General features: G+C 63.2%; 60 protein-coding genes (1 of these 60 cut by a window edge). 31 read left to right on the forward strand and 29 right to left on the reverse strand.

The genetic code is table 11. From position 1 onward, the window contains the following. Window positions 1–75 precede the first annotated feature (75 nt). The 11 genes from NKH23_RS08410 (at window position 76) to NKH23_RS08460 (ending at window position 9,453) form a co-directional block, all read left to right on the forward strand. A complete protein-coding gene (locus tag NKH23_RS08410) occupies window positions 76–228 on the forward strand; it encodes a hypothetical protein (protein WP_352911591.1) in 153 nt (50 codons plus the stop codon). 115 nt (window positions 229–343) lie between these two features. Then, window positions 344–1,132 carry a DNA repair protein RecO gene (recO, locus tag NKH23_RS08415; RefSeq protein ID WP_352911590.1) on the forward strand — a complete coding sequence of 263 codons (789 nt, stop codon included), beginning with the start codon at window positions 344–346 and terminating at the stop codon, window positions 1,130–1,132. A 91-nt stretch (window positions 1,133–1,223) separates the two neighbouring features. After that, on the forward strand, window positions 1,224–1,406 hold the full coding sequence (locus tag NKH23_RS08420) for a PaaI family thioesterase (protein ID WP_352911588.1): 183 nt from the start codon (window positions 1,224–1,226) through the stop codon (window positions 1,404–1,406). Between the two features lie 84 nt (window positions 1,407–1,490). Then, window positions 1,491–4,190: a DUF2339 domain-containing protein gene (locus NKH23_RS08425; RefSeq protein ID WP_353034560.1), complete on the forward strand. Its 2,700-nt coding sequence runs from the start codon at window positions 1,491–1,493 to the stop codon at window positions 4,188–4,190. Between the two features lie 59 nt (window positions 4,191–4,249). Continuing rightward, window positions 4,250–4,492, forward strand: a complete 243-nt coding sequence (locus tag NKH23_RS08430; protein ID WP_292658021.1) for a type II toxin-antitoxin system VapB family antitoxin — start codon at window positions 4,250–4,252, stop codon at window positions 4,490–4,492. Further along, window positions 4,492–4,908, forward strand: coding sequence for a type II toxin-antitoxin system VapC family toxin (locus NKH23_RS08435; RefSeq protein WP_352911583.1), 417 nt, complete (start codon window positions 4,492–4,494; stop codon window positions 4,906–4,908). The genes NKH23_RS08430 and NKH23_RS08435 overlap by 1 nt, the downstream gene beginning before the upstream one ends. 165 nt (window positions 4,909–5,073) lie before the next feature. Next, a complete protein-coding gene (locus NKH23_RS08440) occupies window positions 5,074–5,586 on the forward strand; it encodes a sigma-70 family RNA polymerase sigma factor (RefSeq protein ID WP_292657948.1) in 513 nt (170 codons plus the stop codon). 2 nt (window positions 5,587–5,588) lie between these two features. Next, window positions 5,589–6,383 (forward strand): anti-sigma factor family protein, encoded by a 795-nt coding sequence (locus NKH23_RS08445; protein ID WP_352911580.1) that lies wholly within the window; start codon window positions 5,589–5,591, stop codon window positions 6,381–6,383. Window positions 6,384–6,592: 209 nt separating this feature from the next. Then, the gene (locus tag NKH23_RS08450) at window positions 6,593–7,699 is read left to right on the forward strand and encodes a peptidase C39 family protein (RefSeq protein ID WP_352911577.1); all 1,107 of its coding nucleotides are present in this window, start codon (window positions 6,593–6,595) and stop codon (window positions 7,697–7,699) included. Beyond that, window positions 7,696–9,159 carry a RimK family ATP-grasp domain-containing protein gene (locus tag NKH23_RS08455; RefSeq protein WP_023719872.1) on the forward strand — a complete coding sequence of 488 codons (1,464 nt, stop codon included), beginning with the start codon at window positions 7,696–7,698 and terminating at the stop codon, window positions 9,157–9,159. The genes NKH23_RS08450 and NKH23_RS08455 overlap by 4 nt, the downstream gene beginning before the upstream one ends. Window positions 9,160–9,180: 21 nt before the next feature. After that, complete coding sequence (locus tag NKH23_RS08460) at window positions 9,181–9,453, forward strand: DUF3303 domain-containing protein (protein ID WP_023719871.1); 273 nt, start codon at window positions 9,181–9,183, stop codon at window positions 9,451–9,453. A 91-nt stretch (window positions 9,454–9,544) separates the two neighbouring features. Here NKH23_RS08460 and NKH23_RS08465 read toward each other — a convergent pair whose 3' ends face one another. The 3 genes from NKH23_RS08465 to ygfZ form a co-directional block, all read right to left on the reverse strand. Continuing rightward, the gene (locus NKH23_RS08465; RefSeq protein ID WP_352911574.1) at window positions 9,545–11,683 is read right to left on the reverse strand and encodes a putative bifunctional diguanylate cyclase/phosphodiesterase; all 2,139 of its coding nucleotides are present in this window, start codon (window positions 11,681–11,683) and stop codon (window positions 9,545–9,547) included. Between the two features lie 64 nt (window positions 11,684–11,747). Then, the gene (locus tag NKH23_RS08470; RefSeq protein WP_352911572.1) at window positions 11,748–12,380 is read right to left on the reverse strand and encodes an HD domain-containing protein; all 633 of its coding nucleotides are present in this window, start codon (window positions 12,378–12,380) and stop codon (window positions 11,748–11,750) included. Then, window positions 12,380–13,240 (reverse strand): CAF17-like 4Fe-4S cluster assembly/insertion protein YgfZ, encoded by an 861-nt coding sequence (gene ygfZ / locus NKH23_RS08475; RefSeq protein ID WP_352911570.1) that lies wholly within the window; start codon window positions 13,238–13,240, stop codon window positions 12,380–12,382. The genes NKH23_RS08470 and ygfZ overlap by 1 nt, the downstream gene beginning before the upstream one ends. 83 nt (window positions 13,241–13,323) lie before the next feature. Here ygfZ and NKH23_RS08480 point away from each other — a divergent pair, with 83 nt between their 5' ends. Beyond that, window positions 13,324–14,655, forward strand: coding sequence for a dihydroorotase (locus NKH23_RS08480; protein WP_352911569.1), 1,332 nt, complete (start codon window positions 13,324–13,326; stop codon window positions 14,653–14,655). Between the two features lie 34 nt (window positions 14,656–14,689). Here the strand turns inward: NKH23_RS08480 and NKH23_RS08485 are convergent, their stop codons facing one another. The 4 genes from NKH23_RS08485 to NKH23_RS08500 form a co-directional block, all read right to left on the reverse strand. Beyond that, on the reverse strand, window positions 14,690–15,493 hold the full coding sequence (locus tag NKH23_RS08485; protein ID WP_352911567.1) for a hypothetical protein: 804 nt from the start codon (window positions 15,491–15,493) through the stop codon (window positions 14,690–14,692). A gap of 80 nt (window positions 15,494–15,573) precedes the next feature. Then, window positions 15,574–15,831, reverse strand: coding sequence for a hypothetical protein (locus NKH23_RS08490; protein ID WP_023677749.1), 258 nt, complete (start codon window positions 15,829–15,831; stop codon window positions 15,574–15,576). 373 nt (window positions 15,832–16,204) lie between these two features. After that, the gene (locus NKH23_RS08495) at window positions 16,205–16,582 is read right to left on the reverse strand and encodes a TIGR02301 family protein (protein WP_352467197.1); all 378 of its coding nucleotides are present in this window, start codon (window positions 16,580–16,582) and stop codon (window positions 16,205–16,207) included. Between the two features lie 48 nt (window positions 16,583–16,630). Further along, window positions 16,631–17,056 (reverse strand): NUDIX hydrolase, encoded by a 426-nt coding sequence (locus tag NKH23_RS08500; protein ID WP_352911565.1) that lies wholly within the window; start codon window positions 17,054–17,056, stop codon window positions 16,631–16,633. Between the two features lie 123 nt (window positions 17,057–17,179). Between NKH23_RS08500 and NKH23_RS08505 the strand changes: the two genes are divergently transcribed. Beyond that, on the forward strand, window positions 17,180–17,941 hold the full coding sequence (locus NKH23_RS08505; RefSeq protein WP_352911562.1) for an SOS response-associated peptidase: 762 nt from the start codon (window positions 17,180–17,182) through the stop codon (window positions 17,939–17,941). A 54-nt stretch (window positions 17,942–17,995) separates the two neighbouring features. On the opposite strand, the gene NKH23_RS08510 is transcribed toward NKH23_RS08505, so the two are convergent. Beyond that, entirely contained in the window at window positions 17,996–18,145 is a 150-nt protein-coding gene (locus NKH23_RS08510) for a hypothetical protein (protein ID WP_352911561.1), read from the reverse strand. A 410-nt stretch (window positions 18,146–18,555) separates the two neighbouring features. Between NKH23_RS08510 and cysS the strand changes: the two genes are divergently transcribed. The 7 genes from cysS to rarD all read left to right on the forward strand — a co-directional run bounded on the left by cysS (window position 18,556) and on the right by rarD (window position 24,967). Continuing rightward, on the forward strand, window positions 18,556–20,025 hold the full coding sequence (cysS, locus tag NKH23_RS08515) for a cysteine--tRNA ligase (RefSeq protein ID WP_352911558.1): 1,470 nt from the start codon (window positions 18,556–18,558) through the stop codon (window positions 20,023–20,025). Continuing rightward, a complete protein-coding gene (locus tag NKH23_RS08520) occupies window positions 20,022–20,408 on the forward strand; it encodes a VOC family protein (protein WP_352911555.1) in 387 nt (128 codons plus the stop codon). Before cysS ends, NKH23_RS08520 begins: the two co-directional genes overlap by 4 nt. Window positions 20,409–20,414: 6 nt before the next feature. Beyond that, window positions 20,415–20,906: a GFA family protein gene (locus tag NKH23_RS08525; RefSeq protein WP_352911552.1), complete on the forward strand. Its 492-nt coding sequence runs from the start codon at window positions 20,415–20,417 to the stop codon at window positions 20,904–20,906. Next, the gene (locus tag NKH23_RS08530) at window positions 20,903–21,379 is read left to right on the forward strand and encodes a GFA family protein (RefSeq protein WP_352911549.1); all 477 of its coding nucleotides are present in this window, start codon (window positions 20,903–20,905) and stop codon (window positions 21,377–21,379) included. Before NKH23_RS08525 ends, NKH23_RS08530 begins: the two co-directional genes overlap by 4 nt. Then, a complete protein-coding gene (pip, locus tag NKH23_RS08535; RefSeq protein ID WP_353034563.1) occupies window positions 21,376–22,332 on the forward strand; it encodes a prolyl aminopeptidase in 957 nt (318 codons plus the stop codon). The genes NKH23_RS08530 and pip overlap by 4 nt, the downstream gene beginning before the upstream one ends. Then, complete coding sequence (cimA, locus tag NKH23_RS08540) at window positions 22,329–23,951, forward strand: citramalate synthase (RefSeq protein ID WP_352911546.1); 1,623 nt, start codon at window positions 22,329–22,331, stop codon at window positions 23,949–23,951. Before pip ends, cimA begins: the two co-directional genes overlap by 4 nt. Window positions 23,952–24,034: 83 nt before the next feature. Next, window positions 24,035–24,967: an EamA family transporter RarD gene (gene rarD, locus NKH23_RS08545; RefSeq protein WP_352911543.1), complete on the forward strand. Its 933-nt coding sequence runs from the start codon at window positions 24,035–24,037 to the stop codon at window positions 24,965–24,967. Window positions 24,968–25,023: 56 nt separating this feature from the next. On the opposite strand, the gene NKH23_RS08550 is transcribed toward rarD, so the two are convergent. Continuing rightward, a complete protein-coding gene (locus NKH23_RS08550; RefSeq protein WP_352490924.1) occupies window positions 25,024–25,314 on the reverse strand; it encodes a muconolactone Delta-isomerase family protein in 291 nt (96 codons plus the stop codon). A gap of 118 nt (window positions 25,315–25,432) precedes the next feature. Here NKH23_RS08550 and NKH23_RS08555 point away from each other — a divergent pair, with 118 nt between their 5' ends. Then, entirely contained in the window at window positions 25,433–26,320 is an 888-nt protein-coding gene (locus NKH23_RS08555; protein WP_352911540.1) for a LysR family transcriptional regulator, read from the forward strand. Between the two features lie 101 nt (window positions 26,321–26,421). Here the strand turns inward: NKH23_RS08555 and NKH23_RS08560 are convergent, their stop codons facing one another. Beyond that, on the reverse strand, window positions 26,422–27,033 hold the full coding sequence (locus NKH23_RS08560; protein ID WP_353034565.1) for an LOG family protein: 612 nt from the start codon (window positions 27,031–27,033) through the stop codon (window positions 26,422–26,424). Between the two features lie 114 nt (window positions 27,034–27,147). Between NKH23_RS08560 and NKH23_RS08565 the strand changes: the two genes are divergently transcribed. The 4 genes from NKH23_RS08565 (at window position 27,148) to NKH23_RS08580 (ending at window position 31,355) form a co-directional block, all read left to right on the forward strand. Next, window positions 27,148–28,593: a LysM peptidoglycan-binding domain-containing protein gene (locus NKH23_RS08565; RefSeq protein WP_352911535.1), complete on the forward strand. Its 1,446-nt coding sequence runs from the start codon at window positions 27,148–27,150 to the stop codon at window positions 28,591–28,593. Between the two features lie 59 nt (window positions 28,594–28,652). Then, window positions 28,653–29,012 (forward strand): ArsR/SmtB family transcription factor, encoded by a 360-nt coding sequence (locus NKH23_RS08570; RefSeq protein ID WP_352911533.1) that lies wholly within the window; start codon window positions 28,653–28,655, stop codon window positions 29,010–29,012. A gap of 20 nt (window positions 29,013–29,032) precedes the next feature. After that, window positions 29,033–30,919, forward strand: a complete 1,887-nt coding sequence (locus NKH23_RS08575) for an ABCB family ABC transporter ATP-binding protein/permease (RefSeq protein ID WP_292662189.1) — start codon at window positions 29,033–29,035, stop codon at window positions 30,917–30,919. Window positions 30,920–31,007: 88 nt separating this feature from the next. Further along, window positions 31,008–31,355, forward strand: a complete 348-nt coding sequence (locus tag NKH23_RS08580; RefSeq protein WP_352717518.1) for an antibiotic biosynthesis monooxygenase — start codon at window positions 31,008–31,010, stop codon at window positions 31,353–31,355. A gap of 5 nt (window positions 31,356–31,360) precedes the next feature. On the opposite strand, the gene NKH23_RS08585 is transcribed toward NKH23_RS08580, so the two are convergent. After that, window positions 31,361–32,191, reverse strand: a complete 831-nt coding sequence (locus tag NKH23_RS08585; protein WP_352977794.1) for an SMP-30/gluconolactonase/LRE family protein — start codon at window positions 32,189–32,191, stop codon at window positions 31,361–31,363. A gap of 436 nt (window positions 32,192–32,627) precedes the next feature. On the opposite strand from NKH23_RS08585, the gene NKH23_RS08590 reads away from it, so the two are divergent. From NKH23_RS08590 to NKH23_RS08605, 4 genes are all read left to right on the forward strand, one after another. Next, window positions 32,628–33,203, forward strand: coding sequence for a DMP19 family protein (locus NKH23_RS08590; RefSeq protein WP_352911527.1), 576 nt, complete (start codon window positions 32,628–32,630; stop codon window positions 33,201–33,203). A gap of 127 nt (window positions 33,204–33,330) precedes the next feature. Continuing rightward, entirely contained in the window at window positions 33,331–34,029 is a 699-nt protein-coding gene (locus NKH23_RS08595; protein WP_352615861.1) for a phosphatidylserine decarboxylase, read from the forward strand. A gap of 3 nt (window positions 34,030–34,032) precedes the next feature. Continuing rightward, the gene (locus NKH23_RS08600) at window positions 34,033–34,848 is read left to right on the forward strand and encodes a CDP-alcohol phosphatidyltransferase family protein (RefSeq protein ID WP_023719846.1); all 816 of its coding nucleotides are present in this window, start codon (window positions 34,033–34,035) and stop codon (window positions 34,846–34,848) included. 236 nt (window positions 34,849–35,084) lie between these two features. Next, window positions 35,085–35,348 (forward strand): hypothetical protein, encoded by a 264-nt coding sequence (locus NKH23_RS08605; protein ID WP_352911525.1) that lies wholly within the window; start codon window positions 35,085–35,087, stop codon window positions 35,346–35,348. 18 nt (window positions 35,349–35,366) lie between these two features. Here the strand turns inward: NKH23_RS08605 and NKH23_RS08610 are convergent, their stop codons facing one another. Together NKH23_RS08610 and NKH23_RS08615 are read right to left on the reverse strand one after the other, a co-directional pair. Further along, complete coding sequence (locus tag NKH23_RS08610) at window positions 35,367–37,589, reverse strand: AMP-binding protein (protein ID WP_352911523.1); 2,223 nt, start codon at window positions 37,587–37,589, stop codon at window positions 35,367–35,369. A gap of 141 nt (window positions 37,590–37,730) precedes the next feature. Continuing rightward, window positions 37,731–38,138, reverse strand: a complete 408-nt coding sequence (locus tag NKH23_RS08615; protein ID WP_352467176.1) for a tautomerase family protein — start codon at window positions 38,136–38,138, stop codon at window positions 37,731–37,733. A 113-nt stretch (window positions 38,139–38,251) separates the two neighbouring features. On the opposite strand from NKH23_RS08615, the gene NKH23_RS08620 reads away from it, so the two are divergent. Continuing rightward, the gene (locus NKH23_RS08620; RefSeq protein WP_352911520.1) at window positions 38,252–39,106 is read left to right on the forward strand and encodes a LysR substrate-binding domain-containing protein; all 855 of its coding nucleotides are present in this window, start codon (window positions 38,252–38,254) and stop codon (window positions 39,104–39,106) included. A 196-nt stretch (window positions 39,107–39,302) separates the two neighbouring features. Here the strand turns inward: NKH23_RS08620 and NKH23_RS08625 are convergent, their stop codons facing one another. Beyond that, window positions 39,303–40,211: a DMT family transporter gene (locus tag NKH23_RS08625; protein ID WP_502908320.1), complete on the reverse strand. Its 909-nt coding sequence runs from the start codon at window positions 40,209–40,211 to the stop codon at window positions 39,303–39,305. Window positions 40,212–40,532: 321 nt separating this feature from the next. Here NKH23_RS08625 and NKH23_RS08630 point away from each other — a divergent pair, with 321 nt between their 5' ends. Further along, on the forward strand, window positions 40,533–41,048 hold the full coding sequence (locus NKH23_RS08630; RefSeq protein ID WP_352911517.1) for an OsmC family protein: 516 nt from the start codon (window positions 40,533–40,535) through the stop codon (window positions 41,046–41,048). Window positions 41,049–41,229: 181 nt separating this feature from the next. On the opposite strand, the gene NKH23_RS08635 is transcribed toward NKH23_RS08630, so the two are convergent. From NKH23_RS08635 to NKH23_RS08705, 15 genes are all read right to left on the reverse strand, one after another. Beyond that, window positions 41,230–41,451 carry a hypothetical protein gene (locus NKH23_RS08635; RefSeq protein WP_292662211.1) on the reverse strand — a complete coding sequence of 74 codons (222 nt, stop codon included), beginning with the start codon at window positions 41,449–41,451 and terminating at the stop codon, window positions 41,230–41,232. Window positions 41,452–41,575: 124 nt separating this feature from the next. After that, complete coding sequence (locus NKH23_RS08640; RefSeq protein WP_352647445.1) at window positions 41,576–42,322, reverse strand: SDR family NAD(P)-dependent oxidoreductase; 747 nt, start codon at window positions 42,320–42,322, stop codon at window positions 41,576–41,578. Between the two features lie 22 nt (window positions 42,323–42,344). Further along, the gene (locus NKH23_RS08645; RefSeq protein ID WP_352911513.1) at window positions 42,345–42,614 is read right to left on the reverse strand and encodes a hypothetical protein; all 270 of its coding nucleotides are present in this window, start codon (window positions 42,612–42,614) and stop codon (window positions 42,345–42,347) included. Window positions 42,615–42,628: 14 nt separating this feature from the next. Continuing rightward, complete coding sequence (purF, locus tag NKH23_RS08650; RefSeq protein WP_352911510.1) at window positions 42,629–44,098, reverse strand: amidophosphoribosyltransferase; 1,470 nt, start codon at window positions 44,096–44,098, stop codon at window positions 42,629–42,631. 118 nt (window positions 44,099–44,216) lie between these two features. Further along, window positions 44,217–44,888: a CvpA family protein gene (locus tag NKH23_RS08655; protein ID WP_352911507.1), complete on the reverse strand. Its 672-nt coding sequence runs from the start codon at window positions 44,886–44,888 to the stop codon at window positions 44,217–44,219. Window positions 44,889–44,935: 47 nt separating this feature from the next. After that, window positions 44,936–46,354, reverse strand: a complete 1,419-nt coding sequence (radA, locus tag NKH23_RS08660) for a DNA repair protein RadA (protein WP_352911504.1) — start codon at window positions 46,352–46,354, stop codon at window positions 44,936–44,938. A gap of 231 nt (window positions 46,355–46,585) precedes the next feature. After that, the gene (locus NKH23_RS08665) at window positions 46,586–48,076 is read right to left on the reverse strand and encodes a replicative DNA helicase (protein ID WP_023677714.1); all 1,491 of its coding nucleotides are present in this window, start codon (window positions 48,074–48,076) and stop codon (window positions 46,586–46,588) included. A gap of 206 nt (window positions 48,077–48,282) precedes the next feature. After that, window positions 48,283–49,251 carry a small ribosomal subunit Rsm22 family protein gene (locus NKH23_RS08670; RefSeq protein WP_352911501.1) on the reverse strand — a complete coding sequence of 323 codons (969 nt, stop codon included), beginning with the start codon at window positions 49,249–49,251 and terminating at the stop codon, window positions 48,283–48,285. Window positions 49,252–49,254: 3 nt separating this feature from the next. Continuing rightward, the gene (locus NKH23_RS08675; RefSeq protein WP_352911499.1) at window positions 49,255–49,578 is read right to left on the reverse strand and encodes a YnfA family protein; all 324 of its coding nucleotides are present in this window, start codon (window positions 49,576–49,578) and stop codon (window positions 49,255–49,257) included. 82 nt (window positions 49,579–49,660) lie between these two features. Continuing rightward, window positions 49,661–50,950 (reverse strand): cyclopropane fatty acid synthase, encoded by a 1,290-nt coding sequence (locus tag NKH23_RS08680; RefSeq protein ID WP_352567445.1) that lies wholly within the window; start codon window positions 50,948–50,950, stop codon window positions 49,661–49,663. Window positions 50,951–51,103: 153 nt separating this feature from the next. Further along, window positions 51,104–51,688, reverse strand: a complete 585-nt coding sequence (gene rplI, locus NKH23_RS08685) for a 50S ribosomal protein L9 (protein WP_254820243.1) — start codon at window positions 51,686–51,688, stop codon at window positions 51,104–51,106. Between the two features lie 215 nt (window positions 51,689–51,903). Further along, the gene (gene rpsR / locus NKH23_RS08690) at window positions 51,904–52,152 is read right to left on the reverse strand and encodes a 30S ribosomal protein S18 (RefSeq protein WP_006203718.1); all 249 of its coding nucleotides are present in this window, start codon (window positions 52,150–52,152) and stop codon (window positions 51,904–51,906) included. Continuing rightward, window positions 52,152–52,652, reverse strand: a complete 501-nt coding sequence (rpsF, locus tag NKH23_RS08695; RefSeq protein WP_292663863.1) for a 30S ribosomal protein S6 — start codon at window positions 52,650–52,652, stop codon at window positions 52,152–52,154. The genes rpsR and rpsF overlap by 1 nt, the downstream gene beginning before the upstream one ends. Before the next feature lie 187 nt (window positions 52,653–52,839). Beyond that, entirely contained in the window at window positions 52,840–53,121 is a 282-nt protein-coding gene (locus NKH23_RS08700; RefSeq protein WP_352911495.1) for a hypothetical protein, read from the reverse strand. A 24-nt stretch (window positions 53,122–53,145) separates the two neighbouring features. Beyond that, window positions 53,146–54,739, reverse strand: partial view of an LTA synthase family protein gene (locus NKH23_RS08705; protein WP_352911492.1) — the 3' portion only. The gene runs 332 nt beyond the window's last position; the window shows 1,594 of its 1,926 coding nt (coding positions 333–1,926); its start codon lies beyond the right edge, outside the window — the gene reads right to left on this strand; the stop codon is at window positions 53,146–53,148.

Consider the following 54,739-nt stretch of genomic DNA (forward strand, 5'->3'; position numbering starts at 1 on the left):
CGATGATCTGCTCTTCCGTAAACCGCTTTCTCTTCATCAGTCCGTCCTTCAATCGAGGCCGGACTCTAATCTCAGATGGAGGAAATTACCCGTGGCAGGTCAAAAGGTCTCAAGATCACAGCCGAAGTCGACTACTTGCATCTTGGTGAAGATTCCGTCACGAATTTCACCAATGCCGACAAGGAAAACAGCATCGGCGGCATCCTCCGCTTCCAGCGCTCGTTCTGATCAAACGACGATCTCGCAAGGACGGCCCGTAGCGATACGCTACGGGCCGTTTCGGTTTGCAGCGGATAGGTCGCTCATCTTGATTTCGCCATCCAACCGGTGACAAGCTCTCGTCATGGAATGGCGAGACGAGGGAATCATTCTCGGCACCCGCAAGCATGGCGAAACCAGCGCCATTCTCGAGGTGATGACACGTGCGCATGGCCGCCATCTCGGTCTCGTGCGCGGCGGCCGTTCGCGCAAACAGCAGCCTGTCTTGCAGCCCGGCAATCGCGTCGACCTGTTGTGGCGGGCGCGGCTCGACGAGCATCTCGGCACCTTCCAGGTCGAGGCCATCGAGATGAACGCCGCCCGGCTGATGGACAGCGCCGTTGCCGTCTACGGCCTGCAGACGATGGCCGCGCATTTGCGTCTTCTGCCTGAGCGCGACGCCCATGGCGGCCTTTACGAGACGCTTGCGGTGATGATCGCTCATCTCGGCGATGCCGATGCCGCCGGCGAGCTGGTGGCCCGCTTCGAGCTGCTGGTCCTCGACGAACTCGGCTTCGGCCTCGATCTCAGCCAGTGTGCGGCGACCGGCACGAGGCAGGATCTTGCCTATGTCTCGCCGAAATCCGGCCGCGCCGTGTCGCGGGCGGCGGGCGCGCCGTGGCGCGACAAGATGCTGGCGCTGCCTGCCTTCCTGCAGCGCGGCTCCGGGCTGCGCGCCGATCCGGCGGCGATCGAGGACGCCTTCCGGCTGACCGGCTTCTTTTTGACCCGCCATGTCTACGAGCCGCGCGGCATCGAGCCTCCCGGCGCCCGCGCCGGGTTTCTCGCTGCCTTGCGCAGGCATCATCCACCCGGCCTTGAATCCGGCAAGGCAAGCGCCGGGGAAGCCGCCACCGGGGAAACCACCAGATGAGCGAAGTTGAACCTGATCCAGGCAACGTTTCGCCGCTCGGCCTTGGCACCATTCCGCAGGTGGGCGAGGCCTATGCCACGGCCGAGTTCAAGTGAATTTGACGCGGCCGATCACGCCAAGGACGGGCGAGGTGGTGTGCGAGGGCAAAGTGGTGCACAAGGGCCGCACGCTGGCGGTTTCGGAAGCGGCGCTGAAGGACGCGAATGGCAAGCTGCTGGCTTTCGGCACCGAAACATGCTCGATCTTTCCGGCGGCCAATCTGGCGGCACGTTGAATGGACCGGCCGTTTGGCCGCCGCATTTGAATGTCACTGAACATTGAATGTCAGTGACAACTGGCCTGGTTTGGGGGAACCGCCATGTTTGAAAGCCTGATTGGCCTCGTCGCCATCATCGCGCTGTTCGTCATCATTTCACGCCAGCAGAGCCGCATCGGCCTGATCGAGCGCGAGCTTGGCGCCTTGCGCAGCCTTGTGCTTTCAGGCGCGCCTGTGCTGCCGCCGCAAGCCAAGGAACCGGCTGCAAACGACAGCAAACTGGCGGACGGCGCAATCCCGCCGGCGGCCGCAGCCGACATGGCCGCATCGCCAGGGACCGCAGCGGTCGTGTCAGCCACAGAGGCCGATGCCGATACGACGGCGCCGTCCGCACCGGAGTCGGCGCAACCGGCGGCAGCGGCGAAAGCCGCCCGCCAATCCGACGTCGAAACGGCGCTCGGTACCCGCTGGGCGGTATGGGTTGGCGGCATCGCGCTGGCGCTGGGCGGCCTGTTCCTGATCCGCTACACCATCGAGGCCGGCATTTTCGGGCCACGCGTGCGGCTTGCCATGGCGGCGGCACTCGGGCTGGTGCTGGTCGCCGGCGGCGAGTTCATCCGGCGCACCGGCTTCAGGGTGCCGGTGCAAGGTGCCGCCGGTGCCTATATCCCGGCGATCCTGACGGCGGCCGGCGCCTTCATCCTGTTCGGTACCGTCTACGCCGCGTACAGCATTTACGGCTTCATCGGCCCGACTCTCGCTTTCACGCTGCTCGGCGCCATCGGCGTGGCGACGATCGCGGCAAGCCTGGTCCACGGTCAGGCGCTGGCCGGCGTCGGCCTGCTCGGTGCCATGGTGACGCCGCTGCTGGTCGCCTCGCAGGCGCCCAACCCGTGGGCGCTGTTTGGCTATCTGGCGATCGTGCTCGCCGCCACCGGCGTCATCGCCCGCATCCGCGACTGGAGGCTTTTGATGGCCGCAGCCTTCGTCGCCACGGGCATCTGGACCATCTTCTACATGACCGACGCGCCGGGGGCGAAGCTTTCCGTCATCCTCTTTATCGACGTGGTGACACTGGCCGTGCTCGCCTTCGTCTGGCTCGGCCGTCGCGGCGAAGCGGTCGCCGGCAGCGGCTTCGATTGGCCGTCGATCGCGCCGGGCTTCTTCGTCGCTCTTTCAGCGCTGGCCCTGTTCGTCGATCCGGTCTTTGCCGCCGCCGGCGATGCCTTGCAGGGCGCAGCCCTTGTCGCAGCCCTGGTGGCGGTGGCGCTCTATCGGCCGCGGGCGCTGGCACTGCTGCACGCCGCCGGGCTGGCGACGGTGCTGGTCTATCTCGGCATCATTCCGCCGACCACGGTCGCCGTCGATTCTTCGGGCGGCGCTCTCGGTGTCGATGGCGTGCCGGTTGTGGCGTCCGATGCCTTGATGCTCAGGATCGGCATCGCGCTGGGCCTGGTCTTCATCGGCGCCGGCTTTTGGGCGGCGCGCCGTTTTGCGGCCCCTGGCTGGCTGCGCGCCGCCGCATGGGCGGCCTGGAGCGCTGTCGCGCCACTGGTCATCCTGCTGGCGCTCTGGTCTACCTTCGGCAATCTCGACCGTGACCTTGCTTATGCGGCGGTCGCAGCCGTTTTGGTCGGAGTCTTCGTCGCCGGCGGCGAGTGGATAGCGCGCGGCGAAGCGCCGCCGCTAACCGGCGGCGCTGCCGTCTCCTTCGCGCTCGGCGGGGCGGCGGTTGCCGGCCTGCTAATGCTGCACATGGCCTTTGGTTCGGGCTGGACAACCATCTTGCTCGGAGCAGCCGCCGTCGTGCCGGCGCTGGCAACGCGCTGGCGTAGCTATCCGGTGCTTGGCTGGATTTCGGTTGGTGCGGTGATTGCAGTGCTCGGCCGCGTCGCCTTCGACCCGACCATCGTCGGTGCCGAGTTCCTGTCGAAGACGCCGGTGTTCAACTGGCTGCTGCTTGGATATGGCGTGCCGGCGCTCGCCTTCGGCTTTGCCGCCTGGCAACTCGCCCGCACCACCAATGGCCGGCCGCGCCTCGCCATGGAGGCCGGCGCCGCGCTGTTTTGCCTGCTCACCGTCGCCATGCTGGTGCGCCATGTCATGCATGGCGGCGTCATCGATACGGCTGCTGCGACGCTTGCCGAACAGGCGATCTACACGCTGATCGCCATCGGTGCGGGTGCCATCCTGGTCGCCATAGACATGCGCTCGCCAAGTTCGGTGCTGCGCTACGGCTCGATTGCAGCGGGCGTGGTCTCGGTCGCTTTCATCGTCCTCCAGCATTTTCTGGCGCTGAACCCGTTGCTGACGGATGAATCGACCGGCAGCATTCCGGTGTTCAACCTTCTGTTCCTCGCCTACCTCTTGCCGGCGGTTGCGGCAGGCGCACTGGCACTCTATGCCCGTGACAAGCGGCCGCAATGGTATGCGGCGATGCTGGCGGTGGTGGCGGCGGTGCTCGCTTTTGCCTATGCCACGCTGTCGGTCAGGCGCCTGTTCAAGGGCGAGTTCATCGGGCTTTGGAGCGGTCTCGGCCAGCTCGAGACTTATACTTATTCGGCACTGTGGCTGGTCATCGGCGTGGTGCTGCTCACCGCCGGTGTCTGGCTGAAGTCGCAGGTGCTGCGCATAGCGTCGGCGGCGCTGATCTCGGTCGCCGTGCTCAAAGTCTTCATCTTCGACATGTCCGAACTGGAAGGCGTGTTGCGGGCGCTGTCCTTCATCGGCCTCGGCGCGGTGCTCATCGGCATCGGCTTGTTCTATCAGCGTCTGCTGACAAGAGCAGCGAAAGGGACGTGAGGTCAAGTTGCATGAATATTCAAGATGGAATATATGAATATTCCAAAGGAGATATTCAGTTGCCTCTCTATATCCGCGACGACGAGGTGGATGCGCTGGCCGCAAAACTGCAGCGTGAGACCAACGCCCCGAGCAAGACGGAAGCAGTGCGGACCGCGCTTTTGCACGAGCTCGAGCGCAACCGCGCCCGCAAGCCCCTGCGCGACAGAATTGCGGCGCTACAGGCCAGGTATGCTGCGTTGGGGCCGCCCGATCCCAACTTCGACATGAAGGCGTTCACCGACGAGATGTGGGAAGATTGATGTTCGTCGATGCGTCGGTCATCGTCGCCATTCTCGCCAAGGAACCGGGTTGGGCGGAATTGCTCAAGCGAATCTCTGGTGCCGGCAGTCCGCTGCATATTTCCGCGCTTGTTCGGCTCGAGGCGACACTTACCCTTGGACGCATAAACGCCGTTTCCAAAAAGCCGACGCCCGAATTGCTGGCCGTGGCGCGCGATCTAGTCGATTCGTTCATTGTCGAAATCAGTGCCCGCAATGTACCTATCGACGAGGACATCGGCGCGCGCGCTATCGACGCGAGCATCCGCTACGGCAAGGCGGTCGGTCATCCGGCCGATCTCAATTTTGGCGATTGCTTCGCCTACGCCTGCGCAAAGGCCCTAGATCTTCCGTTGCTCTACAAGGGCGACGATTTTCTTCAGACGGATCTGGCGTAACCGGCGTTTTGACAATCGGATGCAAGCCGGGAATAAACCTGCCTTGGGCGGCGTTATTCAGTTGCTTGGGTGACCGGGGCGGCGGACCGCTTCGCGCTGGCCGCTTGCGCCGCGCTGCAAAGGCGCGTTCAATCACCACGGACAGGGGCCCCAGAACCAGCGGTCATGGACGAAAAGAAGGCAGCAATCCTTGGAGAAATACCGCGTCTGCGCCGCTATGCACGCTCGCTGTTGCGCGACCGCGATTCCGCCGACGATCTCGTCCAGGACTGTCTCGAGCGGGCGCTTGTGCGGCTCGACAATTGGCAGACAGGAGAAAGCCCCAGGAGGTGGCTGTTTACGATCATGCACCATTTGTTCATCGACCAGATGCGCAAGGTGAACCGGCGCGGCGAGGCGGCGATGCTGCCGCTCGAGGCAAGCGAGGCGCAGGCAGCACCCGCCGAGCAGGTCGAGAGCATCGCCTCGCGCGAGATCGTCGACGCGCTGCAGGCGATCAGCCCTGACCGGCGCGCGGCACTTGTGATGGTCGCCATCGAAGGGTTTTCCTATGCCGAAGCCGCCAACATCCTTGGGGTTCCCGCCGGCACCTTGATGTCCCGCATCGCGCGCGGGCGTGAGGAACTGCGCGCGCTGCTGGATGATACCGCGCGCCGCCGCTCGATAAGGATCGTCTAGAAATGAGCCGGCGCGATTTCTCCGAACGCGACATCCACATGGCTCTCGATGGCGAGTTGCCGGGCGACGAGCGGACGGCCTATGAGGCATGGCTCGAGGCCAATGCCGAGATGAAGGCCAAGAGCGCACGCTACGCCGCCGACCGGGCAGCGTTGCGCGCAGCCTTTAACGGCGTGCTGGACGAACCCGTCCCGGTGCGGCTGAGCAAGGTGGTGCTTGGCGAGGCGCCGGTGGTCAGAGCGGCGGCGTCGCGCTCGCGTTGGTGGCTTGCGGCCGCCGCTGCCGCCATCCTGGTGATTGGCGGCACTGGCGGCTACCTTGCCGGCATCGGCCGCCTCGGCCTGGAAAACACGGCCGAAGACCAGCTTGCCGAAGAGGCGATCGCCGCCCATGTCATCTATGCCGCCGAAAAGCGGCATGCGGTGGAAGTGCCGGCAAGCGACAAGGATCATTTGCAGAGCTGGTTGTCGAACCAGGTGGGTTTGAAGCTCGTCGCCCCGGATCTGGCGGCGCAGGGATTCCAACTGGTCGGTGGCCGGCTGCTGCCTGCCGGCCAGGGCAAGGCCGCGATGCTGCTTTACGAGGACGACAAAGGGGAGCGCATATCGCTCTTCGTCACCGCCGAATCGGCGGCCAAGGCCAAGGGCACTTATGGGTCGGAGGAAGATGGTCCTGCGGCTGTCTACTGGCTGGACAAGGGTTATGGCTGCGCCGTCGTCGGCTCGCTGCCGCGCGAGCGGCTGGCCGCGGTGGCCAAGAGCGCCTATGGCCAGCTTCTGGCGGGCTTGGAAAGCTGAGCAGGCGCTTGTTTTTCCGGAGCCGCGCCGATGCCGAAACACGAAGGTCGTTCAAAGCCTTTCCGCGGACCTGCCTGCCGTCAAAACTGTCACAATTCGGCCCTAATCGAGGTGCGATAGCGCTTGCTGAATACTGGTACTTCGGCTGGTGTGACCGATGTTTAGACTAGGGCCGTTTCCACAACCCAATCGAGGTTTTCTGAGCCCGCATGCCTGCCGAGATTCGCAAGGCCCGCGCGTCCGACGTCGATGACCTCGCCGCCATCGAAAAAGCCGTTTTCTCGAGCGATCGCATTTCTCGCCGTTCCTTTCGCCAACTGATCGAACGCGACACCGCCGAACTGCTGGTTGGCGAAAGCGATGGCCGTGTCGCCGGCTATGCAGTCGTACTGTTTCGCAAGGGCAGCGGCGTCGCGCGGCTTTATTCGATCGCCGTCGGTCCATTTTTCGGCGGCCGTGGCGTTGGCCGGCTGCTGCTGGAAGAGGCCGAAGCCGCCGCTTTCGTGCACGGCCGCATGATGCTTCGTTTGGAAGTCCGCGAGGACAACCCGCGCGCGATCCAGATCTACGAGCAGAGCGGCTACCGCAAGATCGGCCGCGAACCGGACTATTACGAGGATGGCGCCACGGCGCTGCGCTACGAAAAGACCTTGCGCGGCGACATTCCGGTCGCCACCGAAGTGCCGTTTTATCAGCAGACTTGCGAGTTCACCTGCGGACCATGCTGCCTGATGATGGCGATGGCTTACTTCGGCCCCGGATTCGTGCCGGACCCGGTGATGGAAATCCGGCTGTGGCGTGAGGCGACGACCGTTTTCATGATGTCGGGGCCGGGCGGCTGCGAACCGTTCGGGCTGGCCGTCGCCGGCTATGAGAGCGGGCTTGCTGCTGAGATCTATGTCTCCTTCTACGGCGCGCTGTTCCTGCAGTCGGTGCGCAGCGAGGACAAGCGCCGGGTCATGGAGCTGGCGCAGGTCGACTTTCGCCGCCGCGCGGAACTTTACCGCATCCCGGTGAATTACCGTTCATTCGGGCTTGACGACATTCGCACCGCGATCGCAGAGGGAAAACTGGTACTGGTCCTGATCAGCGGCTTCCTGATGTTCGGCAAGAAGGTTCCGCACTGGGTATTGGCCATCGGTGACGATGGCGATCATATCCTGATCCACGACCCCTGGGTCGAGGACGAGCGGCAGGAGACGATCCTCGATGCTGCCAACATTCCCGTGCCTTACGGCATCTTCATGAACATGGCGCAATTCGGCCGCGACGGATTGCGCGCCGCCATCACTCTCGGAAAGCGCGACAGCCAATGACCTGGGTCATCCTTACCGGCCGGCAGAACGATCTCGACCAGGTGGCGACGCCGCACAAGATCATCACCAATCGCGACTACCTTGCCCATCCGGCACTGTTTCGCGGTCAGCGGCCGAAGGTCATCAACCTGTCGAACAATTACGGCTACCAGAGCCGCGGCTATTACGCTTCGCTGCTCGCAGGTTCGCGTGGCCACAAGGTCATCCCGACTGTCGAGACGATGATCGATCTGTCGGAGCGCAAGCTCTACGAGCACGCGTTGCCGGAACTCGAACTCGCACTCAACAAGTGCCGCAAGGACCTGGGCGGCGCTTTCCCGCAGAAGGTCTGCATCTTCTTCGGCATCGGACCGTCCAGGATATGGGATCGCTTCGCCAAACTGCTGTTCGACTGGTTCCGTGCCCCGGCGCTCGAGGTCCACATCAGGGACAGCGCCGAATGGGCCTCGATCCGCAAGATCGGCTTCCATCCCCTGGCCAGGATGACCGAGGACGAGGAAACGCACTTTCTCCAGTGCCTGGAGACCTACACCAACCGCGAGTGGCGCGACACCAAGGGCCGCACGCCGGCGCGCTACACTTTCGCCACGCTGGTCGATCCGCATGAGGAACTGCCGCCGTCGGAGATTTCGTCGCTGCGCCACTGGGCAAAGATCGCCGAAAAGATGGGCGTCGAAATCGAGCCGATCACCAAGCGGGATCTGGCCAAACTCGCCAACTACGACGCGCTGTTCATCCGCGAGACCACCTCGATCTCCAACCACACCTACCGCTTTGCCCGCCGCGCCCAGCAGGAAGGCATGCCGGTCATCGACGATCCGCTGTCGATGATCCGCTGCACCAACAAGGTCTATCTCAACGAGCTGATGACCTACAACAAGGTACCGGTGCCGCCGACGGTGATGATTGCCGGCATCTCGGATCTGGAAGTTGCGGCGCAGACGCTGGGCTTCCCCCTGGTGCTGAAGATCCCGGACTCCTCGTTTTCGCGCGGCGTCAAGAAATGCGGCACCTTCGAAGAGTTGAAGACGCTCGCAACCGAATGGCTGGAGGATTCCGACCTCCTGATCGCGCAAAAATTCATTCCGACGGAATATGATTGGCGCGTCGGTGTCCTCGGCGGCCAACCTTTGTTTGCCGTCCATTATCTGATGGCCAAGAAACATTGGCAGATCGTCAATCATAAGGCCAACGGCAAGCCCGACCAGGGCGGCATCAAGACCTTCACCCTGAAGGAAGCGCCGGCCCACGTCGTCGAGACGGCGGTCAGTGCGGCGCGCTGCATTGGCGACGGCCTCTACGGCGTCGACCTCAAAGAAACCAGGGACGGCGTCTTCGTCATCGAGGTCAACGATAACCCCAACCTCGACCACGGCTGGGAAGACTCCGGCGAAAAAGACGAGGTCTGGGTGCGGCTGACGCAGTGGTTCCTGGAGCGGTTGGACCGGCCGGGCCGATGACATCCGAATTGAGGGGAAAAGATGCTGTTCTTCGTAACCGAGGATTTTCGCGGCTGCGACCGTAAGGAGATCTACCGCCGTTTCCGCGACCAGGGCCGCCTGAAGCCGGACGCGCTTCTCGTGCACCACAGCTGGATCGCAGCGGATATGAGCCGCTGCTTCCTGCTGGTGGAGGCCGATGACGTCACGCTCCTGCAGCGGTGGGTCATCGAATGGGCGGATCTGGTCGAATTCGAGATCGTTCCCGTGGCGACGAACAAGGATATGGTGGAGGCATTGAGCGGACATCTCTGACCCGCGCGCGCTTCGACGAGATATATCCAGACATTGTATTGATAGCAGATCTCCAGGCTGAGCCGATGACTGGCTCGCCCGGCTGTCGCACTTAGCCAGACTGCCTGATCGTCGCGCTCGACTTCAGCAGCCGATTAATGTCCGACGCTTTTGACGGCACCCCGATCAAATAGCCCTGGGCCTCGACGCAGCCCTCCTTTTTCAGGAATTCAAACTGCGCTTCGGTCTCGACACCTTCGGCGGTGACGGTGATGCCCAGCTGTGCGCCAAGCCCGATGATGGTGCGCACGATAGCCGCGGTATCGCGGCTGTCGATATCGCTGATGAAGGAACGATCGATCTTGATCTTGTCGACGGGAAAGCGCCTGAGGTAGCCCAGCGAGGAATAGCCGGTGCCGAAATCGTCCAGCGCGATGCGGACACCCAGATCGCGTAGCTGCCTGAGTGTCTTGAGCACCAGATCGCTCTCGTCCATCAGCACCGTTTCGGTGATTTCCAGTTCAAGCCGGTTGGCCGGCACGCCCGAGAACGCCAGTGCCGAAATGACGCTGCGGGCAAAGGTACCGCTTTTGATCTGCACGGCGGAGACATTGACTGCGATGCGCCAAAGCGCCCAGCCTGCCGCGGTCGTGCAGGCTTTTCGCAGCGCCCATTCTCCAAGCGGCACGATCAGCCCAGTCTCCTCGGCGGCCGGAATGAAGTCGTCCGGCCGCACCAGGCCGCGCACCGGCGAACGCCAGCGCATCAAGGCTTCGGCGCCGACGATTTCGCCGGAGGCGATGTTCATGATCGGCTGGAAATCCAGCTCGAATTCGCGGCGCGACAGCGCTGCCCTGAGATCGATTTCGAACGCCCGGCGTGCCCGCACCATCGCGTCCATGGCTGGTTCGAAGAAGCGGTAGAGGTTGCGCCCTTCGCTCTTTGCCCGATAGAGCGCCATATCCGCGTTTTTCAGCAACGTGTCGGCGTCCTTGCCGTCATTCGGAAACAGCGCGATGCCGAGACTGATGCCGACGCGCATGTCGTGTCTTTTGTCGCGAAACGGCTTTCCAATGATCTCGACGATGCGTTTGGCCAGCTTTTCCGCGTCGCCCGGGCTTTTGAGATTGAACTGGATGATGACGAATTCGTCGCCGCCGAAGCGGGAGACAACGTCCGTTTCATTGCGCAGGCACCGTTGCAGCCGTTCGGCCACGCATTTCAGCAGCCAGTCGCCGGCGGGGTGTCCCCAACTATCATTGACTGCCTTGAAGTGATCGAGGTCGAGCGAGAATATCGCCAGCGATCCGTCTGTCGTCTCGCTGAGGGCTTGGTCCAGCCGTTCGCGAAGCATCGAGCGATTGGGCAGGTTGGTCAGTGTGTCGTGGTGCGCAAGATGGGTCATGCGCTCTTCCACACGCCTGCGCTCGGTGACGTCGTCGAACGTCGCGACCCAGCCGCCGCCGCTCATCGGGCGGCGCGCAACCAGCAGTGTTCTGCCGTCAGCGAGATGGCGATGCGTTACGTGTGTTTTCCCCGCCCGCAGGCAGGCTTCGATTTGCGAGATTTCGCTGTCGGGGTCGAGCTTTGTATAAATGCCCAGTTCCAGCAGCCGCTTGAACGCATCATGGTGACTCATGCCAAGCGGGAAGTCGGCCGGCCTGACATGATAAAGTTCCAGGAAACGTTCGTTGCGCACGATCAGCTTGCCGTCCGCATCGTACATCAAAAGGCCTTGCGACATGTTGGCAAGTGCCGCGTCGAAACGGCGGTGCTGCTCCTTCAACTCCTGCTCGGCGCGCCGTTGCTCGGTGATGTCCTCGTAGATCGAGACCCAACCACCTGACGCCAGCGGCCGGTGCGAAATGTTGACGATGCGCCCGTCTGCAAGCGATTCCTCATAGGTGGAAGGTTTTGCCTGGTCGATATAGGGCTTGCGGATCGCATAGAGTTGCTCAGCGCTTTGCGAGGCGATGCCGATATCCACGCTGTGCTGGAGGATGTCGAAAAACCGGATGCCGGGTCGCACCACTTCGGCGTCGAGGCGAAAGACGCTGATGTAGTTCCTGTTGCAGATGATCATCCGTTCATCGGCATCGAACATGCACAGGCCATGTGACATGTTCTCGACCGCTGCCGAAAAACGCTCGTTCTGTTCGCGCAGCTCGTCGTCGATCTGTCGCGGCAGACCAACGCCTTTGGCCCTCCGTCGGCGGACGGATGAACCAGCCTTGATACCGGCAACGGGCATGAGGCAAGCCTATGGACCATGGTTAACCACGGCACTGTTGTCCCTGCCGGTTAATTTACCGTTTTCAGCCGGCTGGAACGGCAGTCTGGCGTCGCGACTTTTCGATCGCCGCAAAGCGTTTGAGAAAGGCATTCTGCGCCCAAGTCACCGAGCGCGGCGTCACGTCGAAGCGCTCGGCATTGAAGCCGCGCGGCCTGCCGAAGAACTCCGTCGCCTCTGCCGTCGAAAAACCAGCAAGCAGCGTTGCTTCGAAATAAGCGGCGATCTGATCCGCTCGCTTGATCTCCTTGCGCAGTCCCGCGTCGAGCTCGGCCGGCAGTGAAAAGCGCAGATGGATGGCGCGCTGCAGCCTGATCTCGCAATCCCTGTAGCTGCCGCCCATCACGGATTTGAACGGCGAGATCATGTCGCCTATGACATATTCCGGCGCGTCGTGCAGCAGCGCCGCCAACCGCATATCGGCGTCGGCATCCGGCATCAGCTCACCGACAAGCGTTTCGACCAGCAGTGAATGCTGGGCGACCGAAAAGGCGTGGTCGCCTCTGGTCTGGCCGTTCCAGCGTGCGACGCGGGCAAGGCCATGGGCAATATCGGAGATCTCGATGTCGAGCGGCGAGGGGTCGAGCAGATCGAGCCGTCGCCCGGACAGCATGCGCTGCCAGGCGCGCGGCGGCGCCCCGACGCGATCGGCCGCCATCAGGCGTCCTCCGCGCCGACGGCTTCGTGCGGAAAGCTGAATTTCGCCCAGGACGGGATGGCGAGCGACACGGCGACGTCGTCAGCCAGGATCGGCAGGCCGGCGTCGAGTGCTGCCTTGACCCGGTCGATGCGGGTAATGGCAAGGCCTGTCGTGCCGGCGGTCGAGCCAAGCGTGCCGACCGGTCGCCCCTCCACCGTCAACTCTGCGCCCGAGGCGGGCAGGGAGCGTTCAGCCGAGACGATCAACACCCGGCGCCTGGCAGTGCCGCGATGCTGCATACGCGAGACGACCTCCTGGCCGACATAGCAGCCCTTCTTGAAGCCGACGCCGCCGATCTCGTCGAGCAGCACGTCATGCGGAAACGCATCGCCGAGCTGGTAGTCCGCGCCGCTTTCGGCAATGCCATGGGCAATGCGAACGGCTTGCCATGCGGCAAGGTCGCCTCCTTCTGCGGTGCCATCATAGAAGCGCTTGACGATAGCATCGACGAACCGCGCATCCGCAAACGGCGCTGCTTCAAATTGCGAGGCGGTTGAATCGCTTTCCCATAGAACGGTCACAACCGGCTGATCCAGCTTGGCAATTTGGACTTTGGCGCGCAACTTGTAGAGCGTCAGCCGGCGCATGAAATCGTCAGCGGTCTCGGCACGGCACTCAAGGCGGAAAGCATTTTCGCCGGCGCGCGAGATCAGGAAGTCAAAAAGGATCTTGCCTTGCGGCGTCAGCAGCGCGCCGGGCTTTGCTTCGCTGCTACCGAGCGCGTCGAGGTCGGTGGTCAGGATGTTCTGCAAAAAGTGCTCGGCATCCGGCCCCGACACGGAAACGAGTGCGCGATCTCTGAGCGAGGCAAAGGGCATGGTGGGAAAACGAGCCTGAGCTTGCAAAACTATCGGCCATTACGTAAGCCGCTGGCACTTCCCCCGCAAGAGACCGGATCCGCATGGCCCCCATCTACGATCTCATCCTGACAGGCGGCATCGTGGTCAACCATGACGGCGAGGGTTTTCGCGACGTTGGCATCAATGGTGGGCGCATCGCTGCCATCGGCGACCTTCGCCAGGCGTCGGCGGGCGAGACGATCGACTGCCGCGGGCTGCACATCCTGCCGGGCATCGTCGACAGCCAGGTGCATTTCCGTGAGCCGGGCCTGGAGCACAAGGAAGATCTGGAGACAGGCTCGCGGGCAGCGGTGCTCGGCGGCGTCACCGCCGTCTTCGAGATGCCGAACACCAATCCGCTGACCACCAGCGAGGCAACCCTTGCCGACAAGGTGCGGCGTGCCACCGGCCGCATGCATTGCGACTTTGCCTTCTGGGTCGGCGGCACCCGCGACAATGCGAACGACGCCGGCGATCTCGAGCGGCTGCCGGGTGCGGCCGGCATAAAAGTGTTCATGGGCTCGTCCACCGGCGACCTGCTCGTCGAGGACGATGAAGGCGTTGCCTCGATCCTGAGGAACACACGCCGCCGCGCCGCCTTTCACTCTGAGGACGAGTTCCGGCTGCGCGAGCGGCTTGGCGAGCGCACCGCGGGCGATCCGTCCTCACATCCGGTGTGGCGCGACGAGATCGCTGCGTTGCGCTGCACGGAGCGCCTTGTGCGCATCGCGCGCCAGGTCCGCGCCCGGATCCATGTGCTGCACATCTCGACCGCCGAGGAGATAGGCTTCCTCGAACAGCACAAGGATGTCGCGACCTGCGAGGCGACGCCGCATCATCTGACGCTGAGCGCCGATGATTATGCGCAGTTGGGCACCCTGATCCAGATGAACCCGCCGGTACGCGCCACGCGCCATCGCGACGGGGTTTGGCAGGGCATTGCGCAGGGCGTTGTCGACGTGCTCGGCTCCGACCATGCGCCGCACACGCTGGCCGAGAAGGCGAAACCTTATCCGGCGTCGCCGTCCGGCATGACCGGCGTGCAGACCCTGGTGCCGATCATGCTGGACCATGTCAACGCCGGCCGGCTCACCTTGCAGCGCTTTGTCGACCTGACCAGCCATGGCCCGCAACGCATCTTCGGCATCGCCAGGAAAGGCCGAATTGCCGCCGGCTACGATGCCGATTTCACCATTGTCGATCTGAAGCGCCACGAGACCATCGCCAACGCCCAGCAAGGTTCCAAGGCCGGCTGGACGCCTTATGACGGCAGGCAGGTGACCGGCTGGCCGGTCGGCACTATCGTTCGGGGCCGGCGCGTGATGTGGGAAGGCGAGATTGCCACGCCAGGCCAAGGCAGGGCGGTGGAGTTTTCCGAGGCGTTGGCGCGCTAGGCTCTCTGCCTCGATAAGGGCCAGGCTAGACCACTCAATCCCCGGCGACGAAGAACGTCCATTGCCCGGTCGGCGTGATGCCGACTCGGTAGAAGATGTAGGCACCGAACTGCTTCATGTTGTCATAGTCGCTGGCGGTGACGATCTTGAACAACTCGACCCGCTGCCTGGCATCGAGCTTGTCCAGCGGCAGGGCGAAAAAATACGGCCAGACGTACAGATCCTGCGGAGTGCCTGCATCGACGTGGACATAGCCGGCATTGAGCACCTCTTCCAGGATGGCGAGGATTTCCTGGCCTTCCGTGTCGCCCGAAAGGCCTTTCAGGAAGGCGATCGGGTCGCCCTCCATGTCGCCCAGCGACAATTGGGTCATCATGTCGCCCGTGCCGATCAGCGGCCGCAGTCTTTCGATGTCGCCGCTCTTGCACGCCTCGACGATCAGATCGTGCATGCGCCTGACCGGTTCTGGCAACTTGGCAAGGTCGTAGACGACTTCGGGCACAGGCGCGTCCGGATCGACATGCGGATTGGCCATCCCGCCATCGTCCGCTGGCCCTTTCGGCTCGGTTTGCTCTGGCTCGTCGGACGGAGTCGGCTGGCTGGCTGCAGGTGGCGTCGTGCCGAGCGGGCCGGGCATCGGCACGGTACTTCCGGGCGGCGACATGTCGCCGTCGGGCGGCGGTGTGACCGGCGAAGGCAGGTCTTCGCGCTTGATCTCGCTGAGGGCGTGAGCGGGACTACTCGCAAGAAACAGTGCAAGGGGAATCGTGGCGCAGGAAGCAGTAAGCCAAATGCTGAGGACCAGGCCGCGCGGCTTGCCTGATATCGAAAAATTCACCGCCTGCAACTCCCTGGTTCCAGCCCATCCATGTGCCCGAACACGATGTCCGGCGGCGCGCCGTCGTCAAAGAACCGGGGTCAGTGCCGCAGCCTTTCGGGCTCGAAGGCCCCGGCAATCACCTTTTCACGCATGCGATCGAGCAGGGCAAGCGCCGAGGTCTCGCCGTTGGTGCGCAGCATTTCGCCGAATGCCGTTTCGAGGGCTGCCTCGGCGATGATTTCCGGCTCGATCCCGGCCGACAATCCTTCTGCCCAGGCTTCGCTGTGGCTTTCCACGGCGGTCAGGCGCTTTTCTTCCCTGACCAGCGCGTCGATGTCGTTGACGCCATGTTCCATTGCGATGTCCACCCTTTCAAGCGGTGATCCGTTGGATAGGGATCAAGCTTGAGTTGTCCCTTTTACACGCAGGCGCAGTAAGTATTTGTAATGCGACATTTTTTTGGTCGTTTTCTACAAATTCCGTCGCATCCAGCAAACCTGCGTCCGATCCGTTTCAAACTTAGCCGATTAGGCCGGCCAAGGGGACGGAAACCTTCAGTTTGAGTTAATTTCACATTCGCGCGCTAACGTTTCGTTAACATAGTTGCAAAAGTGCAACATCAGGTTTGCACCAAGGCCTCACTCGAGGCAAGCGGAGAAGTGTCGAACGCGTCCGCCACCCACAGCGCCGGCGCTTGATGCCGGTTTGCCGGAACGGCAGCAGCCGTCGTCAGTTTCCGTAGCGAGAGGCTATGTCGCGAGACAGTGTCTCGCCTTCCTTCATGTAGCGGCTGATGGCTTCCGTCGCCGAGGCGGTGCATTGGGTATAAGTGCCGCCGAAGGACCGGTAGCCGCGGTTGAAGCTGGCGATGAAGCGGGCGCGCCGCTCCGGGTTCGGATTTTCCGATGCGATCAGTTTTTCCATCTCGGCTCGCCACCGGTCGCCTTTCTCGCCACACAGATTACGCAGGAAATGCAGAGAACCGAGCACTTCCGCCAGCCGCATCAGCCCAGGCTCGAATGGCGCTTCGGCAGCGATTGCCGGACGCACGCCGAAACTCACACTGACGGCGAGGCAGGCGGCGAGAAACGAGGACGTGCGGCTCATGAGGCTTTGTGCTGAAACAATTTGTCGCCTGCAAGGCGATTCTCTGGCTCAGGTCTCGCCGTCTTTGTTGGGGCCGAGTAGATCGTCGGCAATTTCAAACACTGCATCGGCGAGCGGCATCGCCGTCATTTCGGCCAGCGTATAGAAAGCCGCGGTTTCGGCGTCGTCGCTGGCAACCGCCTCGCCGCCGGCATAATTGGCCCCAAACACCGTCAGCCAGTAGTCGACCGGATGCCCGTCGCCGCTGCCGTCGATGTGGATTTCCCGCAGCGGCCGGTAGCCGCGCGCCTGCAATCGGGTCTCTTCCAGCAATTCGCGCCGTGCTGCCTGTGCCAGCGTCTCGCCGGCTTCGACCTTGCCGCCGGGAAAGGCATAGAGGCCTTGCGAGGGCGGCCTGGCCCGCTTGACCAGCAGCACCGTGTTCTCGCGCACGACGCAGACCGAGACTGCCGGAATGATCTTGCGTGCTTCCATGGGCTCCGGATCGCTCGATTGGCATAGCCCGTTGTGGACCGGCCGTCGGCGAACAGCTTTAGCGGTTGCGAAAGGCGGGTTCCATGGCCACTTTCACATGCCACCAATTCGAGAGCTGAATTCATGTGCGGACGCTTTGCTTTGACAGCCACTCCGGACCAGACCGCCGCCTTTCTCGGCCTGGCGGAACTTGAGGGGTTTCCGGCCCGCTACAACATCGCGCCGACGCAGCCGGTGCTGATGGCGCTCGCCGGATTGCCGCAGGCGCCGGGCTCGAACCTGCCCGACCGCCGCTCGATGCTGGTGCGCTGGGGCCTGATCCCGGCCTGGGTCAAGGATACGGGTAACTTCCCGCTGCTGTTCAACGCGCGTTCTGAGGGCGCTTCGGAAAAGGCGTCGTTTCGCGCTGCCATGCGCCATCGCCGCGCCCTGGTACCGGCTTCGGGATTCTACGAATGGCACCAAACGGGTGGCAGAAGAGGGCAGCCCTATTGGGTGCGGCCAAGGCATGGCCGGCTTGTCGCCTTCGCCGGGCTGATTGAGACCTATGCCGAGCCGGGCGGGTCGGAAATGGACACCGGCGCCATTCTGACCGCCCATGCCAATGCCGATACTGCCCATATCCACGACCGCATGCCGGTGGTGATCCATCCCGAGGATTTCGCGCGCTGGCTGGATTGCCGCACGCTCGAGCCGCGCGACGTGGCCGATCTGCTGAGACCCGCCCAGCCCGATTTCTTCGAAGCGGTCCCGGTTTCCGACCTCGTCAACAAGGTCGCCAATACCGGGCCGGAGATTCAGGAGAAGGGCGTCGTCGAGCCTGAGCCCGAGAAGGTCAGGCGCCAGAAGTCCGGCGCGAACGACAGGCAGATGAGTTTATTTTAGCAAAAGCTACTATTACGGTACGCCGTGAGCGCCTCAATCTTCCCGACGGCATTCTCAGGCAGCGCGCGGCGAAACGATCTTCTGCGCCGGCTTCTTCTTCTTCGCGGTGTGCAGAAGAGCTGCGACGATTGCTGCCGGGCCGATCGCCCGGTAGTGGCTGGCGAGCGCCGGTTGCTTGGCGCGGTTGGATTCTTGCTTAGCCATTGTTCTCTTCCCTGGTAACGTCTTCGTGTCTGCATTTGCTGGCCGAATCCGACCAAATCGTGACGCTTGCTGATCTAGCCGGCGAATGTTTCATGACAGTGCCGACCTGTTTAATAAAATGTTTCAATAGCTCAATTCCTGTGAGGCAACGATATTTTTGGCGAAGGTAGCGACTTGACGGCAACACCGGGCAAGGCGATAAAGCCCGCCATGAGAACGTCTTTCGCCATTTGTGGCATTTGCATTATCGGCTAGCCTCGCGCTGGTCCTGGACGTTTTCGCCTTCCTCCCAGATTGGACAAACGCCCCGGCCAGCAGGCTGGACCCCGATTTGCGCCTCGGCGTAACCGACTCCATCCAGAGCACGATCCCAAAAGATCATGCCAAAGTAACGCACCGGGAACGCACGTATGTCTGACGCATCGAAGAGCCTGCGCCTCTACAATACGCTAACGCGGAGCAAGGAGGATTTCTTCCCGATCGATCCGCGCAACGTGCGCATGTACGTCTGCGGCCCGACGGTCTACGACTTCGCCCATATCGGCAATGCGCGGCCGGTGATCGTCTTCGACGCGCTGTTCCGTTTGCTGCGCCATCTCTACGGGCAAGCGCACGTCACTTACGTCCGCAACATCACGGACGTCGACGACAAGATTAACGCCCGCGCACTGCGTGATTTCGGCGACGAGATTGCATCGGGCAAGCTGTCGCTGAACGAAGCGATCAGGCGGGTCACCGAAAAGACCGCCGGTCAGTTCCACAAGGACGTGGCGGCGCTCGGTTGCCTGGAGCCGACGGTCGAGCCGCGCGCCACCGAGTTCGTCGAGCCTAGGCCCGACGGCAAGGTCGACATGATCTTCTTGATTCAACGCTTGATCGAACGCGGCCATGCCTATGTCGCGGCTGGAGAAGTCCTGTTCGACACCGCTTCCATGCCGGACTACGGGCAGTTGTCGAAGCGCAATCTCGACGAGCAGCAGGCCGGCGCCCGCGTCGCCGTCGATGCGCACAAGAAAAACCCCCAGGATTTCGTGCTCTGGAAATTGTCTTCGCCCGAGGAGCCGGGCTGGGACAGCCCGTGGGGCAGGGGTCGGCCGGGCTGGCACATCGAGTGCTCGGCGATGTCGGCCGCCTATCTCGGCGAGGTGTTCGACATCCATGGCGGTGGTCTCGACCTGATCTTTCCGCACCACGAGAACGAGATCGCGCAGTCGCGTTGCGCCCACGGCACCGAAACGATGGCCAAGGTGTGGATGCACAACGGTTTCCTGCAGGTCGAAGGTCAGAAGATGTCCAAGAGCCTGGGCAATTTCTATTCGATCACCGAATTGCTGGAGACGGAGACCTTTGGCGGCCGCAAATGGCCGGGCGAGGTGCTCAGGCTGGCGATGCTGATGACGCACTATCGCGAGCCGATCGACTTTTCGGTGCGCAAGCTGGAAGAGGCGGAGAATACGCTGCGTAAATGGAAGCGGGCGGCCGATCTGGCGCCGCCGACGGCAAAGCCGGTGCCGGCGGATGTGATCGAAGCGCTGTCGGACGACCTGGCCACCTATGCCGCATTCCAGTTGCTGACGCAGTTGGCTGGCGATGCTGTTGATTTCGCCGTTGGTAGCGGCAACGCCGCCGCCGAAGACAACGATGCTGCCGCTTCACTGAAGACATCGCTGTTGTTCCTCGGCTTCGATGTCGCAACAGCCAAGGTGGATGAAGACGCCATTGCCAAGGCGATCGCCAAACGCCTCGCGTTGATCGCCGCCAAGAACTGGGCCGACGCCGACCGCATCCGCGACGAGTTGCTGGCGCAAGGCATCCAGTTGAAGGACGGCAAGGACCCCGTCACCGGCGAACGCATCACCACCTGGGAGGTAAAAAGATGATCGATCATCTCGGCATCACCGTTTCAGATTTCGACGCGTCGAAGGCTTTTTACGACAGGGCGATGGCGCCGCTCGGCGCCTCGCTGCTCTACATGGTGCCGCAGGAATATACCGGCGGCGCCAAGGTCGGCGGCTACGGCCGCGACCGGCCGGTGTTTTGGCTGCACGCCGGCAAGGACAAGCCGAAGGATCATCAGCATGTCGCTTTCACCGCGCGCAGCCGCGCCGAGGTCGATGCCTTTCACGCCGCGGCGATCGCCGCCGGCGGCAAGGACAATGGCGGGCCTGGCCTGCGCCCGCACTACCATCCGAACTATTACGCTGCCTTCGTCCTCGATCCCGACGGCAACAATGTCGAGGCGGTCTGCCATGCTCCGGAGTAGTGCGCGATGAGCCTCGACAACAGACCGGTGTATACAGGAGGCTGCCAGTGCGGCGCGGTGCGCTTCCGCGTCGAAGGCACGCTCGGCGATGCTTCCGTCTGCCATTGCCGCATGTGCCAGAAGGCGAGCGGCAATTTCTACCTGCCGCTGGTCTCGGTGCGCGGCGCAAAGCTTGACTGGACGCGCGGTGAGCCCAAACGCTTCCGCTCGTCCAACGCGGCTTTGCGCGGTTTCTGCGCCGAATGCGGCACGCCGCTGACCTTCGAAGCGCCCGACGGCGTGGCGCTCGCCATCGCCGCATTCGACCACCCCGAGGAGATCGCGCCGACGATCCAATGGGGTGTCGAAGCCAAGCTCCCCTATGTGGATCATGTTCACGAATTGCCCGGTGAGGAAACGATGGCCGACGTCTCGTCTGCCTCCTATCTCGCCGACCTCGTCTCTTACCAGCATCCCGACCACGACACCGAACAATGGCCGACGGAGGAAAGATCATGACCGAAACCGTTCGTACCGGCGGCTGCCAGTGCGGCGCCGTGCGCTTCCGCATCCACGGCGCGCTCGGCCGCCCCTCGATTTGCCATTGCCGCATGTGCCAGAAACAGTTCGGCTCGTTTTTCGGCGCGCTGGTGACGGTGCCGAGCGACGGCGTCGAATGGCTGCGCGAGGAGCCGAGTTACTTTCAGTCGTCGGTCAACATCGATCGCGGCTTCTGCGCCCGCTGCGGCACACCGCTGACCTACCGCCAGCCCGGCGCGCTGGAGATCGCCATCGGCGCCTTCGACGACCGTTCCGATCTGGCGCCGCAGATCCAGGTCAACTACGCCGCCAGGCTGCCCTGGGTCGAGACGATCTTCGACGCGCCGGTCCATGACGACCCGGATTTCTACGCGCGACAGGAATCCATCATCTCCTTCCAGCATCCCGATCACGAGACGGCCAACTGGCCGCAGCAGGGCCTGAAATTATGAGCAGCGAATTCCGTACCCTCTATGCCGAGATCGAGGCTTTCGAGTCCGGCATGCTCGACGTTGGCGATGGCCATCAGGTCTATTGGGAGCGCTCAGGCACCCGCGGTGCCAAGCCGGCTGTGTTCCTGCATGGCGGGCCGGGCGGCACCATTTCGTCAAAGCACCGGCGGCTGTTCGATCCGAAGCTGTACGATGTCATCCTGTTCGACCAGCGCGGCTGCGGAAAATCGACGCCCAATGCCTCGCTTGAAGCCAACACCACCTGGCACCTGGTCGCCGACATCGAGCGCCTGCGAAAAATGTGCGGCTTCGACAAATGGCTGGTGTTCGGCGGCTCGTGGGGTTCGACGCTGGCGCTGGCCTATGCCGAGACCCACCCCGAGCGGGTCAGCGAACTGGTCGTGCGCGGCATCTACACGCTGACCCGCGCCGAACTCGAATGGTACTACCAGTTCGGCGTGTCAGAGATGTTCCCCGACAAGTGGGAGCGGTTTGTGGCGCCGATCCCGGAGGCTGAGCGCGGCGACATGATGGCCGCCTACCGCAAACGGCTGGTCGGCAGCGATCCTGTGGCGCAGGTCGAGGCCGCCCGCGCCTGGAGCCTGTGGGAGGGCGAGACGATCACGCTGCTGCCGGAACCGGAAACCAGCGGTCCCTTCGGCCAGGATGATTATGCCCTGGCTTTCGCCCGCATCGAGAACCACTACTTCGTCCATGCCGGCTGGCTGGAAGAGGGACAGCTGCTGCGCGATGCATGGAAGCTTAAGGATATCCCGGGTACCATTGTTCACGGCCGCTACGACATGCCGTGCCCGGCGCGCTATGCCTGGGCGCTGCACAAGGCGTGGCCGAAAGCGGATTTCCATCTGATCGAAGGCGCCGGCCACGCCTATTCGGAGCCGGGCATCCTCGACAGGCTGATCCGCGCGACGGACATGTTTGCCGGGAAATGACCATGGCTCGCGAGCGCCTTTATCTGTTCGACACCACGCTGCGCGATGGTCAGCAGACGCCGGGTATCGACTTTTCCGTGGAGGACAAGATCGCCATCGCCAAGCTGCTCGACGAGTTCGGCATTGACTACGTTGAGGGCGGCTACCCCGGCGCCAATCCAACCGACACCGCCTTCTTTGCCGAGCGTCGCACGGCCGATGCCAAGTTCGTCGCCTTTGGCATGACCAAACGGGCAGGAGTGTCGATCTCGAACGATCCCGGCCTTGCCGCGCTGGTCCAGTCGAAGTCGGACGCCATCTGCTTCGTCGCCAAGAGTTGGGACTACCATGTCCGCATCGCGCTCGGCTGCACCAATGAGGAGAACCTCGAGGCGATCAAGGCCTCGGTCGAGGCGGCGCTCACTGCCGGCAAGGAGGCGATGGTCGACTGCGAGCATTTCTTCGACGGCTTCAAGGCCAATTCAGATTATGCGCTGGCCTGCGCCAGGACGGCTTATGAAGCCGGCGCGCGCTGGGTGGTGCTGTGCGACACCAATGGCGGCACGCAGCCCTCCGAGGTGCGCGCCATCGTCGAAAAGGTGATCGCGGCCGGCATACCGGGCGACCATCTCGGCATCCACGCCCATGACGACACCGGTCAGGCGGTGGCAAATTCGCTTGCCGCCGTCGAGGCCGGCGTGCGCCAGATCCAGGGCACGCTGAACGGCATCGGCGAGCGCTGCGGCAACGCCAACCTGATCTCGATCGTGCCGACATTGGCGTTGAAGCCGGCCTTTTCGGGCCGCTTTGCTACAAGCATTTCGGCAGAGGCGTTGACCGGTATATCGCGCCTGTCCCGCGCCTTCGACGAGTTGCTGAACCGCGCGCCCGAAGCGCAGGCGCCCTATGTCGGGGCCTCCGCTTTCGCCACCAAGGCCGGCATCCATGCCTCGGCGCTCGCCAAGGAGCCGGCGACCTACGAGCATGTGCCGCCAGAGACTGTCGGCAACCGCCGCCGCGTCATGGTTTCGGACCAAGGTGGGAAGGCCAATTTCCTCGCCGAGCTGAAGCGGCGAGGCATCGACATGCCCCGGGATGACCATCGCCTCGACGCGCTGATCGCTGTGGTCAAGGAGCGCGAGGCCGAGGGCTACGCCTACGAAGGTGCCGACGCCAGCTTCGAGCTTCTGGCGCGCAAGATGCTGCACGGCCTGCCGGAATTCTTCCGCGTCACCTCGTTCCGCTGCATGGTCGAGCGCCGCTTCGATGCCAACGGCCAGCTGAAGACGGTCTCGGAGGCGATCGTGAAAGTGCTGGTCGAGGGCGAGGAGAAGATGTCGGTCGCCGAAGGCCATGGCCCGGTCAACGCGCTCGACATTGCGCTGCGCAAGGATCTCGGCAAATTCCAGAGCGAGATCGCCGATCTCGAGCTGGCCGACTTCAAGGTGCGTATCCTCAATGGTGGCACCGAGGCGATCACCCGCGTGCTGATCGAATCGCATGACGGCACCGGCGCGCGCTGGTGGACGGTCGGCGTCTCCGAAAACATCATCGATGCTTCGTTCCAGGCGCTGATGGATTCGATCGTCTACAAGCTGATGAAGAACCGCGACATGGCGGGATTGGCGGCGGCGGAGTAGCGTTGAACCATCAGCGAGACTCCATTGATCCATCAGCAATTTGCGATGGTTTTGGGCAAGCCGCTGGCGCATAGCCTTGGGCCATGGCTACCCAAGCACTTCAAATCGAGGCCGATACCAAAGCTCGTCGCGGCTTCCTGCTGGCGCTCGGGGCCTACCTGCTTTGGGGGCTGCTGCCCTTCTACATGAAGGCTGTCGCGCATCTGCCGCTGGCCGAAGTCATCGCCCACCGCATCGTCTGGTCGGTGCCAATCGCGGCCGCTGTCCTGGTCTGGGCCGGCCGCACTGCCGATTTCAAAGCGGCAGTTCGTTCGCCGCGCATCATTTCGATGGCGGTGCTGACGGCGGCGCTGATCTCGGTCAACTGGGGCATCTATGTCTGGGCGATCGCGGTCAACCGCACCATCGAGACGGCGCTCGGCTACTACATCAACCCGCTGGTCAGCGTCGTTGTCGGCGCGCTGCTGCTCGGGGAGCGGCTCGACCGCCTGCAGATCGCGGCGGTGGTGCTGGCGGCAATCGCGGTCGCGGTGCTGACCATCGACGCCGGCAAGCTGCCCTGGGTGTCGCTGGTGCTGGCCTTTTCCTTTGCCGCCTATGGCTTCTTCCGCAAGACGCTGCCAATCGGCCCGAGCCAGGGCTTCCTGCTTGAAGTGCTGCTGCTGTCGGTGCCGGCACTCGGTTACATCATCTTCCTGATCGCCACAGGACAGGATCATTTCGTCTCCAGCTCGCTGAACGACACCGCCTTGCTGATCGGCTGCGGTCCGGTCACCGCCGTGCCGCTGCTGTTGTTTGCGTTCGGCGCCCGGCTGCTGCGCCTCTCCACCATCGGCATCATGCAATATATCGCGCCGACGATCGTCTTTTTGATCGCGGTGCTGATTTTCGGCGAACCCTTCGGCACCGTTCAGGCCATAGCCTTCGGACTGATCTGGGCGGCGCTGGCGATGTACTCCTGGTCGATGTTTTCTTCGGCGCGCAAGATCGTTGCCGCATCCGCTCGAGCCACCTAACGAAGAAAAGGCGGCTGGCCAGTCTTAATGCCGGCAGCCGCCTCTTTCACGATCGCTCAGCGCTTCGGCCCGAAGCCGGGATAGGGCTGCAGCGGCACGACGGCGGCAATGTCCATCATGCCGGCCTTGACCAGCGGCAAGGTTGCGAGATGGTTGCGCACGTCGGCATCGCTGCCGGCCTCGAACATCATGCCGCTGCCGGGAATGTCGCCTCGATTCCACACCTGACGCACGGCGCCTTCGGCATAGAGCGTGCGGCGCTGCTCGGCCTCGCCAGGCAGCAGTGGCGCGAAATCGGCGTCGGTGAACTTTTCGGTGTTGCGCGCAAGAAGGGCAAAGAACTGCATCGGAATCTCCTGATGTTGGCCGTTGGAATGGCGAAAATATTCGCTTCGACTGGCCAGACAGTCCAAGACTGATTAGGCTAAAGTTGAGACCTTACGGGACTTTAGCATCGGAGCAACAATGTTCGACCTGCGCCAGCTCCGCTATTTCATCACGGTGGCCGAAACCGGCAATGTCGGGCGTGCCGCCGAATTGCTCCGCATCTCGCAGTCGCCGCTCAGCCGTCAGATCATGCAGCTGGAGGAGCAACTGGGCGTCGCATTGTTCGAGAGGGCGAGGCAGCGTGTTCATCTCAATCCCGAAGGCCGCGCCTTTCTTGCCGAGGCGCGTGCGCTGCTGGCCCATGCAAGACGGCTGGAGGAGCTCGGCCGCAATCTCGCCAGCGGTACGGTCGGCCGTCTCGCCATCGGCTATGTCGAAGGCGCGGTCCATGCCGGGCTTGTCGCTCGGATGCTGCGCCAGTTTCGCCGCGACCGGCCCGAATTTCATCTTCAACTGAAGGGCCAGCGTTCCGCCGCGCAGATCGAAGCGCTGCGCGAACGATCGCTCGATCTGGGCCTCGTCTACACGCCTCCTTCTGCCGATGATCCCGACATCGCCGCCATGCTCATCATGCGCGAGCCGCTGGTTCTGGCGATGCCGGAAAGCGATCCATTGGCCGATATCGCGGAGATGCTGCCGCAGCAACTGGACGGACGCACCTGGATCACGGTGGTGCGCCAGCCTGACGACACCAACCGCAGCCAATTTCTCGCCGCCTGTGCGAAGGCCGGCTTCCTGCCCGACATTGCCTATGAGACGACCGATCCGTTGACGTCATTGGGCTTGGTCAGCGCCGGGCTTGGACTGGCGACGGTGCAGGCCAGCCTGCGGAGTGCCGCGCCGCCTCAGATCGTGTTTCGTGATCTGCCGTGGTTCGAACGCACGGTCTCGATCCATCTCGCCTGGCGGCGTCAGGACAAGCGTGCGGTCATTGCCGACTTAAGGAGGGCGGTAGGGCAGGGGTGAATAGTGAATAGTGAATAGTGAATAGTGAATAGTGAATAGTCAGTAGGGGATAGACAGGCGCCGGTTCGGAAGGTCTTGTACTTCACCATTCACCATTCACTCTACATCTTATCAATCACCGACTGCACGCCCTCCGTCGGTGCATCTACGGAGGAGCCCGCCACCATGATAGCGGCGACGATTGCTTCCGGGTCCTCGACCACCAGCGGCTTGACCCGTTGCGCCGTGTGGATGAAGCCCTCCGTTGCCATGTGGTCAAGCAACGCCAGCATCGGATTCCAGAACCCTCCAATGTTGCCGAAGACGATCGGCTTGCGATGATGGCCGAGCTGCGCCCAAGTCATGATTTCGACGATCTCCTCGACGGTGCCGATGCCGCCGGGCAACGCCACAAAGGCGTCGGATTTCTCGAACATCCTGTGTTTGCGCTCGTGCATGTTGTCGGTGATGACGAGTTCGTCGAGCCGGTTAAGTGCGGTTTCGGTCGCCTCCCGGTTGATCAGAAAACGTGGAATTATGCCGGTTACCTTGCCGCCGGCCTTTAATGCCCCTTCAGCGACGGCACCCATGATCCCTTTAGTGCCGCCGCCATAAATCAGACGCAGGCCGGACTTGGCGATCGAGCGGCCAAGCAGGTGTCCGGCCTTGATATAGGTCTCATCTCGGCCCGGGGACGAGCCGCAATAGACGCAGACAGATCGAATCGTGTTCATGTTATGATTGGTGATAGGGACTATTGGCATGGTCAAGCCCTGGGGCGGGCTTTTTCTTGTCGGCTTTGGTAAAACAGGCTAGACCGAAATTAGGTGGCTAAGGGGCAGGGAAACATGGCAATTAATCCATTGAAGGCGTTTTTGTTCGCGGCTGGCGGCTCTGTCGCCGCGGCGGGAACCGCCTATGTATCGGGCGCACTCGACCCGTATCTCAATTCCGCCCCGCCTGCGGAGGTCGCGGCGCTGACGCCGCCGGCTTCGAAACCGGCCGCTCCGGCGACCGAGGGCCGGCTGCCGCCTGCGCCTGCCGCGTCCACCGATGCGGCAGCGCCCGCCGCCCCGGCCGCAGCAGGTGCAATCGTGCCGACCTTCGATATCGTGCGTGTCGAAAGCAACGGCTCGATCGTCGTCGCCGGCAATGCGGCGCCCAACGCCAAGGTCGAGATTCTCAACGGTTCGACTGTGCTCGGCTCGACGGTGGCCGGTCCCGACGGCGCCTTTGCCATTATTCTCGACGATCCGCTGAAGCCCGGCGACTACACGATCACGCTGCGCTCGACGGCTGGCAATGTCGTGATCGCCTCGGCGCAGACCGCCGTCGTTTCGATCCCCCAGAATTCCACCGGCCAAGTGCTGGCAATGGTCGAGGAGCCGGGCAAGCCGTCCGAACTGCTCACTGTTCCAGCCCCTGAGGCAAAATCTGATGCCTCGCCGCCTGCCACCGGCACCGAACTGCCGGCCGCCGCCGCGCCGGCGCCAGCCGCCCCGGCCGCCATTGAAGCCCCACCGGCTCCGGCAGCGCCCGCCACACCGGCAGCGCCTGCTGCTCCCGTGGCGGAGCCCAAGATCGTCGTCGAAGCCGTCGAAATCGACGGCAACAAGATTTTCGTTGCCGGCGTCGCTGATCCCGGCCGCAAGGTGCGCGCCTATGCCAACGATATCCTGCTCGGCGACGCGAAGACCTCGCCCGACCGCCACTTCCTGGTCGAAGCGACACGCGACATTCCGGTCGGCACCTACACCATTCATGTCGACGCGCTCGACGCCGACGGGGTGACGGTGGTGGCTCGTGCCGCCGTGCCGTTCGAGCGCGAGCCGGGCGAGGCGGTTGCCGCCGTCGCGCCCGCCGAGCCAAAGCCTGCCGAGATAAAACCAGCCGAGCCGAATGCTCCGGCGACCAAAGCCGCGCCGGCTACGCCGGCAACAGCCGCCGAAACGCCCGCAACTGCGCCCACTCCTGCCACCGAGGCCCCGGCCGAAATGGCCGCCACAACGCCTTCGGGCGAAACTCCCGAGACGGTGGCTCCAAAGCTCGAACATGCCGATGGCGCAGTCATTATCCGCCGCCATGACACGCTGTGGCGGATTTCGCGGCGGGTCTATGGCCAGGGCATGCGCTACTCGACCATCTATCTCGCCAACCAGGACCAGATCAGCAATCCGAACCGCATCTGGCCGGGGCAGGTGTTCAAGGTGCCGGAGAAATCGAAGGAAGGCGAGCCCGCCGATCTCAAGGCAATGGGTGACCAAATGACGACGGCGCCAGCCAAGACCGAGTAGCGTTCTGCCCATCAGGATAGCTTGCGGCAGGGCCAGTCAACGTTTATCGCCGATGGACGATGACCGAATCCCCCCTCGTAACGGACCGACGCCGCGCGGCAGATGAACACGCGCCGGCCAACTGCACGCCGGATAGCCGCGCCGTCGCTGTCCAGCTCGCGGCCCTTTCGCATCCAGCGCGGATCGACATTCTCAAACACCTTTCCGCCAGCCGTTCCTGCTGCTGCCGCGAGGTCGTCGAGCATCTCGACCTGGCGCAGTCCACCGTTTCCCAGCATTTGAAGATACTGGTCGAGGCCGGGCTGATCCGCTTCGAGCCTGACCGCCAGCGCTCGCGCTATGAACTCGACCGTGCCGCGCTCGCCGATGTTTCCGCATCGTTAGCCGCGCTGGTCGATTCCTGCTGCTCCGGCCGCTAAGATATAAAAGGTAAACAAGAATGGCCGAGAAAACCGTTTCCGCCGATTCCGGCTCGACCTTCAGAACGTTGCGCAATCTCTGGCCGTATATGTGGCCGGCCGACCGCGCCGATCTGAGGGCGCGCGTGGTGTGGGCAACCGTACTGCTGGTTGTCGCCAAGCTGACCCTGGTGGCCGGACCCTATTTCTTCAAATGGGCGACGGACGCGCTGGCCGGCGATAGCAAATCGCCGCCGCCGCTGCCGGCCTTCCTGCTGGCGCCGGTCATGCTGGTCGTCGCCTACAATGCCGTGCGGCTGGTGCAGCTCGGCTTCAACCAGTTGCGCGACGCCCTGTTTGCACGGGTCGGCCAGCATGCGGTGCGCCGGCTCGCCTTCCGCACCTTCGTGCACATGCACGAACTGTCGCTGCGCTTCCACCTCGAACGGCGCACCGGCGGACTGTCGCGCGTCATCGAGCGCGGCACCAAGGGCATCGAGACGATCGTCCGCTTCACCATGCTGGCGACGGCGCCGACGATCGTCGAATTCGCGCTCACCGCCGGCATCTTCGCCGTCACCTATGGCTGGCTATACGTCTTGGTGATCGCGGTCACGGTCTGGCTCTATGTCTGGTTCACCGTCAGGGCGAGCGATTGGCGTATTTCGATCCGCCGCGAGATGAACGACAGCGACAATGAAGCCAGCACGAAGGCGATCGATTCGCTGCTCAACTACGAAACAGTCAAATATTTCAACAATGAAGCCATGGAGGCCGAGCGCTTCGACCGTTCCACGGCGCGCTATGAGGTGGCGGCGACCAGGACCTGGACCTCGCTTGGCTGGCTGAACTTCGGCCAAGGCGTCATCTTCGGCATCGGCATGACCGTCGTCATGGTGCTGTCGGCGCTCGAGGTGAAGGCAGGCACACAGAGCGTCGGCGATTTCGTCTTCGTCAACGCCATGCTCATGCAGCTTTCGGTGCCGCTGAATTTCATCGGCATGATCTACCGCGAAATTCGCCAGGGCCTGACCGACATCGAAAACATGTTCGATCTGCTCGACGTCAAGCGCGAGATCGTCGATCGGCCGGGCGCCAAGCCACTGGTCGTCGAAGCCGGCAAGGTCGAGTTCCGTGACGTGCATTTTTCCTACGACCCCAACCGCAAGATACTGAAGGGCATCAGCTTCGAGGTGCCGGCCGGCAAGACGGTGGCCATCGTCGGCCCCTCCGGAGCCGGAAAGTCGACCATTTCGCGGCTTTTGTTTCGTTTCTACGACATTCAGCGCGGCAAGATTCTGATCGACGGCCAGGACATTCGCGACGTCAAGCAGGAGAGCTTGCGCGCCGCCATCGGCATGGTGCCGCAGGACACGGTGCTGTTTAACGACACCATCGCCTACAACATCCGCTACGGCCGCATCGGCGCCAGCGAGGAGGATGTGCGCAAGGCGGCAGAACTGGCCCAGATCGGACCGTTCATCGAGCGGCTGCCCGACGGCTATCGCTCAATGGTCGGCGAGCGCGGGTTGAAACTGTCCGGCGGCGAGAAGCAGCGGGTGGCGATTGCCCGCACCATCTTGAAGGCACCGCCGATCCTGATGCTCGACGAGGCGACCTCGGCGCTGGACAGCCACACCGAGCAGGAGATCCAGGCGGCACTCGACCTGGTCAGCCAAGGCCGCACCACCCTCGTCATCGCCCATCGGCTGTCTACAGTGATTTCGGCCGACGAGATCATCGTCCTGCAGGACGGCCAGATCGCCGAGCGCGGCACCCATGCCGCCTTAATGGCCAAGCGCGGCCTTTATGCATCGATGTGGGACCGCCAGCGCGAGGCAAGCGAGGCCGAGGAGCGGCTGCGCATTGCCCGCGAAAGCGACGAGTTCGGCGTCGTCGTCCGCCGCCGCACCTCGGAGGTGAGCTGAAAATTCGTGCTTGACCTCAACTTAAGTTGAGATCGTAGACCGTTTTGGATCGCAGCAAGATGCGTCGTTGAAAACGGAGACAATCGATATGAGTGAGATAAATCAGGCAGTTAGTGGCGGCAGCGTATTCCGGGTGGACAAGTTTGTTGTTCCGGCCAACGCCCGCGAGGAGATTCTTGCCAAGGTCCGGATGACGCATGAATTGCTGCGCCAGCAGCAAGGGTTCGTCCAGGATTTCCTGCTTGAGCAATTCTCGGGGCCGGGCGAGTTCAACCTCGTGACCATTGTCGAATGGGAAGGGCAGGCCGCTGTCGACAAGGTCGTGCCGATCATCAAGGCTGCGCATGAGCGCATCGGCTTCAATCCTCAGGAGACCATTGCGCGACTTGGCGTCAAGGCCGATATTGCCAACTATCAGCGGATTCCCGGGGTGTAAGCTCTCTACGGCCAGCCGGCGCCCGGCGCAGTAGCCTCGACGCTGAGCACTTGGCCGGTACGGGCATCGCTGATCATATGTTCGAAGCCGCGCCATTCGGCGGCGACGATGAACAGCGTTTTTCCCTCGCTGCCGCCGAGCATGCAGGCAAAGCAGCCGCGGTCGACATCGACGCTTTCGATCATCGCGCCGCCTTCGCGCACCCGCACGCAATGCCGGTTCGGAACGTCGGCGTACCAGGCCGCACCTTCGGCATCGAGGCAGATGCCGTCGGGAAAACCGTTGCCGAGATTGGCCCAGATCCTGCGGTTGGAAAGGTGGCCATCGGCAGCGATGTCGAAGGCGGTCAGCCGGTTGGCGTGGGACTCGGCAACGATCAGCGTCTTGTTGTCAGGCGTCACTGCCATGCCATTGGCGAAGGCGAGGTTCTCAGCCACCTGCTGAACCGAGCCGTCAGGTGCAACCAGCACGATGGTGCCGGGGCCGAAATGCTGGCCGGGAGCCGGAGCAGGCCCACCGCCATTGACATAGATGTTGCCGCGTCCATCGACGACGATCTCGTTCCACGGGCCCTTTGATAATTGTCTCAGATCGGCATGGGTGACCAATGTTCCGTCTGCCTCCTGCCTGAGGATCAGCCCTTCGCGGCCGGAGACGACAAGCAGGCGCCCGTCCGGAAGCCAGTCAATGGAGTAGGGCAGGGTGGCCGGCACGGTGAGCACGATCTCGCTGTTGCCCAGAGCGTCAACGGCGATGATCTGGCCTGTGCCCCAGTTGCAGAACCACAGCCGGCCATCGTGCCAGCGCGGCGACTCGCCGAAGGCCAAGCCGTTCATCACCACTTGCACTTGCCTAGCTGCTAATTCCTGCATGGGCCGAGAACCTCCGGGTTTGCGCAAATCGTCATGGCTGAAAGGCCGATGAGAGGCGCTGTCTTGCCAAGGACGGGCCAGAGTGCTGCGTTCCGACAATGAGGATGGCGACGGCGTCGTTTATATTTGACCTGAGTAGCCGCACGGAACCGCGCGATGCGCCGTGCGCCTCCACTCATCCTTCTTCAATGAAGTATAACCGGCCGGTGCTTGCGGACGGGAAAGTCAAATGCAAGAATCACGTTGGCCCGCAGAAATCCTGTTGTGGCAAGCAGGAAGGGCGTTTGGCGTGTTCGAAAGATTTTCCCGCTGGGCCAAGAAGAAATTTCAGCGATCAGCGACCATTTCACCGGCTCGGTCCAAGCAGTCATTCCCAGGCAAGCCATCATCTTCGGTGATCGTGCCGCGCTCAGTCGTGGAAGACGCGGCCGACAATCCTTTCGGTCTCATTGTAGCCGTCAGAGAATTCGTCGAAGCCATGGTCTCCCAAGGCCTTTACCGTTCCACCGAAATCAGCCCCAAGGCAATGCAGGCCTGTCATGCCGATGACTATTTGGCTGAGGTCAACAATGGCGGCCATAGCCAGTTCATCTATAATTCTGGCGAAGAACTCGACACCGTCATTGCCGACGCACGCACCGCCCTCGTCGGCAAGAGACTTGGCCGTGTTGAAGCGCAGGCAATAGAAACGGTGCTCGAATTGGCCGCAGCCTATCATGCGCCGGTCGCTGTCGACCTCTTGCTGCGCAGGGCCGGGTTCGATCCGACCGATGCTGTCGTCTCTGCGAACTCGGTCGTGCCTAGGGAAGGCGGCGCGGTTGTGAACTGGGTGGTTATGGCCGACGAGCATGTATTCCTCCTCCAGTCGACCCTGAAAGGCGGCGTGCTACGCGGCACCCACGAAGAGAGCTTGGCGGAGGCCGATCGGCGCGAGCTCGAGGAGTATTTCGACCAAGCGGCGGCAGCGGGTGCCTGAGTGGATTTCGCTTGGCCGTTCTGAGACGGCGACGACCGCCACCTCCAAGCGCTCCCATTGTCGCGTTGCGACCGCGGGGTGTTTCCGCTATTGAGGCCGGACTTGGAACCAAGGTTGTCCTCATCCCATGAGCCTCGTCGACACGATCAAGAATGCGTTCGTTCCGATCCATCGCGAGGGTTATCCCTTTATCGCTGCGTTCGGCGCGGCGACGCTCTTTCTGGGCTATTTCTCCTCGACCCTGTTCTGGATCGGTCTCATCCTGACCGCCTGGTGCGCCTATTTCTTCCGCGATCCCGAGCGTGTCACGCCGATCGACGACCGGCTGGTTGTCAGCCCTGCCGACGGCATCGTCTCGGCGGTCGGCCCGGCCGTGCCGCCGCGCGAGCTTGGCCTCGGCGGCGGTGAAATGACCCGCATCTCGGTGTTCATGAACGTCTTTTCCTGCCACGTTAACCGCTCCCCGGTGCGTGGCCGCATTTCCAGGATCGAGCATCGGCCAGGAAAATTCCTCAACGCCGAACTCGACAAGGCAAGCACCGAGAACGAGCGCAACGGGCTGGTCATCGAAAGCCCCAATGGAACGGTCGCCGCGGTGCAGATTGCCGGCCTCGTGGCGCGGCGCATCGTCTGCTGGGCCGAGCCCGGCGGCGCCATCGGGACCGGCGAGCGCTTCGGGCTGATCCGCTTTGGCTCGCGCGTCGATGTATTCCTGCCCTCGACCGCGACGCCGCGTGTCGCCGTCGGCCAGACCGCGGTTGGCGGTGAGACGGTGCTGGCGGAATTCGGCGGCGTTGCCGCAACGCCGCTCGTGCGGGTCTCCTGACCGGTGGCGCCGCCGTTCAAGAAATTCGAGGCGCATGGCGGCGGTGGCCCTCGCATTCGCGAAATCCCGATGCGCATGGTGCTGCCCAATCTGGTCACGGTGCTCGCCATCTGCGCCGGCCTGTCCGGCATCCGCTTCGGCTTCGAGGGCCGCTTCGAGCCGGCGGTGGTGATGGTGCTGCTCGCCGCCTTCCTCGATGGTATCGACGGCCGTCTGGCGCGAATGCTGAAGGCGACTTCCAAATTCGGCGCCCAGATGGATTCGCTGGCCGATATCGTCAATTTCGGCGTGGCACCGGCGCTGGTGCTCTATGCCTTTCTGCTCGACAGGGCAGGTTCGCCGGGCTGGATCGCGGCGCTGCTGTTCACCATCGCCTGTGGGATGAGGCTTGCCCGCTTCAACGTGCTCGACGAAGAGCTCGACCGTCCGCAGTGGCAGACCGAATATTTCGTTGGCGTGCCGGCGCCGGCGGGTGCGGTGCTGGTGATGCTGCCGCTCTATCTGTTCTTCCTCAGGCTTGGCCTTGAACCCAGCCGCCTGGCAGCCTTCATTGCCACCGGCTTTACAATATTGGTGGCGTTCCTGCTGGTCAGCAGACTGCCCGTCTATTCCGGCAAGAGCGTCAGGATACCAGGCGACAGGGTGCTGCCGATCATCCTCGCAGTCGTCCTCTACGTCCTGCTTTTGATGACCTATCCCTGGTACACGCTGACGGCCTCGGTTGCCGGCTATCTGCTCTTCTTGCCGTTCAGCGTGCGCGCCTATTCGAGACGCGCCAAGCGCGAAGGCGAGAAGGTGCCGTCCTCGGACATTGGCTGACAGATTTGGTGCCAATTCCTCCTGCGCCTGGCAGTGCACGAAAAGGGTCACCAGTTTAGATCAGGGAGCGGCTCGCAGGGGACGCGGCGCTGTGGGGGCATCGCCGCGTTTTCGGAACTTGCTGGGCGCCTGACCGTTTGTATCGGTAGATTCGTTTGAGCGGCTGCTCGTGATACGTCGTCAGCGTCGCGCAAGCTGCCGCATCGGGCGGCAGAACCATCGGAAAACGAGGAGAAATGGCTGTCATCCTCATTGGCGTGTTACTGACTGTCGCCGGCTTTGTCTATATGGCGGTAGCAGTCATCATGCGCGGGCGGCTCAGTGAGCCGACCGCTGTCTCCACCGCGCCGGATAGTGCGACGCCTAATCTCGCAACACCAGGTCCAACCTTGGAGCCGCGGCGGCGCGGGCTCCGTTTTCTCGGCCTGTCGCAGAACTGGCCGGGCCTGCTGATGATGGCCGTCGGCGCCATTCTGCTGTTGTCGGTGGTGGTCCTCTAGAGTTCTCGACAGCAAACCTCAGGCGGCTGCGCTCAGTCCCAGCCTCTCGAGTGCCAGCTTTCTAGTCGAGACATAGTCGGTCTTGCCGGAGCCCAGTACCGGGATCTCCTCGACCTTGACGATGTCGTTCGGCACCATCAGTTCGGCCGCGCCGGCTTTTTTGCCGAATTCGCGCAATTCGTCGGGATCGGCATTGTCGGCGGTGGTGACGAGAACGAGGCGCTCGCCGCGCCGCTTGTCTGGCACCGCCACCACGGCGTGATGCTCTTCCGGCCATAGCGACTGCACCAGCATCTCGACCGCACCAAGCGATACCATCTCGCCGGCTATCTTGGCGAAGCGCTTGGCGCGGCCGCGAATGGTGATGAAGCCTTCGCGATCGACCGAAACGATATCGCCGGTGTCGTGCCAGCCTTCGAGCGGCTGCAGCTCGCCAGGCCGGTCGCCAGTCATGTAGCCCATCATCAGGTTCGGCCCGTCGAGCCACAGCCGGCCGGCGTCGCTGATGCCTTCGACCGGTTCGAGTTTCATGCGCATGGCCGGCAGCAGCCGCCCGACCGTGCCGTCGCGGCCGTGGATGGCTGTGTTGACGGCAACCACCGGTGCGGCCTCGGTCAAGCCAAAACCTTCGATGATCTCGGCCTGGAAGCGTTCGCGATAAACCCGGCGCGTCTCCGGCTTTACCGCTTCGGCACCGGCCACGACGAAGCGCAGGCTGGAAAAATCGCCGTCCTTGGCGGTGCGGGCATAGTTGGCGAGGAACGTGTCGGTGCCGAACATCACCGTCGGCCGGACCTTGCGCGCCACCTCCGGAATAAGCTTGTAGTGGAGCGGTGAGGGGTAGAGGAACAGCTTTACTCCGGTGACCAGCGGCAGGATGGTGCCGCCGGTCAACCCGAACGAGTGGAACACCGGCAGCACGTTGAGCAGGATGTCGGCCGGCGAGATAGTGATGCGGGCTTCCGCCTGCATCGCATTGGCAAGAAGGTTCCGGTGCGACAGCACCACGGCCTTGGGCGTGCCTTCCGAGCCGGAGGTGAACAGGATCACCGCCGGCTTGGCCGCATCCTGGCGCTGCAACGGCCAGCGCCACAGCAACGCGGCTGCGGCCTTGTCCAGGACGGTCACACTTGCGCGAACATCCTCCAGCCACAGCAGTTTCGCCCCGCCCTTTTCCACCGCCTCGACGATGTCGACGAGGTTGGCCTTTTCGACAAAGGCGCGTGAGGAGACCACGGTCCGGATCACCGCCGTGCGGATGGCGGCGGTGACGCTCGCCGGGCCGGAGGTATAGTTGATCATCGCTGCCACCCGCGCAGCCGACAAAAGTCCGACGAACGACAGCACGACGCCATTGGCGTTGGGCAGGAGCAGCCCAACCGCTTCGCCCGGCGCTGTTATTGCCTCGAAGCGGCGGCCCAAAACCCTGGCGCCGATGAACATTTTCCGGTAGCTCAGCGCACCGCCAATGACGTCCTCGATAATTGGGTGCGAAGCGCCAACACGGTCGGCGGCATCGCGCATGGCGAGAAACAGGCCGCGATCGAGATCGCTGCCGAAAAGCCTGGCCTCGGCGAAGCGGTCAAACAGCGCATTGGTGTTGGAGGCCTGATCTGGGTTCCGCGCCACCAGCTCGGCGATGGTCATCGGCTCCAGCGCGCTGATCGACAGCTGCGGAAACCAATGGCGCGGCGCCTTGTCTGCCGGCGTCAGCGAAGCCGGCAGGCTGCGTGCGCCGGCAACAAAGACCGGCACGATGCGGGCGTCGGCCTGCATGGCGATACGGGTGATGGCGCGAAACAACCGAAACGACTTGACGTCGGGCTCGACTGCATCCGGCAGGTAAACGGCGAGCCGGCCCTTGCCCTTCAGCACCCGCACCAATCTGCGGCTGACGAAGACATGCTCGGCGTTGAAGGCGATGGTGCGGCCGAGCTCGCGCCACGGCTCCAGCCACGGCGATCCGGCCGAAGCCTGATCGAGGATGTGCAGCGTGTCCTCCGGCAGCAGCGACAGCATCAGCGCCGGCTCGATGCGTGACTGATGCCAAATGACGTAGATGACGGGGGCCGCCGACTTGCGGGCAATCTTGATGCGCTCGTCGCTGATCCGGTAGGCGAGCTTGAACGGCACGTAGAGCAGCGCCTGGCTCAAGCGCAGGCCGAGGCGGAACTTCTCCACCACGCCGATCAGCAGACAGGCCGCGACAAGACCCGCAAGCAGCGCCAGTGTCAGGATCATCGCCGCATCTCCCAACGATCTCACGTCACGGCTCTTCAGTGGCCGCTTCGGGTGAGAACCTAGCCGAAGTTGGATCAACGTCAATGCGGCTCCATTTTTCCTTCTCTCCTATCTTTAATTGGGCTCGGCTGCCTATCGCAGCTACGCCGCTTTCATCCTTCCGCTGATGAAGCGGAATTCCTGCGTCTTGCCGCCAAAGCCATAGGCGGCCGCAGGCACTTCATGCACGAGGGCGTAGCTTTCCTCATGCACCTTGCCCAGCAGCCGGCCGAATGCGGCGAAAATTGCCTGCAGATACGCCTCCAGTTCGAGCTTGGTGTTGGTGCCGTCGACAACCTTGATGTCGAGCCAAGCCGTGTTGGCGCCATGCTCGGCCAGCGACTTGCCGCCGGCGAACCAGTGCTCGGGGTCGTGATAGGAAATGGCAACAGCTGTAATCGTCGCGTCCTTGCGCAGATGCGTGGCCGTCAGTTCGGTCACTTCCTTGGCAATGGCGGCGGACAAAGCGGCATCGGGCTTGCCGGTAACGCTGACATTGATGATCGGCATATTTCTTCTCCTCGGTTTCAGCGGCGCCTCTTCGCCGTCGAGAAAATCATGCCATCGTCCTTTGATCAAAAAAATCGAATTGTTTTTGATAAACACTTTGATAATATCGAATTATGCAGATGTTCGATCCCGACCTCCTCAAGACTTTCCTCGCTTTCGTCGATGGCGGTTCCCTGGCGCGGGCCGCGTCGATCGTCGGTCGCTCGCCGTCCGCAGTGACCGCGCAGATGCAGCGGCTGGAGGATGTTGTCGGCGAACCGCTGCTGGTGCCGCAGGGGCGAGGGCGCGGCCTGACGCCGGCAGGCGAGGATCTGATCGCTCACGCGCGTCGCATCCTTGCCGCGCACCGCGAGGCGTGGCTGGCCCTCAAAGGGGCGCACGCCGACGGGCGCGTCGCCATCGGCACCACGCAGGATTTCGCCGATAGCGGCTTGCCGCAGCTTCTCAGGGCTTTTGCTGTCAGCCATCCGCGCGTCAGGATCGAACTGCGCGTCGGCCGTTCCGCCGAACTGGCGCAGGCTTTGCAGGCCGGCACCCTTGATCTGGCCATTGCCATGCGGCAGGTGCCGACACGGGACGAAGTCGGTGTGCTCAAGGAACCAATGATCTGGCTTTGCTCACAGAACGGGCTGGCCGCCCGCCACGACGAACTGCCCTTGGCGCTGCTCGATCCCCATTGCGGGTTTCGCGAAGCGGCGACCAGTGCACTCGATGCGGCCGGCCGTCGCTACCGCATTGCTGCCGGCAGTGCCAGCCTTGCCGGCCTGCGCACGGCGGTGCACGCCGGCATCGCCTTGACGTTGAGGACGGCGCGCTTCGCTCATTCCGGCATCGTCGAGGCGCCGCGCGATCTTGATCTGCCGCCGGTGCCGGTCGCCGAATTCGCCGTCCGCTTGCGTGAGGATGCCGACCGGCCGGCGCAGGATCTGGCCGCGTTGTTCAGCGGCAACCTGGCCTTGGCCAATTGAGCCAGCAAAGAAAAAGCCGACCTTGCGGTCGGCTTCTGAGTAAGACGGGCCGAGGGGTTTGGGGGGACTTGGGGTGGCCCGTCGCAGCCATAATGCCTGAGCCCTATGATGGTTCCGTGACTTTTAAAATTTATTTTCAGGAACGGATTTCTCGTGATCGGACCACCAACTCGCGCTCGGACGCGGCGAGGATTGGTCATGCATCCGCTGCGCGCTGCCTGGCCATCAGCCAGTCGCGGCCGGCGTGGGCGAACACAGCGCAAAGCACGATGGCGCCGCCGACCATGCTGGCTGCCGGCGGGATCTCCGCCAGGAACAGGAAGGCAAACAGGATCGCGAATGGCACTTCAGCTGAACCCAGCAATCCGGACTCGGCCGCCGGAATAAGCCGGGTGCCCTCCGTCCACAGGATCGAAGCCAGCGCGAACGAGGAGCCGAAGGTGGCTAGAAGCACAGCGTCCCTGGCCGAGACAGCCAGCGGATCGGCGACGAACCAGCCGAGCACGAACAGAAGGAATGCCGACACCGCACCCGCCCACACCACCGGCGTGTCGCGGAAGGCGCGCACCATGATCATGTAGAGCGCGCTGCCGATCGTCATCAGCAGCGCCAGCCCGTCGCCGAACAAATGGCCGGTGCCGAAGCCGGACCAGACCATGATCGCCACCCCGCATAGTGACACGGCGGCGGCGGCAAGCGTCTGCAGCCGGAACGGCTCGCGGACCAACAGGAGGGCCAGCAGCGCGGTGACGAACGGAGCCGTGGCATAGATGATCGCGACATTGGCGACAAAGGTGAACTTGAACGCCGAGATGAAGGCGATGCTGGCGAGCGCGCCTTCGATCGCCAGCAGCCAGCCTCGCCAGCCGAGCCGCAGGCTGTCGCGACCGCCGGAGCGCTGGCGGCGCCATAGCACATAGAGGCTGATCAGGATCGAGCCGACGAAGCCGCGCCAGCAGGTAATGGTCAGCGGGTCGGCATGGATCGATTTGGTCAGCACGCCGGTGAGGCCGAAGACGGCCGCCGATGCCGAGACCAGGATGATGCCGAGGGTACGTTCGCGGGCGCTTTCCACTGTGCCTGGCATGTCCAGCAATTCCGTCATCTCACCAGCCTACTCTGCCCCGTCCTGACACCATAGTGTCAGCTTGATCGAGGCGTCGTGCATCGAAACAGCAGACCGGCAGCCCCGGTGAACAGGATGCCGGCGAAAGCCTTTCGCGCGTTTCCAGGATGGCGATGTCGGCCATTGTCCGGCGGCCTTACGAATGTGTTGCGAGAGACGGTGTGAAAGCGTTGGATGCCCCCGTATCGTCAGGCTATACGGGCGAGACCCTGCTAAGCGCTACGCCAGCGCGCGCTTGCGTTTGGGGCAGGCGGCATAGCCGTTAAGCAGCGAAGCCAGGCAACTATAGGAGACGACGAAATGGATGCGATCGCATTGAAGGCCATGCAGGCGCCGCTGAAGGAGGCCTATCGCGACGACGCCTCGCGCGCGCTGATTACTCTCCGCGCCAAAGGCTCGATCGACGACCAATCGATCGCCTGCAAGGTCGAGACAGGCACGGCGATCGCCATTGCCGGGCTGCATCCGGCGACCGGCGGCACCGGGCTCGAACTCTGCTCCGGCGACATGCTGCTGGAGGCGCTGGTGGCTTGCGCCGGCGTCACGCTGAAGGCGGTAGCGACGGCGCTGGAATTCAAGCTTGGGGCCGCCACGGTGGAAGCCGAAGGCGATCTCGACTTTCGCGGCACGCTTGGTGTGGCAAAGGATGCGCCGGTTGGCTTCCGTGCCATCCGGCTGACATTCGGCCTCGACACCGACGAGCCGCAGGAGCGCGTCGATGCGCTGATCAAGCTGACCGAGCGCTACTGCGTCGTGTTCCAGACCATCAGCCAGAAGCCGGAGCTGGCGGTAAGCGCACGACGCTGGGGCTGCTGATCTCCCCCCTTGAGGGGGAGATGCCCGGCAGGGCAGAGGGGGTTGGTCCGACCGGGCTCGGCCCGCTGCAGCAGATGGAGGCCGGCGCTCCACGCGTGGCGACCCCCTCTGGCCTGCCCTCTTTGCCAAAACTTGGCATCTCCCCCTCAAGGGCCCCTCAAGGGGGGGAGATCACGCTGTCCTACTGCGCCGACGGCTCCTCGGCGTCGCCCTCGTCGGCGAAGGGCGAGGCGCTCGGCACGCACTGCACCGACCAGCCGGCCGGCGTCGGTTGCTTCTGGTATTCGGTTATGGCGAAGGTGCACTGTTCGCGGGTGTCGAATGTGCTGGGCAACACGACCATGCCGCCTTGCGGGCCGGCGATCACCAGATACCAGACTAACGCTACGCTCGGTGCCGCCATGGGTATTTCCTCGCTCTGCTTGTTTTGGGAGTCGCACGATCCTAGCAACTCCGGCCCAGCGGCGAAAGCTGGGCCAAAGCGCGGCGTTAAGCCACGGCATCACAGCCGCGTGATGTTAGGCCGCTTACTCCGGCTGCCGGTAAGCGACAAAGCGGTTGTGCTTGGCCTGGAAGATCAGCCCGGTCTCCTTGAGCGTAGGGCTGGCCAGCGGCACGATACGCTTGGCGATCTCCGAAGGGTGCGGCAGCGTTTCAGGATCCTCGCCGGGTACAGCCTGCGCCCGCATCGCGGTGCGCGTTGCCCCGGGATCGGCGGCATTGACCCTGAGCGGCAGGTTTTCGGTCTCATGCGCCCATGAACGCGTCATGGCCTCGACCGCCGCCTTCGACGCCGCATAAGGCGCCCAGAAGGCGCGTGCGGAGTGGGCAAGGCTGGAGCTCAGCACGATAGCGCGGCCGGCATCGGAAAGCCTGAGCAGCGGGTCGACCGAGCGGATCAGCCGCCATGTTGCGGTGACGTTGATGGTCATCACCTTCTCGAAGGTCTTGGCCTCGACATGGCCGATCGGGGCGATGACGCCGAGCACAGCGGCGTTGGCGACCAGTATGTCGAGCTTGCCCCAGCGCTCGTGGATGGCGCCGCCCAGCCGGTCGATCCCCGCCATGTCGGCAAGATCGAGCGGGACGAGCGTCGCTTGTCCGCCGCCTGCCTTGATCTGGTCGTCGAGTTCTTCCAACCCGCCGACGGTGCGAGCAACCGCAATCACATGCGCACCGGCGGCGGCAAGCTCCCTGGCGATGAAATAGCCGATGCCGCGCGAGGCGCCGGTGACGACCGCTACGCGGCCGGAGAGATCGAGGGCAGAAATCATGAGGTCACTCTGAGATCAAAGGTTACGGAGACCAGCTACTATCATAACCGGTTGGAAACCAGATTCCTCGACGCAGGTAGTGGCCGATATTCGGCCTGACATGGTTCGGGTCCAGGGTGTCGAGATCGGGGATGATCTTGATCCTGTAGGGGGTCGGAAATCTTCCGCTGGCAAACAACCGCGTTTTGGCGAGATCTACCGCATCCGTTTCGTCTTCTGCGGTGATGCCGACGCCCATCGGAAAACCGTGGCGGCGTCCTGCTTCAAAATCCAGCCAGAACAGCTTCAGCATTGAAGCGACGTCTGCTAAGACCCGCCGGCCGCTAACAGCGACAGCGTGCGCACATTGTCGGAGCCTTCGAAATCGGCAAGCCGGGTCGGATACTGGCCGGTGAAGCAGGCGTCGCAGAATTGCGGCTGCTCGTTGTCGCGGCCGGTTTCGCCGACGGCCCGGTAGAGCCCGTCGATCGAGAGGAAGCCGAGCGAATCGACGCGGATGAACTCGGCCATCTCCTCCACCGACATGCGCGACGCCAGCAGCTTCGACTTTTCCGGTGTGTCGACGCCGTAAAAGCAGGACGCGCGCGTCGGCGGTGAAGCGATGCGCATATGTACTTCCTTGGCGCCGGCATCGCGCACCATCTGCACGATCTTCTGGCTGGTAGTGCCGCGCACGATCGAATCGTCCACTAGCACCACGCGCTTGCCTTCGATCATACGGCGGTTGGCGTTGTGCTTGAGCTTGACACCCATGTGGCGGATCGAATCGCCGGGCTGGATGAAGGTGCGGCCAACATAGTGATTGCGGATGATGCCGAGCTCGAACGGAATGCCCGCGGCCTGCGAAAAGCCGATCGCCGCCGGCGTACCCGAATCCGGCACCGGCACGACGATGTCGGCCTCGACCGGACTTTCCAGTGCCAGCTCGGCGCCGATGCGCTTGCGCACTTCGTAGACGTTGCGGCCTTCGACTGACGAATCCGGCCGCGCGAAATAGACATATTCGAAAATGCAGAAGCGGGTCTTTTGCGGCTCGAACGGGAACAGGCTTTCGATGCCCTTGCTGGTGACGACGACCATTTCGCCGGGCTTCAGGTCGCGAACGAAACGCGCACCGATAATGTCGAGCGCGCAGGTCTCGGAGGCGAGGATCCAGGCGCCGTCGAGATCGCCGAGCACCAGCGGTCGGATGCCGAGCGGGTCGCGGCAGCCGATCATCTTCTTGGACGTCATTGCCACCAGCGAGAAGGCGCCTTCGACCTGGCGCACCGCATCGATGAAGCGCGAATTCAGGTCGCGCTCCTTGCTGGTGGCTACCAGATGCAAGAGCGTCTCGGTATCGGAGGTGGAAGAGAAGATGGCGCCTTGCTTCTGCAGCGCGCGCTGCACGGTCATGGCGTTGGTGAGATTGCCGTTGTGGGCGACGGCAAAGCCGCCATCGGCAAGTTCGGCGAAGAAAGGCTGGATATTGCGCATGCCGGCGCCGCCGGTGGTGGCATAGCGTGTGTGGCCGATGGCACGGTTGCCTTGCAGGCTGTCGATGACACGCTGCTTGGTAAAGGTGTCGCCGATCAGGCCGACATGGCGTTCGACATGGAATTGGGTGCCGTCATAAGAAACGATGCCGGCCGCTTCCTGGCCTCGATGCTGCAACGCATGGAGGCCGAGTGTGACGATGGCTGCGGCGTCCTGGCGGCCGAAAATGCCGAACACGCCGCATTCGTCGTGGAAATGGTCGTCGGCTTCGGCGGAAAGCACGTCGTCTGCGTCTGCCACTGAGGCTGCCATTGGGGCTCAAGCTCCGCTAAAGTCGCCATATAAGGTCATAGCGCATCGAAAGCAACGCACGTCGTGCACATGATCGGCAGTCTTGAGCCTCGCAAGTCTGCCGAAATCAGTTTGCCGGCGCCGGGTTTTCAGGTGCCGGCGTCGCGGGCGCATTGTCGGCCGGCGGCGCGTCGCTGTCGTCGGGTGCTGGAGCAGTGGCGTCGTCGCCGGCGGCAGGGGCTTCTGCTGCGGGCGCATCGGGGCCCAGAGGCGTCTCGGTGGCCGGTTGATTCGGGTTGAGCTTGTTGAGGATGGCGTTTTCCGGGTCCTCGGGCAGCAGGCTTTCCAGCTTTGCGCCGATCGATTCGAGCAGCGGCTTTGACTTGGCATTGGCAATCCAGCCTGGAGCTTTGGCGCCGGCCAACCAATTGAAGAAAAGCAGCGCGACAGCGACGACCAGGATGCCACGCGCCGCGCCGTAGAGGAAGCCAAGTGTGCGATCAAGCGCGCCGATCCTGGAATCGATGATCCAGTCGGCGAGCTTCATGGTGATGACCGAAACGACGATCAGCGCGACAATGAAGACGATACCGGCGGCCGCCGCCATGGCGGCCTTTTCGTTATCGATATAGGGCTGAATGTAAGGCAGCACCGGCTTGTAGAAGAAGAAGGCGGCCGCCGCGGCGGCTGCCCAGGAGATGATCGACAGGATCTCGCGCGAAAAGCCGCGAACCATAGCGAGCATCGCCGAGACCAGGGTGAAGCCGACGAGAATTCCGTCAAGCAGCGTAATCGGCATGTTTTTCGCCCCACTCCGATCTCTTTTTCACGGCTCGACGAGCCGCATCACTCTTGCTCGTCGGCGCGGCTGCGCCGTGAGCCGGCTATGCGCGCCACGAGATCGGCCAGCTCGGTGGGCTGGAAAGCGCCGGCTCCGATCCCCCCGGCTCCATTACCACCAACAAGTTCCTCGCTGCCCAAGGGCAGAACCGCGCTTCCGAAACCCAGCTTTTCGGCTTCCTTGAGGCGCTGCTGCGCATGCGCAACCGGCCTCACTGCACCCGAAAGGCTGATTTCGCCGAAATAGACGCAATCGGCGGGAAGGGCAAGACCGGTGAGCGAGGAAACCAGTGCCGCCGCCACCGCCAGGTCGGCCGCCGGCTCCGAAATTCGGTAGCCGCCGGCAACGTTGAGATAGACGTCGTGCGTGCCGAAGCGGACGCCACAATGGGCTTCCAGAACCGCCAGGATCATCGACAGCCGGGCACCGTCCCAGCCGACGACGGCGCGGCGCGGTGTGCCCAGCGTCGACGGCGCCACCAGCGCCTGGATCTCGACCAGCACCGGCCGTGTGCCTTCCATGCCGGCGAAAACCGCGGCACCCGGCGACTTCGCATGGCGTTCACCGAGGAAAAGCTCGGACGGGTTGGCGACTTCCCGCAAGCCTTTGTCCGACATTTCGAACACGCCGATCTCGTCGGTTGGCCCGAAGCGGTTCTTGACCGTGCGCAGGATGCGGTAGTGGTGGCCGCCTTCGCCCTCGAAATAGAGCACCGCGTCGACCATGTGCTCGACCACCCGTGGTCCGGCGATCTGGCCCTCCTTGGTGACGTGGCCGACCAGAACGATCGCCGCTCCTGTGGATTTCGCATAGCGGATCATCGCTTGGGCGGCGGCACGCACCTGGGTGACCGTGCCGGGTGCCGAATCGGCCATGTCGGTCCACAGCGTCTGGATCGAATCGAGAATGACCAGATCCGGCCGCTTGCCGTCGGCAATGGTGGCGAGGATGTCCTCGACATTGGTCTCGGCGGCGAGTTCGACGGAGGTGCCGGCGACGCCGAGCCGCTGGGCGCGCAGCCTGATCTGGGCGACCGCTTCTTCACCCGAGACATAGACGATGCGGTGGCCCTTTGCTGCCAGTGCCGCGGCGGCCTGGGTGAGCAGTGTCGACTTGCCGATGCCGGGATCGCCGCCGACCAGCAGCGCCGAGCCACGCACGAAGCCGCCGCCGGTGGCGCGGTCGAGCTCGCCGATGCCGGAGACGATACGCGGCGCGTCCTCGATGTCGCCGGAGAGGCTGGTCAGCACCACCGCGCGGCCCTTGCGGGCGTTGCGCGTATTGGCCGGGCCAGAGCCGATACCGCCCGACGTGCCTTCCTCGACCAGCGTGTTCCACTCGCCGCAGGCATCGCATTTGCCGGCCCAGCGCTGATGCACCGAACCGCAATTCTGGCAGATGAACTGAATGCGAGATTTGGCCATCAGGCGGATACCGTTCGCAAATGGTCGAGGGCTGGCGATCCTTCGCACCCCCCTCTGTCCTGCCGGACATCTCCCCCGCAAGGGGGGAGATTGGCTGTCATTGATGCTTTCACCAATCTCCGATGCCGCAAGAGGAGAACCGGCGGCAAAACTGCCGATCTCCCCCCTTGCGGGGGAGATGGCCGGCAGGCCAGAGGGGGGTGTGGCGGAGCGCGACGGTTGGTCAAAAAGCTACTCGAACCGATCCGGCAAATGATGTTCCTCGGCAAGGTCCGAGAAGCGGGTGAATTCGCCCTGGAAGGCGAGGCTGACCGATCCCGTTGGACCGTGGCGCTGCTTGGCGACGATGACTTCGGCCTTGCCGCGCATTTCGTTCATCTCATGTTCCCACTTGATGTATTCGTCGGTGCCCGGCTTCGGCTCGCGGTTCTTCAGATAATATTCCTCGCGGTAGACGAACAGCACTACGTCGGCGTCCTGCTCGATGGAGCCCGATTCGCGCAGATCCGAAAGCTGCGGGCGCTTGTCGTCGCGGCTTTCGACCTGGCGCGACAGCTGCGACAGGGCGATGATCGGCACCGCCAGCTCCTTGGCTAGTGCCTTGAGGCCGGTGGTGATCTCGGTGATTTCCTGGACGCGGTTTTGCGACGATTTCGCGCTCGATCCCTGCATCAGCTGGATATAGTCGATGACGATGACGTCGAGGCCGCGCTGGCGCTTCAGGCGACGTGCGCGGGCCGACAGCTGAGCGATGGAAATGCCGCCGGTCTGGTCGATGAACAGCGGGATTTTCTGCATGGTCTGCGAGCAGGCGACGAGCTTTTCGAAATCCATCTCGCTGATCTCGCCGCGCCGGATTTTCGACGACGGGATTTCCGTCTGTTCGGAAATAATGCGGGTGGCCAGCTGTTCGGATGACATTTCGAGCGAAAAGAAGCCGACGACGCCGCCATTGGCCGCCTTGAACGAGCCGTCCGCCTGCTGCGCCGGGACATAGGCCTCGGCGATGTTGAAGGCGATATTGGTGGCGAGCGAGGTCTTGCCCATGCCGGGGCGGCCGGCAATGATGATCAGGTCGGACGACTGCAGGCCGCCCATGCGGCGGTCGAGGTCGCGCAAGCCGGTAGCAACGCCCGACAAATGCCCGTCGCGCATATAAGCCGCATTGGCCATGTCGACGGCCGTCTTGACGGCATCGGTGAAGCTCTCGAAGCCGCCATCGTAGCGGCCGGTTTCGGCCAATTCGAACAGGCGCCGCTCGGCATCCTCGATCTGGTCGGAGGGCGACATGTCGACCGGCGCGTCATAGGCGATGTTGACCATGTCCTCGCCGACAGTGATCAGCGCGCGCCGCGTCGCCAGGTCGTAGATGGCGCGGCCATAGTCGGTGGCGTTGACGACGGTGACGGCCTCGACCGCCAACCGCACGACATATTGCGCCACCGTCATGTCGCCGACCTTCTCGTCGGCCGGCAGGAAGGTCTTCAGCGTGATCGGCGTCGCGATCTTGCCCATGCGGATGAGCTCGGCCGCGACCTCGAAGATCTTTCTATGCAGCGGCTCGTAGAAATGGCCGGGCTTCAGGAAGTCGGAGACGCGGTAGAAGGCATCGTTGTTGACCAGTATGGCGCCGAGCAGTGCCTGCTCGGCCTCGATGTTGTTCGGCGCCTCGCGATAGAGCGGTGTTTCCGCCACGCCGAATTTTCGTGCTGCCTCTGCCATGATGTCCCCGGTCCTGATCCCCGTCTCTCGATATCAGAACGAGACAAGTCGGTGATGACTTATCTGCATCAGTCCCCAACCAACCAACTTTGATGCCCGCGATTCACAGCCAGGATCTTTCGGTGGAAAGAATCTCGATTGACTCGAATCAAGATGGCGAGCCTAGCCGTTCTCAGGCGAGAACAAAACAGGAAAATAGCTGCCGGTCATTCCGGCAAGGCATCACCCCAGTCCAGTCGCCGCGCGGCCTTGAATGTCTCGCCGTCGCGCTTGGTGAACAGTCGCTCGGCAGCACCCCCATCCTGTTGGCAAAGCTTCAGCAAGACCTTGCCGGAGCCCGACTTCGGCGGTGCGATCACTCGCGCTCGAGGCGGAGCGGCCGGATGGCGGGAAGCGGCGACAAAGATGAATTTCTCGTCCTCCCACGGCACCTCGGCATCCTTGGCCAGACGGTGCAGGCGCGAGCGGGCGACGCGGCGGGCGAAATGGCACCAGTCGGGCGCGACGAGCGGGCAGGGCGCCTCATGCGGGCAAGGCGCAAGCACGTGCGCCCCCGCCTCGATCAGTTGCCGACGCACGGCAAGGATGCGCTGCCAGCCGGCCGGCGTGCCCGGCTCGACGACCAGCAGCGTGTCGGCGGTCAGCTGCCAGAGTCGATCGACGAGTTTTGCCAGCGATGCCGGCGCGATCTCATCCAGCACATAGGCTGAAGTCACCAGCTCGGCCGGCTCCAGATCGACCAGGTCGACGGTGACGTCGCCGGTCCGCCAGGCGGTCCTGGCCGTGATCGCATCCGCGGCAAGTACTTCGCCGACCCGTCGCACCGCGGCGCCGGCCTCGAGTAGCACCGCCTGTTCGAGATCGGGCCAGAGATCGATTGTGGCCCAAAGCACCGTGCCAGGGCCGGCGCCGACATCGAGCAAGGTCTTCGGAGCATAGTCGGGTCGAGACTCGCCCACCGCATCGAGGCTGGCGCGAACGGCCGCATAGGTCGCCGGCAGCCGCGTTGCCAGATAGGCCTTCACCGCCATGTCTTCGGCCATGTGCAGGCGACCGTCGCGCAACTCTGCGCGGTAGCGGTCCGACAGCGTCTTTGCCGCTTGCTTAAGCATCGGCAACGGCACCTGTTCGAGAAGGCGGTCGACGCCTTGTCTAAGCGGGACGGGCAGTTCCATCGCTCACGCAGCCCGGGGTGCGAGCAGAACGACCGAGGCGCCAACGATGCAGATCGCGGCACCGGCAAGGTCCCAGCGGTCGGGATGCACGCCTTCCGCCAGCCACAGCCAGGCCAGCGAGGCGGCAATGTAGATGCCGCCATAGGCGGCGTAGGCCCGGCCCGCCGCGCTGGTGTCGACCAGCGCCAGCAGCCACGCGAATAGCACCAGCAAGACGAGACCGGGCGCCAACCACAGCGGCGACTTGTCCAGCCGCCACCACGCCCAGAACGAAAAGCAGCCGGCGATCTCGGCAAGTGCGGCGGCGACGTAGAGGAGGTAGGTCATGAAAAAAGGTCCCGCGTTGACGGGACCCTTTTCAGCGTGCCAGCCGGCGATGGCAAGCGGCAATGGCGCGATCGCCGACCGTCTACTCCGGATCCGCCACCTTGCGGCGGCGAGCCGGCTTGGCCGCCGGAGCCTTTTCACGACGTCCAAGATCGCGCATCTCCAGCGCCTTCTCGCAACTGGCCATGTAGTCGCGTGTCATTGGCAGCGTGTCGTTCTTCTTGGCGATCTGGATCTGGAAGATCACGAGATCCTGCCAGCGGAAGGCAGCTTCCGAGGCGGCAAGATAGAACTCCCACATACGGCAGAAGCGCTCGTCATAAATCGCTTTGGCCTTGTCGCGATTGGCGGCGAAGCGCTCGCCCCAATGCTTCAGTGTCTCGGCATAATGCAGCCGTAGAACCTCGATGTCGGTGACGACGAGCCCCGATTTTTCGATGGCCGGCATCACTTCGGAGAGCGACGGGATGTAACCGCCCGGGAAGATGTATTTGCGGATGAAGGCGCTGGTCGCCCACGGCACGCCGGAGCGGCCAATCGTATGCAGCAGCATGACGCCGTCCGGCTTCAGCAGCGTCGCCGACTTGTCGAAGAAGGTGCGGAAATGATTGACGCCGACATGCTCGAACATGCCGACCGAGACGATGCGGTCGAAACGTTCATTGAGTTCGCGATAGTCCTTGATGTCGAAATGAACCCGGTTTTGCAGGCCTTGCGCATGGGCGCGGTCGGTGGCGACGCCGTGCTGCTCGGTCGACAGCGTCACGCCCTGTACGTCGACGTCGAACGCCTTGGCGAGATAGAGCCCAAGTCCACCCCAGCCGGAGCCGATGTCGAGTACCGTCTGGCCCGCTTTCAGCCTGAGCTTGGCGGCGATATGGCGCTTCTTGGCTGCCTGTGCCTCGTCGAGCGTCATGTCCGGCTGCTCGAAATAGGCGCAGGAATACTGCATGTCCTCATCGAGGAAGAGGCGGTACAGGTCGCCCGACAGATCGTAATGGCGCTGCACGTTGCGGCGCGCCCGCGACGCCGTGTTGATCTGCTGCAGGCGCCGGAAGGCGTGGCGCAGACCCTCGATCGCCTTCGACCAGGTGGCATCGATACCGCCGCTGCCCATGTTCTGGAACGCAATGCGCATCACCCCCAGCACGCCGCCCTCGAGAATGTCGAGTTCACCGTCCATGTAGGCTTCCGGCACCGCCAGCATCGGATCGAAAGTGATGGCGCGCTCGGCATGCCTTGTCTTGATATGCATGTGCACCGGCTCGCCGCTGCCGTCACCGAAAGTCACCATCGAGCCTTGCGGCCCTGTCACCTTGAGATTGCCTGTGCGGACCAGGCGGTCGAGAACGCGTTTCAGCAGAATATTCATGACCAAATGTCCCCTCTCGGTCAGACAGGCTGTCTTATTCTGCATCAAGATATAGGGGTTCGAAAAGTTCCATTTGGCATAAAAATGCCCGGGTACGAGGCCCGGGCATTGGTCCAGAATAGCGATTAGCCGGCGAATGCCGACGAATGACGATCAGCCGTTGTCTTCGCCGCCCTCGAACTCCGCATTCGGATCGAAGAAGTTTTCCGGCCGCGCATTATCGTTGATGTCCTCGCCGTAGATGGCTTCGGCGGTGGTCAGCGTTTCGCCCTTGGCCTGGCGCTCGGCTTCGTCGGCCGTGCGGGCAATGTTGAGCGTGATGGTAACCTCGACTTCCGGGTGCAGCGCGATCGCCACATTGGTGACGCCGATGGTCTTGATCGGCTGGTTGAGCAGGATCTGGTTGCGGTTGACCGAAAAACCTTCCGCCGTCACCAGCTCGGCGATGTCGCGCGTCGAGACCGAACCATAAAGCTGACCGGTTTCGCCGGCCGAGCGCACGGCGATGAAGCTCTTGCCGTCGAGCTTTTCTGCAATCTGCGCGGCCTCGGACTTGCGCTCGAGGTTGCGGGCTTCGAGCTGGGCCCGCTGTCCTTCGAACTTCTTCTTGTTAGCTTCGTTGGCGCGCAGCGCCTTGCCCTGCGGCAGCAGGAAATTGCGGGCGAATCCGTCCTTGACCTTGACGGTGTCGCCCATCTGACCGAGGCGGGAAACGCGTTCGAGAAGAATGACTTCCATGGTTTTGTTCCTTCGCTTGGGCGCTATCCTCAGGATCGGCGCCGAATTGTCTGGAACAGGTCAGGAAGCTGGGGCGTCGCCGCCTGTGTCGCTGTCCTGCCTGTCGCGGCAGTTAGGATCTCTTGTCGAAATCCAACCCGGGATTTAGTGTTCGATCCGGCTACGCCCGTCGTGGCCGGTGAAAAAAAGCGGGCGGCGAACCGCCCGCGTAAATTTTAGCGGACCACGTAGGGCAGCAGGCCGAGGAAGCGGGCACGCTTGATCGCCTTGGCGAGTTCGCGCTGCTTCTTCTGGCTGACGGCGGTGATGCGCGATGGCACGATCTTGCCGCGCTCGGAAATGTAGCGCTGCAGAAGCCGCACGTCCTTGTAGTCGATCTTCGGCGCGTTGGCGCCGGAGAACGGGCAGGTCTTGCGGCGACGATGGAAGGGGCGCCGGGTTGGGATCTGATTGATGTCGACCATTATTCTGCGGCTCCTTCAAAGCCTTCGCGCGGACGGCGCGGGCCACGATCGGCACCGCCATCGCCGAAGCTGCGCGGCGGACGATCACCACGGTCACCGCGATCGCGGTCGCCGAATGAGCGCGGGCCACGATCGCCACGGTCGCGATCGCCGAAGCCGCCGCGTTCCGAGCGCTCTTCGCGCTTCTGCATCATTGCCGACGGACCTTCCTCATGCGCATCGACCTTGATGGTCAGGAAACGCAGTACGTCCTCGGACAGGCCCATCTGGCGCTCCATTTCATTGAGCGCGGCCGGCGGGCAGGTGATGTCCATGAGTGTATAATATGCCTTCCGGTTCTTGTTGACCCGGTAGGTGAGGGACTTCAGTCCCCAGTTCTCGACCCGGCCGACGGACCCGCCATTCGCGGTGATGACGCCCTTGTACTGTTCGACAAGCGCATCGACCTGCTGCTGCGAGAGGTCCTGCCGGGCAAGAAACACATGTTCGTATAGAGCCATAGTGTTCGTGCCTTTCTTCGTTTCTCTCCCGGTTCCCGGCGGCAAAAGCCTCTGCAACTTCTCTGACCCGCAATCCTTGCGAAGGCGGGGAAGAAAGGAGCATGACGAGACGGTCGAGAGCGGAGACACGGGAGGCGGAAGCGCTTCTGGCTTCACGCGAAGGTTCGAAAAACCTCCGGCCCTCCGTTCAGCCCCCAGCAAGGACCGGCAGATTGCGGGCGTCTATACAGGAATTTGACCGCAAAGCAAGGCCAAACGACAGGGCAAACGGCTCGATTAGTGTCCCACCGTCCCAGAGCGCCACGGGCCTCGACGGCAAGGTTTTACGGATTTCCTGAAACCGGACCTTAACCACCATGCGAAGTTCCAGCACCGGCGGGCGTGGCTTGCATCTTCGCATCTCGGCGACATCGACGCTACGCGCAAGGACGTCTTCGACCGTTATTTCCAGACCAATGTCGCCGGCCACAGGCCGCTCTCCCGCCGCCGCTGCTCAACTCGTATGCGCAGCCACTTTGCCTGTGGTTTCGGGGAAGAAATCGGGCGCCGCATGGCGCTTGCCGAACATCATGTCGTATTGCAGCAGACGGAAGTCGCGGATTGCCGGGTCGATCTCTTTCCGACGCGACCAATCGGGGGTGGCGTCGCCCCCCGGTGCCAACAGCAAATTGCGGTCGATGACGCGATAACGGTCCCGCAACTGGCCGAGGAAGCCGGTGTAATAGGGATGGGTGATGCCGGCTGTCTTCAGGATATGGTAGGGCAGGAAGGCCGGGCTGACGGCACCCAGATCCTCGGCCGGGCCACTGCGGTTCGACCAGACGATCAGCGGCGTCTGGTGGTGCAGCAGCATCTGGTCGGCCGCCTCCTTGCGCGGCGCCACATTGTCCTTCAGGAAACCGGTCTCGACGTAGACCGGCCCAAGCGGCGGCAGATGGTCGCCGAAGAAAGCGATGACCGTCGGCCGCTCGCGTTTCTTCGCCCATTCGATCAGCCGCTCGAGGCCGCGGTCCGCGTCGGAAGAGCCTTCGGCATAGCTCAACAGCGATTCACGCGCCCATTGGCTGATCGGCGCCTGCACCTTATGGGTCGGATTGTTATAGCGATACGGCTCATATGGTCCGTGGTTCTGCAGGCTGACGGCGAAAAAGAAGACCGGCTCGGCGCTGGTATCGGCCTCGTGGATGATCTCGTCCGTCATAGCTGCGTCCGACGCGAGCGGTCCGCGTTTTTGCATGGGGGGCAACGTCTCCTCGGACTTGAAGTCGTTGAAGCCGAAATCGGCATAGACCGCCCCTCGGTTCCAGAACCAGTTGGTGCCGGGATGGATGGCACGCGCCCGGTAGCCCTGACTTTTCAGGAAGGTCGCCAGCGAAGGGGTCGGTGTCCGCACATATTGCTGGTAGGGAATGCTGCCCGCCGGCAGGAAGGCGTTGGAAAAGCCGGTCAGGGCCTCGAACTCGATGTTGGCCGTCATGCCGCCGAATTCGGGGGAGAACATGTAGCCCGTGCGCAGTGCCCGCACATTGGGGATAGGGTCGGGTGTGATGGTGACGCCGGGCAGCTTGGTCGGATCCCAGAAGGATTCGCTCATGACGACGATGATGTCGGGCTTTTCAGCAGGTACCGAGGCCGTCACCTGCGGTTTGCCGATCGCTTCGATCGCCTTGTCGGAATAGCCGGGCGGCGCCGAGACATGGGCCATCGGGACGTTCAGCGCGAAGGCGAGCGCAAAACCGTTCGAAGCGTAGTTTTCCTTCTGGTCCCACATGATCGGGATGATCTGCAGCCGGTCGCGCGTCCACGAGAAAGTGGCATAGTCCATGATGGAGACGAAGAAGGCGATCAGCGGCACCGTCAGTGTCAGCCGGGCAAGGCGGCCCTTATGGCTGAGTGCCGGAACGCGGCGGCGCCATAGCCGCCAGCCATAGACGAGCAGCGACAGCCCGCCGACAATGCCGATCGCCAGGGCAATGGCGGTTCCCGGGCGATCGCGGACCAGGAGCGGCATCAGTGCCACGATCTGCCGGGAATAGAGGAAATCGGTCGGATAGAGCGGATCGCCGAGATAGAGCGACTTCTGGTGG

It is taken from the genome of Mesorhizobium sp. M1328 (assembly GCF_040318075.1).
Classification (GTDB): domain Bacteria; phylum Pseudomonadota; class Alphaproteobacteria; order Rhizobiales; family Rhizobiaceae; genus Mesorhizobium.

Coding starts and splice junctions, on each gene's coding strand:
- NKH23_RS08490 (WP_023677749.1), bottom strand. CDS start 15,831: ATGGAACATGGCGTCAACGACATCGACGCGCTGGTCAGGGAAGAAAAG.
- rpsR (WP_006203718.1), bottom strand. CDS start 52,152: ATGGTCGACATCAATCAGATCCCAACCCGGCGCCCCTTCCATCGTCGC.
- NKH23_RS08510 (WP_352911561.1), bottom strand. CDS start 18,145: ATGGCTAAGCAAGAATCCAACCGCGCCAAGCAACCGGCGCTCGCCAGC.
- NKH23_RS08440 (WP_292657948.1), top strand. CDS start 5,074: ATGGACGAAAAGAAGGCAGCAATCCTTGGAGAAATACCGCGTCTGCGC.
- NKH23_RS08610 (WP_352911523.1), bottom strand. CDS start 37,589: ATGATCCTGACACTGGCGCTGCTTGCGGGTCTTGTCGCGGCCTGTCTG.
- NKH23_RS08435 (WP_352911583.1), top strand. CDS start 4,492: ATGTTCGTCGATGCGTCGGTCATCGTCGCCATTCTCGCCAAGGAACCG.
- NKH23_RS08465 (WP_352911574.1), bottom strand. CDS start 11,683: ATGCCCGTTGCCGGTATCAAGGCTGGTTCATCCGTCCGCCGACGGAGG.
- NKH23_RS08520 (WP_352911555.1), top strand. CDS start 20,022: ATGATCGATCATCTCGGCATCACCGTTTCAGATTTCGACGCGTCGAAG.
- recO (WP_352911590.1), top strand. CDS start 344: ATGGAATGGCGAGACGAGGGAATCATTCTCGGCACCCGCAAGCATGGC.
- NKH23_RS08470 (WP_352911572.1), bottom strand. CDS start 12,380: ATGGCGGCCGATCGCGTCGGGGCGCCGCCGCGCGCCTGGCAGCGCATG.
- NKH23_RS08665 (WP_023677714.1), bottom strand. CDS start 48,076: ATGGCAGAGGCAGCACGAAAATTCGGCGTGGCGGAAACACCGCTCTAT.
- NKH23_RS08570 (WP_352911533.1), top strand. CDS start 28,653: ATGACCGAATCCCCCCTCGTAACGGACCGACGCCGCGCGGCAGATGAA.
- NKH23_RS08655 (WP_352911507.1), bottom strand. CDS start 44,888: ATGCCGATTACGCTGCTTGACGGAATTCTCGTCGGCTTCACCCTGGTC.
- NKH23_RS08530 (WP_352911549.1), top strand. CDS start 20,903: ATGACCGAAACCGTTCGTACCGGCGGCTGCCAGTGCGGCGCCGTGCGC.
- NKH23_RS08555 (WP_352911540.1), top strand. CDS start 25,433: ATGTTCGACCTGCGCCAGCTCCGCTATTTCATCACGGTGGCCGAAACC.
- NKH23_RS08595 (WP_352615861.1), top strand. CDS start 33,331: ATGAGCCTCGTCGACACGATCAAGAATGCGTTCGTTCCGATCCATCGC.
- rarD (WP_352911543.1), top strand. CDS start 24,035: ATGGCTACCCAAGCACTTCAAATCGAGGCCGATACCAAAGCTCGTCGC.
- NKH23_RS08680 (WP_352567445.1), bottom strand. CDS start 50,950: ATGAATATTCTGCTGAAACGCGTTCTCGACCGCCTGGTCCGCACAGGC.
- NKH23_RS08480 (WP_352911569.1), top strand. CDS start 13,324: ATGGCCCCCATCTACGATCTCATCCTGACAGGCGGCATCGTGGTCAAC.
- NKH23_RS08645 (WP_352911513.1), bottom strand. CDS start 42,614: ATGCTGAAGCTGTTCTGGCTGGATTTTGAAGCAGGACGCCGCCACGGT.
- NKH23_RS08445 (WP_352911580.1), top strand. CDS start 5,589: ATGAGCCGGCGCGATTTCTCCGAACGCGACATCCACATGGCTCTCGAT.
- NKH23_RS08670 (WP_352911501.1), bottom strand. CDS start 49,251: ATGGAACTGCCCGTCCCGCTTAGACAAGGCGTCGACCGCCTTCTCGAA.
- NKH23_RS08460 (WP_023719871.1), top strand. CDS start 9,181: ATGCTGTTCTTCGTAACCGAGGATTTTCGCGGCTGCGACCGTAAGGAG.
- NKH23_RS08620 (WP_352911520.1), top strand. CDS start 38,252: ATGCAGATGTTCGATCCCGACCTCCTCAAGACTTTCCTCGCTTTCGTC.
- NKH23_RS08550 (WP_352490924.1), bottom strand. CDS start 25,314: ATGCAGTTCTTTGCCCTTCTTGCGCGCAACACCGAAAAGTTCACCGAC.
- NKH23_RS08635 (WP_292662211.1), bottom strand. CDS start 41,451: ATGGCGGCACCGAGCGTAGCGTTAGTCTGGTATCTGGTGATCGCCGGC.
- NKH23_RS08495 (WP_352467197.1), bottom strand. CDS start 16,582: ATGAGCCGCACGTCCTCGTTTCTCGCCGCCTGCCTCGCCGTCAGTGTG.
- NKH23_RS08505 (WP_352911562.1), top strand. CDS start 17,180: ATGTGCGGACGCTTTGCTTTGACAGCCACTCCGGACCAGACCGCCGCC.
- radA (WP_352911504.1), bottom strand. CDS start 46,354: ATGGCCAAATCTCGCATTCAGTTCATCTGCCAGAATTGCGGTTCGGTG.
- NKH23_RS08565 (WP_352911535.1), top strand. CDS start 27,148: ATGGCAATTAATCCATTGAAGGCGTTTTTGTTCGCGGCTGGCGGCTCT.
- NKH23_RS08560 (WP_353034565.1), bottom strand. CDS start 27,033: ATGAACACGATTCGATCTGTCTGCGTCTATTGCGGCTCGTCCCCGGGC.
- cysS (WP_352911558.1), top strand. CDS start 18,556: ATGTCTGACGCATCGAAGAGCCTGCGCCTCTACAATACGCTAACGCGG.
- NKH23_RS08675 (WP_352911499.1), bottom strand. CDS start 49,578: ATGACCTACCTCCTCTACGTCGCCGCCGCACTTGCCGAGATCGCCGGC.
- NKH23_RS08605 (WP_352911525.1), top strand. CDS start 35,085: ATGGCTGTCATCCTCATTGGCGTGTTACTGACTGTCGCCGGCTTTGTC.
- rplI (WP_254820243.1), bottom strand. CDS start 51,688: ATGGAAGTCATTCTTCTCGAACGCGTTTCCCGCCTCGGTCAGATGGGC.
- NKH23_RS08580 (WP_352717518.1), top strand. CDS start 31,008: ATGAGTGAGATAAATCAGGCAGTTAGTGGCGGCAGCGTATTCCGGGTG.
- NKH23_RS08630 (WP_352911517.1), top strand. CDS start 40,533: ATGGATGCGATCGCATTGAAGGCCATGCAGGCGCCGCTGAAGGAGGCC.
- NKH23_RS08585 (WP_352977794.1), bottom strand. CDS start 32,191: ATGAACGGCTTGGCCTTCGGCGAGTCGCCGCGCTGGCACGATGGCCGG.
- NKH23_RS08640 (WP_352647445.1), bottom strand. CDS start 42,322: ATGATTTCTGCCCTCGATCTCTCCGGCCGCGTAGCGGTCGTCACCGGC.
- NKH23_RS08615 (WP_352467176.1), bottom strand. CDS start 38,138: ATGCCGATCATCAATGTCAGCGTTACCGGCAAGCCCGATGCCGCTTTG.
- pip (WP_353034563.1), top strand. CDS start 21,376: ATGAGCAGCGAATTCCGTACCCTCTATGCCGAGATCGAGGCTTTCGAG.
- rpsF (WP_292663863.1), bottom strand. CDS start 52,652: ATGGCTCTATACGAACATGTGTTTCTTGCCCGGCAGGACCTCTCGCAG.
- NKH23_RS08500 (WP_352911565.1), bottom strand. CDS start 17,056: ATGGAAGCACGCAAGATCATTCCGGCAGTCTCGGTCTGCGTCGTGCGC.
- NKH23_RS08450 (WP_352911577.1), top strand. CDS start 6,593: ATGCCTGCCGAGATTCGCAAGGCCCGCGCGTCCGACGTCGATGACCTC.
- NKH23_RS08425 (WP_353034560.1), top strand. CDS start 1,491: ATGTTTGAAAGCCTGATTGGCCTCGTCGCCATCATCGCGCTGTTCGTC.
- NKH23_RS08525 (WP_352911552.1), top strand. CDS start 20,415: ATGAGCCTCGACAACAGACCGGTGTATACAGGAGGCTGCCAGTGCGGC.
- NKH23_RS08455 (WP_023719872.1), top strand. CDS start 7,696: ATGACCTGGGTCATCCTTACCGGCCGGCAGAACGATCTCGACCAGGTG.
- NKH23_RS08575 (WP_292662189.1), top strand. CDS start 29,033: ATGGCCGAGAAAACCGTTTCCGCCGATTCCGGCTCGACCTTCAGAACG.
- ygfZ (WP_352911570.1), bottom strand. CDS start 13,240: ATGCCCTTTGCCTCGCTCAGAGATCGCGCACTCGTTTCCGTGTCGGGG.
- NKH23_RS08625 (WP_502908320.1), bottom strand. CDS start 40,211: ATGACGGAATTGCTGGACATGCCAGGCACAGTGGAAAGCGCCCGCGAA.
- NKH23_RS08410 (WP_352911591.1), top strand. CDS start 76: ATGGAGGAAATTACCCGTGGCAGGTCAAAAGGTCTCAAGATCACAGCC.
- cimA (WP_352911546.1), top strand. CDS start 22,329: ATGACCATGGCTCGCGAGCGCCTTTATCTGTTCGACACCACGCTGCGC.